This window comes from Actinoplanes subtropicus (genome assembly GCF_000721705.1).
Taxonomy (GTDB): Bacteria; Actinomycetota; Actinomycetes; order Mycobacteriales; family Micromonosporaceae; genus Actinoplanes; species Actinoplanes subtropicus.
Genome location: NZ_JOJL01000017.1, coordinates 110,082 through 165,598, shown reverse-complemented (window position 1 = coordinate 165,598; position 55,517 = coordinate 110,082). Strand labels below are relative to the sequence as shown.

The following is a 55,517-nucleotide window of genomic DNA, read 5'->3' as shown; positions in this document are numbered from 1 at the left end:
TCGGTCTTCTCCTCCTCGTCGTCGGCCGCGGCGCTGGCGATCTCGTGCTCGAGGGCGGGGATCTCCTGGTACTGCAGCCGAGACGCCTTCTCCCACTCGGCGTCGCGCTGCGCCCGCTCCAGCTCGGCCCGGGTCTCGTCGAGCCGCTTCTTGAGCTCGCCGACCCGGTTGAGGCCGCCGCGCTCGCGCTCCCACCGGGCGTTCAGCGCGGTGAGCTCCTCCTCCCGGTCGGCCAGGTCACGCTCGAGGCGGGCCAGCCGGTCGCGGGAGGCCGGGTCGGTCTCCTTCTCCAGCGCCAGCTTCTCGACCCGCATCCGGTCGACCGTGCGCTGCAACTGGTCGAGCTCGACCGGCCGGGAGTCGATCTCCATGCGGAGCCGGGAGGCGGCCTCGTCGATCAGGTCGATCGCCTTGTCCGGCAGGAACCGGTCGCTGATGTAGCGGTCGGAAAGGGCGGCCGCCGCGACCAGCGCGGCGTCGGTGATCTGCACCCGGTGATGCGCCTCATACCGGCCCTTGAGCCCGCGGAGGATGCCGATCGTGTCCTCGACCGTCGGCTCGCCCACCACGACCGGCTGGAAGCGCCGCTCCAGCGCCGGGTCCTTCTCGATGTGCTCGCGGTACTCGTCGAGCGTGGTCGCGCCGACCATCCGCAGTTCGCCGCGGGCCAGCATCGGCTTGAGCATGTTGCCGGCGTCCATCGAGCCCTCGCCCTTGCCGGCGCCGACGACCGTGTGCAGCTCGTCGAGGAAGGTGACGACCTGCCCGTTCGAGCCGCGGATCTCCTCGAGGACGCTCTTGAGGCGCTCCTCGAACTGGCCGCGGTACTGCGCGCCGGCCACCATCGCGCCGAGGTCGAGCGAGACCAGCTTCTTGTCGCGCAGGGTCTCCGGCACGTCGCCGGCCACGATCCGCTGGGCCAGGCCCTCGACGATCGCGGTCTTGCCGACGCCCGGCTCGCCGATCAGCACCGGGTTGTTCTTCGTACGCCGGGAGAGCACCTGCACCACCCGGCGGATCTCGGCGTCCCGGCCGATCACCGGGTCGATCTTTCCGTCGCGCGCCAGAGCCGTTAGGTCGACGCTGTACTTCTCCAGCGCCTGGTAGGTCTGCTCGCCGTCGGCGGTGGTCACCCGGCGCTCGCCGCCGCGCACCTGAGGGAAGGCCGCGACCAGCGATTCCTCGGTGGCGCCGACGCCCTTGAGCGCCCGGCCGACCGCGCCGCCGACCCGGGCGAGGCCGGCCAGCAGGTGCTCGGTGGACACGTACTCGTCGCCGAGCGGCTGCGCGATCAGCTCGGCCTCGCCGATCGCGTTGACGAACTCCCGGGACAGCGAAGGCTCGGCGGTGCTGGCGCCGCGGGCCGAGGGCAGTTGCTCGATGGCACGCACCGCGGCCCGGCGCACGTCGGCCGGGTTGGCCCCGACGGCGCGCAGCAGGGCCGGCGCGGTGGAGCCGCCGGTGTCCAGCAGCGAGAGAAGCAGGTGCCACGGTTCCACGGTGGCGTGCCCGCGACGGCCCGCGTCGGCAACGGCACCGGTGATGACGTCGCGGCTCTTGGTGGTCAAACGTTCGGCGTTCATCTGCTCCCCAACTTGAGCGGCTTCCACTCAACTCTAAGAGCCTAGGTCCACCTCGACAACGTCACAGGCAGAACCACCGTGACGGACGACACCAACGCTTCCGGTCGGCACCCCGGACCGCCGTAACGTAACGAATCATGGCCGTAGTACCCCTGACCCGCCGGCTTCTCCCGCTCTCGCTCATCTTCATTGTGGTCGGCCTCGGCACGTCCTTCGTCGGGCCGTATCTCGCGCTCTTCCTCACCGACGCGGTGCACGCCGGCCCGCTGCGCACCACGGCCTTCCTGATCGTCACGCCGATCGCCGGTGTCGCGGTGTCCTGGCTGATCGGCCGGGCGTCGGACCGTCGCCCGATCCGGCGGCAGCTGCTGATCACCGCGGCGCTCGCCGGGACGGTCGGCGCGCTACTCACGGCCGTCCTGCGGAACTACTGGGCGGTGCTTGCGGTCACCGTGACGCTCACCGCGGTCGCCGGGTCACTCTTTCCGCAGAGCTTCGCGTACGCCCGGCAGGTCCTGCAGCAGAGGGACGCGTCCCGAGCCGCCTTCGGGATCAGCGCGCTGCGCACCCTGTTCTCGGCGGCTTGGGTCGGCGGCCCGCCGCTGGGCGCCCTGATCCTCGCCGCCCACGGCTTCGGCTGGACCTACGGCCTGGCCGGCGCCCTGTACCTGGTGGGCGCCCTGCTGATCGTCGGCTGGCTGCCCAAGGTCGCGACCCCGGTGACCGGGGTGGCCGAGGCCCCGTCCGAGTCCGGCGCGGCGACCCGCCCAGCCGCGCTCTTCCTGATCATCGCGAGCTTCGTGGCGGTCAGCACCGCGAACACGCTCAACGTCCAGGCCATGTCGCTGTTCGTGCAGCACGACCTGGGCGGCTCGATCCGCGAGGCCGGCCTGATCCTGGGCATCTGCGCGGCGCTCGAGATCCCGATGATGCTGACCCTGGGCGCGCTCGCCACCCGCGTCCCGGTCCGTCGGCTGATCTTCGTGGGCGTCTTCTGCGCGGTGGCGTACCACGCGATCGCGGTGTCGGCGACGCACGTCTGGATGCTGGCCGCCGCCCAGGTGCCGCAGGCGATGGTCATCTCGACGGTCGGCGCGCTGGGCATCTCGTACGTCCAGGACCTGATGCCCGCCCACCCGGGCCGTGCCACCACCATGGTCACCAACACGTTCCCGCTCGGGCAGATCCTGGCCGCGCCGCTCTTCGGCCTGGCACAGCACTTCGACTTCCGCCTCGCGTACGTCTTCAACCTGGTGCTCTGCGGTGCCGGCCTGCTATTGCTGGTCGCCAGCGGCCGGGTCCGCCCGCAACCCCGGGTGGTCGAGCGAACCCCGGCGATGTCCGCCGCGTAGGCATCCGGTTGTCGCCCGCCGACAACTCCGCGCCCGCGTCTTATCGCAGGTGAATGACGCTGCCGGCGGCACTGCTCAAAGCTACTAACCAGTATCCGATTGTGACCCTGTAACACTTCCGAAGTACCTTGCGGCGCGCTAGCGTTCGGCTCCGGAAAGTGTGTGTTATTCGGACTTTATCGGCGGGGCGGCGACGTGACAGTGCGCGAGTCGGCTTTCTACGGGTTTGCGAACCCGGTCGATCCTCGGCCGGAGGAGCTGCAGGCATGGGCTTATCACCCCGAGTCCGTGCCGCTCGACGCCATGCCTCCCGACTGGGATCTGTTGATCTCCGGTGACGTCCTGGCACCCACGCTTTTCGAGCTGGCGATGGACAGGCAGTGCCCGGCGCGCCGCTTCGCCCAGCACTGCATGTACATCTACGCCGCCGACGGCGTCCGGCAGAATGCGTCCAGCCAGCGCAAGCGCCGCCTCAAGAAGTATGTCGAGCGCGCCGAGGAGGTCGGCGACGAGCCGATGTCGATCTGGGCGCACAACTGCCGCGTGCTGATGAGCCGGCCGGAGGCGTTCGACTACGCGGAGTGGATCGAGGGCGGCCTGGTCCGCCACCCCCGCCGGCTGGGCATGTTCGGCCGCACGACGGGCGGCGGCACGTTCGGGCGCTGATCAGTCGACGAAAACGGCCCTCCGCGCGGAGGGCCGTTTCTATTTGTCGGCGACACGGCTTCTACTTGTCGGCGGCCCGGCGCGGGCGCCACACCACGAGGGCCGTCGACGGGCGCTCCTGGCGGACCAGGTCACGACCCGCGTACGGGCTCTCCAACTGGGCGATCCGGGCGTACGCCTCCTCGAGCTCGGCCCGCAACTCCTGCAGTTGCTGCTGGAGGTCGCCGACCATCTGCTCGAGGCCGATGATCCGCTTGATCCCGGCCAGGTTGACGCCGTCGTCCTGGCTCAGCCGCTGCACCTCGCGCAGCAGCGCGACATCCCGCTCGCTGTACCGCCGGCCGCCGCCGCCCGCCCGGCCCGGCTGCACCAGCCCGAGCCGGTCGTACTGACGAAGGGTCTGCGGGTGCATCCCGGCCATCCGTGCGGCGACGGAGATGATCAGGACCTTCGCATCGGAAGCCTGCTCCACCGAGATGTGGATCTCTTCATACATGCGCCACCTCCCGATCAGGACCTAACTGCTCCGGCGCACGCGCGCCTCGAGCCGTTCCCGCCCAGCCGGCGGGGTCAGTTTCGCGAAACGCTCCAGTGCGTCGCGTGCTTCCCCCGTGACACCGTCGGGCACCTGCACGTCGACCGTGACGATCAGATCCCCGGGTGGTCCGTTCTTGCGGGCCACGCCCTTGCCCCGGGCCCGCAGCTTGCGCCCGCTCGGCGTGCCGGGCGGGACCCGCATGGTCACCGGGCCGTCCAGCGTGGGCACCCGCAGGTCGGCGCCGAGCACCGCCTCGGCGATGCTGATCGGCAGGGTCAGCGTGAGGTCGTCCCCGCTGCGCCCGAAGATCTCGTCCGGCCGGACGCCGACCTGCACGTACAGGTCGCCGGCCGGGCCGCCGCGGTCGCCGGGCTCGCCCCGGCCACTCAGCCGGATCCGCTGCCCGTCGGCCACGCCCGCCGGGAAGCGGACGTTGATCGTGCGGGTCTTGGTGACCCCGCCGGTGCCGCGGCACTCCGAGCACTTCTCGTCGACGATCGTCCCGGCGCCCTGGCACTCGCGGCACGGCTCGGAGAAGCTGAACGAGCCCTGGTTCCGCGAGATCAGGCCGCTGCCGTTGCAGTGCGGGCAGGTCCGCGGCGAGGTGCCGGGCTTGGCCCCGCTGCCGTGGCAGGTGTCGCACTCGCCGGCCGACCGCAGCGTCAGCGGCAACGTCGTGCCGCGGACCGCCTGGGGGAAATCGAGGGTCACCTCGGTCTCCACGTCCCGCCCGCGGCGTGGGCCGCGCCGGGCCGCGCCGCCGCCCGGACCCCCGCCCGAGAAGATCGAGCTGAAGATGTCCGAGAACCCCGCACCGCCGAAGCGCCGGTCGCCCGCGCCGCCCGCCGCGCCGGCGTTGGAGAACCCGCCGAACAGGTCGGACGGGTCGAACTGCTGACCGCCGGAGCGCGCCCCACGGCGGAACGCGCCCGAGCCGAACAGCGAGCGCATCTCGTCGTACTCTTTGCGCTTCTTGTCGTCGGAGAGCACGTCGTACGCCTCGGAAGCGGCCTTGAACTTCTCCTCGGCCTCCCGGTTGTCCGGGTTCCGGTCGGGGTGCAGATCGCGGGCGAGCTTGCGGTACGCCTTCTTGATCTCGTCGGTTGAGGCGGACTTGTTCACGCCCAGCACGGCGTAGAAGTCCTTCTCGAGCCAGTCCTTCGAGCTCATCTCGTCCACCTCCTCCTAGCGGTAGTCCCGCCCACCGCCAAGCGGTGAGCGGGACGAGCTCCGCCGACTGATAGTCCAGGCTTGGGTAGAGGCACAGCCTCCGCCGACTGATAGTCCAGGCTTGAGTAGCGGCACAGCCTGTGAGATCACTCCGGGTCGGCCACCGCGACCAGGGCGGGCCGCAACAGCCGCTCGCCCAGCGTGTAGCCCCGGCGCATCACCTCGACGCAGGTCGGCTCCGTGACGTCGGCCGACGTCTGGTGCGCGACCGCCTCGTGGCGGTTCGGGTCGAACGCGTCGCCCTTCTCGCCGATCGCGGTGAGCCCGAGCTTGCCGGTCACCGCGGTGAGCGATTCCGCCACCGAGGCGAACGGCCCGACCAGGTCGCCGTGCTCGCGGGCCCGGTCGATGTCGTCGAGCACCGGCAGCAGCGCGGTCAGCACCGCACCCGTGGTGAGCTCGGCGGCGGCCGCCCTGTCCCGGTCGACCCGCTTGCGGTAGTTGGCGTACTCGGCCGTGATCCGCTGCAGGTCGTGCGTGCGCTCGTCGAGCTCGGCGCGCAACGCCTCGAGCTCGGCCCCGAGGGCGGGCTGCTTGGGCTCCTCCTCCGCGGGGACCGCGGCGCCGTCCTCCGGGTCGGCGGCGCGGTGGGCGCCGCCGCCCGGCTTCTCCTTGACCTCGTCGGAGCCTTTCGCCTTCGCCTCGGCCTTCGGGTCTATCTTGCGGCGGTCCCGGATGACGACCCGCTCGGTCGCCTGACCGTCGTTCTCGTCGTCCGCGGCAGTCACTTCTTGTCGTCCTCCACGATCTCGGCGTCCACCACGTCGTCGCCGCCGCTACCACCGGCCGCCGGGCCGGCGCCGGTCGCGCCGCCGGGGGCCTGGGTGCCGTCGGCGCCGCCGGTGGCCGCCTGGGTCCCGTCACCGCCCTGCGAGTAGAGCTGCGAGCCGGCCTCCTGGGAGACCTGCGAGAGCCGCTCGTGGGCCGCCTTGATCTTCTCGATGTCCGAGCCGCCGAGCGCGCCCCGGAGCTCGCCGAGCGCGTCGCCGATCTTGCTCTTGCTGTCCTCCGACAGCTTGTCGCCGCTCTCGGCCAGGAACTTCTCGGTCTGCCACTGCAGCTGCTCGGCCAGGTTGCGGGTCTCCGCGTCCTCGCGGCGCTTCTTGTCCTCGTCCGCGTGGTCCTGGGCGTCGCGCATCATCCGCTCGATGTCGTCCTTCGGCAGCGCGGAGCCGCCGGTGATCGTCATCTTCTGCTCCTTGCCCGTGCCCAGGTCCTTGGCGGACACGTGCACGATGCCGTTCGCGTCGATGTCGAAGGAGACCTCGATCTGCGGTACGCCGCGCGGGGCCGGCGCGATGCCGCTGAGCTCGAAGGTGCCGAGCTTCTTGTTGTACGCCGCCATCTCGCGCTCGCCCTGGAAGACCTGGATGAGCACCGAGGGCTGGTTGTCGTCGGCGGTCGTGTAGACCTCGGAGCGGTGCGCCGGGATCGTCGTGTTCCGCTCGACGAGCTTGTGCATGATGCCGCCCTTGGTCTCGATGCCCAGCGACAGCGGGGTCACATCGAGCAGCAGGACGTCCTTGACCTCGCCCTTGAGCACGCCGGCCTGCAATGCGGCACCCACGGCGACGACCTCGTCCGGGTTGACGCCCTTGTTGGGCTCCTTGCCGGTGAGGCTCTTGACCAGCTCGGTCACGGCCGGCATCCGGGTCGAGCCGCCGACCAGGATGACGTGGTCGATGTCGGAGAGCTTGACATCAGCGTCCTTGATGGCCGACTCGAACGGGCCCTTGCAGCGGTCGAGCAGGTCCTGCGTCATGCGCTGGAACTCGGCCCGGGAGAGCGACATGTCCAGGTGCAGCGGGCCGTCGGGGCCGGCCGTGATGTACGGCAGGTTGATGCTCGTGGTGGTCGCCGCGGACAGCTCGATCTTCGCCTTCTCGGCGGCCTCGCGCAGACGCTGCAGGGCCATCTTGTCGGCGCCCAGGTCGATGCCGTGCTCGCCGCGGAAGGTCTTGACCAGGTGGTCGATGATCCGCTGGTCCCAGTCGTCGCCGCCCAGGTGGTTGTCGCCCGAGGTGGACTTGACCTCGATCACGCCGTCGCCCAGCTCGAGCAGCGAGACGTCGAAGGTGCCGCCGCCGAGGTCGAAGACCAGGACGGTCTGCTCCTTGGAGCCCTTGTCCAGGCCGTACGCGAGAGCGGCGGCGGTGGGCTCGTTGACGATGCGCAGGACGTTCAGCCCCGCGATCTCGCCGGCCTCCTTGGTGGCCTGCCGCTGCGCGTCGTTGAAGTAGGCCGGGACGGTGATGACCGCGTCGGTGACCTGCTCGCCGAGGTACGCCTCGGAGTCGCGCTTGAGCTTCATCAGCACCCGCGCGGAGATCTCCTGCGGGGTGTACTTCTTGCCATCGATGTCGATCGACCAGTTGGTGCCGATCTCCCGCTTGACCGAGCGAATCGTCCGGTCGGGGTTGGTCACCGCCTGGCGCTTGGCGACCTCGCCGACGAGCACTTCACCGTTACGGGCGAAGGCGACGATCGACGGAGTCGTCCGGGAGCCCTCCGCGTTGGCGATGACGGTGGGCTCGCCTCCTTCCAGAACGCTGACGCAGGAGTTCGTGGTGCCGAGGTCGATGCCGACCGCACGTGCCATGGTGTGTTCCTCGCTTCAGGGACAAGGTTGAGTGGAACCGACTCAATGATGCCACGGGGTCGCCACCCGTCAAATCCAAGTTGAGCCAACTCGGCGCAAGAACGTCCTCCCGCCAGCACCTCGGTAGATACCTGTCCGGTCACGGCATACCGGTACCAGTTGTCCTGCATGCATAGATCAGGCACTCTTTACGCGTGACGACGCACGGTGACGCGGTCGGTCCATCGGCCCTTTCCGCCGTGGACGCCGCAACGCAAGAGCCTGCCGGATCGGACGAGAAGGGCCTGACGAGCGCGGTTTCGACCGATGCCGGGAACAACTCTGATGCTACGGATGCCGTCGTGTCACCCATCCAACCGCCCCACCCACCACCCAAAAGCGGACTAAAGGCTGATAGCTCACATCCGGATCCAGCGGACGACGAGCCGTCGCCCGCCCCCGAGCCGATCGCGGAGAGTGATCAAAACCTTAAGGGCGAGTTAGCGGCGGAGGCCCCCAACCCTGATGATCATGAGTCGGTAACCGAGAATTCACCCGCCCCGGAAAGCGGACAAAACGCCGCCACGCCGGGCGAGGATGAGACAACGATCACCGGGCCGACCGACCCGCCCGTTGCTGTCGAGCCGGTTACTGGCGAGGCCGCTGAGCCCTCGGCGGCGGTTGAGCCGTATGTCGGCGAGCCCGTGATCGCCGAGCCGCCGGCCGCCGTCGGGCGGCTCGCCACGGCGCTGAGCCAGCTCCGGGCGGCGATCGGCGGCGCGCCGTACCCGCTGGTCATGCCCTCGGCCGAGGAGGCCCGCCGGGTCGGTGCCGCGCTCGTCGCCCAGCTCGACGACTACCTGCTGCCCCGGCTGGCTCGGCTGGACGCACCGTTGCTCGTGGTGGTCGGCGGCTCCACCGGTGCGGGCAAGTCCACCCTGGTCAACAGCCTGGTCCGGGCCCCGGTCAGCGTCGCCGGGGTGCTGCGCCCGACGACCCGCTCGCCGGTGCTGGTCAGCAACCCGTCCGACCTGCCCTGGTTCCGTCAGGGCCAGCTGCTGCCGGGCCTGGTCCGCACGCCGGAGTCCAGCGCCGATCCCCGTACGCTCCAGATCGTGTCCGCCCCCGCCCTCGGCTCCGGCCTCGCCTTCCTGGACGCGCCGGACATCGACTCGGTGGTCGAGGGCAACCGGAAGCTGGCCGCGCAGCTGCTCGCCGCCGCCGATCTGTGGCTGTTCGTGACTACCGCGGCCCGGTACGCCGACAACGTGCCCTGGGAGCTGCTGACCACCGCCCGGCTGCGCGGCACCGTGATCGCGCTCGTGCTCGACCGGGTGCCCGGCGAGGCAGCCGGCGAGGTCACCGCCCACCTGCGGGAGATGCTGGCCGCCCGGAACCTGGGCGCCGCCCCGCTGTTCGTGCTGCCGGAGACCACGCTGGACGGCCAGGGGCTGATCGCCGAGGACGTGATCGGGCCGCTGCACGACTGGTTCGGGCAGCTCGCGGCCTCCGCCACCGCCCGGTCGGCGGTCGTCCGGCAGACCCTGGACGGCGCGCTGGCGGCGCTCGGCCCGGCCGTCGCCGGGTTGGCCGACGCGGCCGACGAGCAGGCGGTGGCCGCCCGCGCGCTGGACGAGCGGGTCACGGTCGCCTACCGCACCGCCCGGCAGACCGTGGTCGAGGGGCTGCGCGACGGCCGGCTGCTGCGCGGCGAGGTGCTCGCCCGCTGGCAGGAGTTCGTCGGCACCGGCGAGTTCATGCGCACCCTGGAGAACCGGGTGGGCCTGCTGCGCGACCGGCTGGTCTCGGCGGTCACCGGCCGCCCGCTGCCCGGCCGCAACCTGCAGACCGCCCTGGAGTCGCAGCTGGTCACGCTGCTGCGCGGGGTGGCGACCGACGCGGCCGAGCAGGCGTACTCGGCCTGGCAGGCGCACCCGGCGGGCGCCGCGCTGCTCACCCCCGAGCTGCAGCGCGCCTCGGCCGACCTGCCGGAGCGCGCCGACCGGCTGGTCCGCGACTGGCAGCAGTGGGTGCTCGGCCTGGTCCGCGAGCAGAGCGCGGAGAAGAGAGTGGTGGCGCGCGGGGCGGCCTACGCGGTCAACGGCGCCGGGCTGGCCGTTATGATCGCCGTCTTCACCTCGACCGCCTTCATCCCCACCGGGCTGGAGGTCGCGGTCGGCGCCGGCACCACCGTCGCCGCGCAGAAGGTGCTCGAAGCCATCTTCGGCGACCAGGCGATCCGCGGGCTGGCCAACCGGGCCCGGGAGGATCTGCTGTTCCGGGTCGGCGAGCTGCTCGACGCCGAGGCGGCCCGGTACACCGACCGCACCTCGGCGATCGGGCTCGACCTGGCGCCGGCGGCCGACCTGCGCCGGGCCGCGGCCGACGTGGAGGCCGCCCGGGCCGAACTCGCGTTGACGGGGAGCGCCACATGAGTTTGATTGAGAAGGTGCGTGGGGCGCTGACCGATACCGACGGCCGAGTGGACGCCGAGGAGCTGGCGCAGCGCCTGGAGTCGCTGGGCAAATTCCTGCGCCTGGTCGATCCGTACCTGCCGGACGCCGAGCTGGTCGCCGCGCACACGCTGGTCGAGCGGGCCGGCACCCGCCTCGCGCTCTCCCGCGACCACACCGTGGTGGCGCTGGCCGGCAGCACCGGCAGCGGCAAGTCCAGCCTGTTCAACGCGCTGGCCCGGCTCAAGCTCTCGCCGGTCGGCGTGCGCCGGCCGACCACCGGGGCCGCGCACGCCTGCGTCTGGGGGCCGCTCGAACCGGCCAACCAGCTGCTCGACTGGATCGGGGTGCTCCCCCGGCAGCGCTTCATCCGGGAGAGCGCGCTGGACGGCGACGACGAGGTCGCCCTGCGCGGGCTCGTGCTGCTGGACCTGCCCGATTTCGACTCGATCGAGCGCAGCCACCGGCTCGAGGTCGATCGCCTGCTCGGGCTGGTCGACCAGGTGGTCTGGGTGGTCGACCCGCAGAAGTACGGCGACCGGATCCTGCACCAGGCGTACCTGACCCAGTTCCGCGAGCACGCCGGCGTGACGATCGTGGTGCTCAACCAGGCCGACCGGCTCTCCACCAACGACACCGAGGTCGTCCTCGGCGACCTGCGCCGGCTGCTCGAGGAGGACGGCCTGCCCGGCGCGCCGGTGCTGGCCACCTCGGCCAAGCAGCCCGGCATGCTGCACGAGCTGCGCGAGACGCTGGAGAAGACGGTCGCCGACCGGCAGGCCGCGCTGCGCCGGCTCGCCGGCGACCTGCAGACCGTCAGCGAGCCGCTGACCGTGATGATCGGCCCGCCGGCCGCCGAGGACGAGGTCGACCGGGCCACCGTCCGCCAGCTCGCCGAGGCGCTCTGCGCGTCGGCCGGGGTGGGCGCGGTCGCGGACGCCACGGCGGGGTCGTACCGGCATCGCGCCACGGCCGCCACCGGCTGGCCGCTCGTCCGCGGGCTGCGCCGGCTGCGGCCCGACCCGCTGCGCCGCCTGCACCTCGGCGACAAACCGGTCACCGACGCGGTCTCCACCGACATCGTGCCCCGCACGTCGCTGCCCGAGGCGGACGCCGCGCAGCGGTCGGCGGTCGGCCTCTCGGTGCGGGCGGTCGCCGATCGCGCGGCCGCGCCGCTGCCGGAGGTCTGGAAGCCCGCGCTGACCAACGCGGCCCGCTCGAGGGTGGACGACCTGCCGGACGCGCTCGACCGGGCGATCGCCAAGACCGACCTGGGCGCGGACCGTACGCCGCTGTGGTGGCGCGCGGTCGGCATCCTGCAGTGGCTGCTGACCGCGGCCGCGGTGGCCGGGCTCGGCTGGCTGGTCGCCGGTTACGCGGTACGCGCGCTCAGCCTGCCCGAGCTGCGCTACCCGAAGCTGGGCGCGGTGCCGATGCCGACGCTGTTGCTGCTCGGCGGCATCATCGCCGGGCTGGTGCTCTGGCTGCTGCTCAAGCCGATCGTCGACTGGGGTGCCCGGCACGCCCGGGCCAAGGCCGAGCAGCGGCTGCGCGCGTCGGTCACCGAGGTCGCCCGGGAGTACGTGGTGGCGCCGGTCCGCGAGGTGCTCAACGCGTACGCGCAGGCGCGGGAAGCGCTCACGACCGTTCGTTCGGAGTAGTCACCGGCGGTCCACATGCCGGTACGCTCGCGATATGCCGGCATCATCGAGTCCGTTCGAGGCGGTTCTGCACGCGGCCCGCGACGTAGCGAAACTCGACTGCGCGCTGGACGCCGAGATGTTGGGGACCGCCCTGCTCGGCAGCGTCTACTCGGTGGCCGAGGCCGACCGGGCCACGGCCGTCCGCGAGTTCGTCGCCGGGTTCCTCTCCGCGACCACCCGCCGGCGCACCGCGTCGGCCACCACCATCCGCGAGGTGTTCGCCGCGCTCGTGCCCGACGCGGCGGGCGCCGCGGAGGTCCGCCGGGGCGCCCAGGCGCCGGCGTGGACGGCCGAGCTGGGGCGGGTACGCCCGACCGGCTGCTACGCGTACGGCGATGTCTACGGCGACCAGACGTCCTATCTGGTCACGTTCGCGTACGAGAACGCCGACGGCGGCCCCGAGCACGCGGTCGTCGCCCTGGTCGACCACAACATCGGCATCACCAAGGACGTGTTCGTCGGCGCCTCGGCCGAGCGCATCCTCCAGCAGGTGCGCGAGATGTGCGCCGAGGACGAGCTGACCTGGTTCCGCGAGGAAGACCCGGGCCGCCTGCGCGACGAGGTCGACCGGCACCTGGCGATCACCGACGGCCTGGGCTCGCTGCCGGCCGAGGGCTCGCTGGCGACCGACCGAGCGCTGGCCGCGGCGCGGATAGCGCTGCTGCCGAGGGCGACCACCCCGCCGCTGGCCGAGCCGCCGCACCAGAGCAACACCGAGCTGGCCCGCGATTTCCTGGCCGGTCCCGAGGCGGCCCGGTTCGGGCTCGACCACACCCGGGACGACGAGCTGGCGTCGCTGCATTTCTGCCTGAGCCTGCTGCTCGACCACGCGGCGACGCTGCCCGGGGCCGACCCGCTGCGCTGGAGTCCCGCGGTGGCCGGGCTGTTCCTGCTCGACTGGGTGCACCGCCGGGCGGTCCTGGACATGGACGACGCGGCCATGCTGCCCCGGGTGACCCGGGCCTGGTCGGCGTATACCGCCCGGCGGCGCAACCTGCCGGAGGCGGCCGCCGTGCAGACCGACGACCTGGTCGAGGAGATGATTCCCGAGTTCGCCCGGCTCTACGCGACCGGCGAGCGGCGCAGCCCGGCGACCGCGGCGGTGGCCCAGCTGATCTCGGAGGGCGTCGACCCGGACGACCACGACGCGATCGAGGCCTGGCTGGACGCGAACCGGCACCGCCTCGACGAATCCTGATCGCCGTTCTACCAGCGGCCGGTGAGATCCTCCGACGGCTCGGCGTGGTGCCGGCCGACCCGGGAGCTGCGCAGCTCGGCCTGCAGGTCGTCGGTGTGGTGCCGGCTGCCGGCCCGGTGGCTGCCGCGGTAGGAGCCGTCGGCACGGTTGTCGTCGGTCCGCGGGTGACGCATGTTCAGGCTGCCCTGGGCGTAGCTGCGTTCGAGGATGCTGGCGGCGCGGATGTTGTGCGGGCGTTCGGGCACGACTGACCTCCGGCGGTGGTGGTGGGAGCAGTGGTCTTCATCCGACATGTCGGGAAAAGCGGATCGGGCGAGCTGGGCCGGATCCACGATGTCCGCCGGCGGGTCTGTCGGTGCGTCGGCAGGCGGGTCCGTCGGCAGGTCAGCGGGCGGGTCAGCGTCGTGGTGCTTGCGCGGGGCGGAGCGGCCGCTCACCGTGGGCAGGTGCGGCAGAGCCGGCAGTCCGGGCAGGGGCGGAAAGGCGACCATCGACGGCGACCGGCCCGGGCGCGGGGAGGCTTTCGGGCGGGCCGCATCCCTCTCCGGGGTGGAGTGCTTTCCGGCGTACGGAATGCTCGGTCTCTTGATCTTGGTAGTGGGGTGCCGCCGCCCGGCCTCGCCCAGCAGCCGGCCGGCCCGCGCGATCGCCTCGCCGGCCCCGGGCGGCAAGGCATACGGCGACGCGCCCACCCGGGCGTTCGGCGGGCTCTGGATCGGGCCGGGCGAGGCCGGCGGCAGGAACGGGATGTCCATCGTGTCGGTGCCGCCGTCGGCGATCTCGCTCGACCCCGCGGTGATCGCCGCGAGCGTGGGCACCGAGGCGAGCCCGACCAGAAGCGCCACGATGAGCACATACCGTCGGGTCGGCCCGGAGAAGCCGGTATCGGCCCGGTACACCCCGTTCAGCCGCTTCCGCATGACCTTCAGCGGCGGCACCCGGTCGTCGTCTGGCTGCTCCGGCACGGCCGGTTCCCTCCCCTGGGACTAGCGATCCGAGTGGATCGGTCTCGGTCAAAGGGGAGAACGACGCATGGGAGCGGGGGCAGCGGGAAAATTTACCTGTTCGTACGGTAGTGATGGTACGAAAACCACTTAATAGGACAAATAAGGGCACCGATGTGTCTGGGGAATTTCGCGACTGTGATCTCCCCGACCTGTAACGCCGCTCACGTTCTCTGTCAGGATGAAACTTGACGGCAGCGAGGTGGGGGTCGTCACTACGCGGCAGGGCCCCCGCCCACGCCGAAGCGTCGCGCGGCAACCTCACCAAGGTCAGGCGCGGCGACCCAGCGGTTCGCCGCGCGGACGGGCAACCCCCGCCGCGGGCGCAGAGATGAACAGGGAGACTCGGATGGCGACAGGCGAAAGCGAAGTCGGCGGGGACGCCCCGGCCGGCGGCTTCGTCCAACTGCTCACCCCCGACGGGGAACGCGTCGACAGCGTCACCACCGCGGACGGCACGACGTACACCGTCGACTTCACCGATGACGAGTATCGAGAGCTCTACCGCGACCTGGTGACGGTCCGGCGGCTGGACGCCGAGGCGACCGCCCTGCAACGCCAGGGCGAGCTCGGCATCTGGGCCAGCCTGCTCGGTCAGGAGGCGGCCCAGGTCGGCTCCGGGCGCGCGCTGCGCCCCCAGGACATGGCCTTTCCCACCTACCGCGAGCACGGCGTCCTCTACTGCCGCGGGATCGACCCGATCATGCCGTTCGGTCTGTTCCGCGGCGTCGACCAGGGCGGCTGGGACCCGAACGAGTTCAAGTTCAACACGTACACGATCGTCATCGGCTCGCAGACCCTGCACGCCACCGGCTACGCCATGGGCGTCACGATGGACGGCAAGACCGGCAACGGCGACGGCGAGGCCGTGATCGCGTATTTCGGCGACGGCGCCACCAGCCAGGGCGACGTCAACGAGGCGTTCGTCTGGTCCGGCGTGTTCCACGCGCCGATCGTCTTCTTCTGCCAGAACAACCAGTACGCGATCTCCGAGCCGCTCGAGCGGCAGACCCGCATCCCGCTGTACCGCCGCGCCCTCGGCTACGGCTTCCCCGGCGTCCGGATCGACGGCAATGACGTGCTGGCCAGCTACGCGGTCACCCGCGCCGCGCTGGACCAGGCCCGCAACGGCCAGGGCCCGACGCTGATCGAGGCGTACACCTACCGGATGGGCGCGCACACCAGCTCGGACGACCCGACCCGGTACCGGATCGCCAGCGAGGTCGAGTCGTGGAAGGCGAAGGACCCGATCGCCCGGATGAAGGCGTTCCTCGCCAAACAGCAGCTTGCCGACGACACCTTCTTCGGCGAGGTCGACGAGGCCGCCAAGAAGCTCGCGCTCGACCTGCGCGAGCGCGTGCTGGCCATGCCGGACCCGCAGCCGGTGACCCTGTTCGACAACGTCTACCCGCACGGCTCGCCCGAACTCGCGGCCCAGAAGGCCGAGTTCGAGCGGTACCACGCGTCGTTCGAGGGGAGCGCCCACTGATGGCCGAGACGATCACCCTGGGCAAGGCACTCAACCACGGCCTGCGCCGCTCGCTGGAGGACGACCCCAAGGTCGTCATCATGGGCGAGGACGTCGGCAAGCTCGGCGGCGTGTTCCGGATCACCGACGGCCTGCAGAAGGACTTCGGCGAGGACCGCGTGATCGACACTCCGCTAGCCGAGTCGGGCATCGTCGGCACCGCGGTCGGCCTGGCCATCCGCGGCTACCGCCCGGTCTGCGAGATCCAGTTCGACGGGTTCGTGTTCCCGGCGTTCAACCAGATCGTGGCCCAGGTCGCGAAGATGTACTACCGCTCGCTGGGCAACGTACGGCTGCCGATCGTGATCCGCATTCCGTTCGGCGGGGGCATCGGCGCGGTCGAGCACCACTCCGAGTCGCCCGAGGCGCTCTTCGCGCACACCCCCGGTCTCAAGGTCGTGAGCTGCGCGAACCCGGCGGACGCGTACACGATGATCCGCCAGGCGATCACCTCGGACGACCCGATCGTGTTCTTCGAGCCGAAGCGGCGCTACTGGGAGAAGGGCGAGGTCGAGCTGGAGGCCCCGATGGCCGAGGCGTTCCCGCTGCACGCGGCGCGGGTGGTCCGGCCGGGGACGGACGCGACGATCCTCGCGTACGGGCCGATGGTCCGCACCTCGCTGGACGCGGCCGCGGCGGCCGCCGAGGACGGGCGCGACCTCGAGGTCATCGACCTCCGCTCGCTCTCCCCGCTGGACATGCCGACCGTGTACGAGTCGGTGAAGCGCACCGGCCGGGCCGTCGTCGTGCACGAGGCGCCGGGCAACCTGGGCCTGGGCGCCGAGCTGGCGGCCCGGATCACTGAGGAGTGTTTCTACTCGCTCGAGGCGCCGGTGCTGCGGGTGACCGGGTACGACGTTCCCTATCCGGCCGCCCGGGTCGAGGAGGAGTACCTTCCCGATCTCGACCGGGTGCTGGACGCCGTCGACCGCTCGTACGGCTGGTGACGCCGATGTCGCGGATCAAGGAATTCACCCTGCCCGACCTCGGCGAGGGCCTGACCGAGGGAGAGATCCTCTCCTGGCTGGTCAAGGTGGGCGACACGATCGAGCTGAACCAGCCGATCGTCGAGGTGGAGACGGCGAAGGCGGCGGTGGAGATCCCGGCGAAGTGGGCCGGGGTGGTCACCCAGATCTTCCACGAGGCCGGCACCACGGTCGAGGTGGGCGCGCCGATCGTCGCGATCGACACCGACCCGTCGGCGGGCGCGCTGCCCGAGCCGTCGGCCGAGTCGCTGGCGGCGGTCGAGGTGGCGCCCGCCGAGGGCGCGGTCGAGCCGGGCCTGATCGGTGGTCCGGCCCCAGGCGGCCGGACGGCGGTCCTGGTGGGTTACGGCCCGCGAACCACTATCGCCAAGCGTCGACCCCGAGTGGGTACGCCGTCGACGCCGTCAACGCCGGCGGCGCCGCCCCCGGCTCCGGAGCCGGAGCCGGTGCCCAGCGGGCCGGTCCTGGCCAAGCCCCCCGTGCGGAAGCTGGCCCGGGATATGGGCGTCGACCTGACGTCGATCACCGGCAGCGGGCCGATGGGTTCGGTGACCCGGGACGACGTACACAAGGCGGCGGCGCAACCGGTGGCGGCCGCCCCTGCCCCCGCGGTTTTCGACACCGCCCGCGAGCAGCGGATCCCGGTCAAGGGGGTCCGGAAGCTGACCGCGGAGAACATGGTGGCCTCGGCGTTCACCGCGCCGCACGTCACCGAGTTCCTCACCGTCGACGTCACGCGCAGCATGAAGGCGCTCGAGAAGATCAAGGGACGTCGCGAGTTCCAGGACGTACGCGTCTCGCCGCTGCTGCTGGTGGCCAAGGCCGTGCTGCTCGCGGCCAAGCGGCACCCGATGGTCAACTCGACCTGGTCCGGCGCGACCGGCGAGATCGTGGTCAAGGAATATGTGAATCTCGGCATCGCCGCGGCGACCGAGCGGGGCCTCATCGTTCCCAACATCAAGGACGCCGGGCGTCTCACGTTGCGGGAGCTGGCCGAGGCGCTGAACACACTTGTGCAAGTGGCGAGGTCGGGCAGGACCCCGCCGGCGGACATGGCCGGCGGCACCCTCTCGATCACCAACGTCGGCGTCTTCGGCGTCGACACCGGCACCCCGATCCTGCCGCCGGGTGAGTCGGCGATCCTGGCGTTCGGCTCGGTCAAGCCCACGCCATGGGTGCACAAGGACAAGATCAAGATCCGCCAGGTGACCACCCTGGGGCTCTCCTTCGACCACCGGATCATCGACGGCGAGCTGGGCTCGAAGTTCCTCCGGGACGTCGGCGAGTTCCTCACCGACCCAGAAGCGACCCTGCTGTCCTGGACGTAGAAAGTTAGGCGACCGATTATTTCGACCTTCGATCGTTAGGCTAGTGCTGACCATCACCCCCTAAATCGTTTGCCGCTCTGTTCTAGGCGAGTCACCATGGACTTACCTAGAACAGAGCAGGGATGTGACCCGCACCATGAGCATCATCGACCGTGTCCGCCAGCGCCGGATGATCAACCGCGAGAACCGGGCCTTCGACCGGGCGTGGCAGTCCGCGCCGACCGAGTCGATGCGCCACGAGATCGCCATCTTCGCGCAGCGCAAGACCTTCTGATCCAGAGCGTTACGAGGGCCCGTCCGGGAACATCCGGACGGGCCCTTTCGTCTTTCAAGACACCCTTAAAGATCCGTTCACGGTCCCCTTCCGGGCGTACACCGGGATTCCTCACCTCGCTCCGGCCCGGTACGGTTGGGCACGGTTCCCAGCCGACTCGGCCGGTCGACGAGGAACTGGGCCTGGCGCACCCGCGTCGTTCGAGGTCCCGCATGGCCCTCGCCGGAGAGTGGGGCACGGCGCGCCGGTCCGATTCGCCGGTGAGTCGCGTCCGTGCAAAGCTGGCACGGCCGATTTGACGAGGAGGCGCTCATGACGTCCGAGGGGCAGTACGCCGGTATGCAACCGGCCGAGGCCACGTCGGGCGGTCCCGAGTCGGACGACTTCCCGCCGGACGCGGACGGACGCCGGGCCGCCGGCCGGGCCTCCGCACCGCCGCCCGCCGATGGTTTCCCCAGCTCGTACGCTCCGCCGCCGCCGGCCACGCCGAACGGCGGCTCGCCGTTCGTGGTGCCCGCGGTCCGCACCTTCGGCTCGGGCTCCGACGCGGCCCGGCCCGCCGGCCAGCCCGGCACCTCGTACGGGTCGGCCCGGGTGCCGCAGCTCGAGGGGGACAACGGCGCGCTCCCGCAGCGGGTCGCCTCGCCGTACGGTTCGGTCTCGCCGGGCACTGCCGCGTCCTCGTACGGGACGGCCACGCCGAATGGGGCCTCCTCGCCGTTCGCGCCGCCCGCTCCGGCCGGTTCTTCCGATTCGCCTTTTGTCCCTGCCTCCGGCAACGCCCCCGAGCCGCCGCGCTCGGCGTGGGCGCCGCAGCAGGCCCCCGCGCCGGCCGACGGCGGGGGCAACCCGCTCCCGCTGCCGCAGCGCACTCCGGCCGCGGTCGACCCGGCCACGATCGGCGAGTTCGACGGCTTCGCGGCCGGCACGCCCGGTCGCGGCATGGTTCCGCCGCCCCCGCCGGCCGCCGGCCCCGAGGTCGACCCGGCCACCGGGCGTCCGCCCGGCGTCTCCGTCTTCGGTGACCAGCGTGTCCGGGTGCCCGGCGCGACGCTCGGCGACCTGCCCGACGCGCCGCCGGCGGTCCGCCCGCAGAGCGGCGGCTTCCCGCTCCGCGGCGGCAGCCCTGACGAGGGGAGCGGCTTCCCGCTCCGGGGCGGCAACCCCGACGAAGGGAGCGGCTTCCCGCTCCGCGGCGGCAACCCCGACGAGGGCAGCGCTTTCCCGCTCCGCGGCGGCAACCCCGACGAGGGCACTGGCTTCCCGCTGCGGGGCGGGAGCTTCCCGACCCGGCGGGGCGAGAGTGGCGGCTTCCCGCTGCGGGGCGCGGCCACCGTGCCGCCGGCGCCACCGATGGCCGAGCCCAAGTCCGAGCTGCCGGCCGCCCAGCCGCCCGCGCCCGTCACCGACCTGCCGATCCGCAGCCAGCACGCGCCGTTCGGGCCGCCGCCGGGGTCGGCCCAGCCGGAGCCGTCGTTCAGCGCGTTCGGCCAGCCGCCGGACGCCAACCCGGAGGAGCAGTCGGGCGCCCCGTTCGGCCGCCGCCTGAACGCCTCGACCGCCTCGCCTGACGACCAGCCGTCCGACCCGTTCGGGCGCCGGCCGGGGGTCTCGGGCGACGAGCAGGGCGACCCGTTCGGGCGCCGGCCCGCAGCCTTGAACGACCAGCAGGGCGACCCGTTCGGGCGCCGGCCCGCAGCCTTGAACGACCAGCAGGGCGACCCGTTCGGACGTCGGTCGGCTGACCAGCAGGGCGATCCCTATGGGCGACCCTCCTTGGACGGGCAGGGCGATCCCTATGGGCGCCCTTCGTCGGACGGGCAGGGCGATCCCTATGGGCGCCCCTCCCGGGACGCGCAGGGGGATCCGTTCGGACGCCGGTCCGGGGCCGAGCAGCCGCCCGCTGCCGAGCCCGGTCGCGGTGGGCTGCCCGACCCGTTCGGCCGGTCCGTGCCGGGCGAGCAGTCGCCGGGTGCCGGTGGTCCGGCGTTCGGATCGGCCCGTCCGCAGGCCGGCTCGCCGCTCGAGCCGCCCGCCGCGCCGTTCGGTGCCGACCAGCCGGCTTATGGCTCGGCCCGGCCGGCTTCGCCCGCCGCCTACGAGTCCGCTCCGCCGGCCGCCCAGTTCGGCAATGAGGCTTCCCCGTTCGGCCCGGGCGACTCCGACGAGGCATCGCCCTTCGGCGCCCGGCCGGCCGCTGAGCGGCCCGTCTCCGGGTCCGCCGCACCCTACGGCGAGCGGCCCGCCGGGCCGTTCGGCGAGCGACCCGCTTCCGGGCCCGGGGCGCCGTTCGGTGATCGTCCCGTCTCCGGGTCTGCAGCGCCGTTCGGTGAGCGGCCCGCTTCTGGGTCCGCCGCGCCGTTCGGTGAGCGGCCCGCTTCTGGGCCCGTCGCGCCGTTCGGTGAGCCGCCGGCGTCGTTCGGCGAGCGCCCGGGCTCCGCGGCCGCGGCCTACAGCGAGCGCCCCGCGTCCCCGGCTCCCCTCGGCGAGCGCCCGGCGTCCCCAGCTCCCTTCGGCGAGCGCCCCGGATCCGCAGCCGCAGCCTTCGGCGAGCGTCCCGCGTCCCCGGCTCCGTTCGGCGAGCGCCCTGGGGCCGCGCCTGCGGCCTTCGGTGAGCGTCCCGCTTCGCCGGCGCCGTTCGGTGATCGTCCCGCTTCGCCGTTCGAGCCCGGGCAGCCGGCCTTCGGCGCCGCGCCCGACGCCCCGGACGAGCACTCCCTCTACCGTCGCCCCGAGACCCAGGACGGCGGATACCCGCAGCGGGTGCCCGGCGCCTCGCTCGGCGGCGCCCCGGCCGGTTCGCCGGTCGCCGCCGAGAGTCGCAACGGCACGGTGCCCGCCCCGCGTGACCCCGTCGAGCACCCGGCCGCGGTCGGTTCGGCCCGCCCGGTCACCGCGAGCGCCTCGGTCCCGTCGGCCAGCCGGGTCGCGCCGGTCGACCCGGGCGAGATCCCGCCGCCGGTCGCCGCGCCGCAGGCCCGCGTCTACGGCCGCCCAGCCCCGGCGGAGCCCGAGGCCGAGCCCGAGGAGCCTCCTGGCGCGCAGCCATCGTTCGACGACCGGCCGGCCTCCGGCGGGTTCGGCGCACCCGATGCGTTCGGCACCTCCGGCGCACCCGGCGGCTTCGGCGCACCTGGCACCTCCGGCGCGCCCAGCGAGTTCGGCGCGCCTGGCACCCCCGGCGCACCCGCCGGGTTCGGCGCGCCCGGCGCACCCAACGGGTTCAGCGCGCCCGGCACACCCGGCGAGTTCAGCGCACCTGGCGGATTCGGTGCGCCCGGTACCTCCGGCACACCCGGCGAATTCAGCGCGCCCGGCGCGCCCGGCTCGCCCGGCGGGTTCGGCTCCCCGGCGTACCCGCAAAACCAGGGTGACCACAACGGACCCGCCGGCGAACCCGCCCAGGGCATCGTTCCGCAGTCGCCGGCCCGCGCCACCGCGCGCGCCTCGGCGAGCGCCCGCGTCGCCCCGCCCGCGGATTTCCCCAGCTCCGGTGCCCCGGCCGACCCGCCGTCCTTCGGTGGCGAGCCGCCGCGCGCAATGCCGTTCGGCGAGACGAGCGGCCCGGCGCCGTCCGGTCCGCCGCCCGGTGGCCCGGCATTCGCCGAGTTCTTCAGCCCCGCCCCGAGCAACAGCAACCCCCCGGAGCAGTACAGCGAGCTCACCACGGATATCGCCGGGCGCGACAACCCGTACGCCCCGCCGAACCCGGGCGGCGATTTCCCGCCGCAGGGCTCTCCGTTCCCGTCGGCCAGCCCGAACGGCACCGCGCCGTTCCCGGCCCAGAGCTTCCCGCCGCCCAGCCCCAATGGCACCGCGCCCTACCCGGCGCAGGGCCTGAACGGTGCCGCTCCGGACTTCTCCGGCGCGGCGAGCCGGGCGACCGTGACGCCGCCGAGCCCGGACGACACCACCAACTGGCCGAGCCGGCCCGATCAGGGGCGTTTCGACCAGTTCAAGCCGGAGACCGAGGCCGCCCCCAGCAAGCCCGATACGCCGCGCGTGCGGGTCGCGCCGATCCTGATCGCGGTCGTGGTCGGCGCGGTGCTGCTGCTCGGCGTCGCGCTCGGCATCGTCTACCTGGTGGCCGGTGACAAGAGCAAGGCGATCAGCGTCAGCACCGGGGACTGCGTGAAGCGCAACGGCAACGCCGCGGTGAAGGCGGACTGCAGCGACGCGTCGGCCTTCACAGTGGTGTCGATCGTCGATGACCACACCAAGTGCGAGGACCCGAAGCAGCCGTACGTGCAGAACCCCACCAACGACGGCAAAACGCAGATTCTGTGCCTGAAACCGAAGAGCTGAGTCTGACGCCGAAGATCTAGCTCCGCCGACTGATAGTCCAGGCTTGGGTAGAGACACAGCCCACCTTCGTGCCCGTACCGGAGACCGGTGCGGCACGATGGTGCGATGACTGCGCGCGTGCGGGCGCCCGAACTGCGGGGCCGAGGCTGGCTCAATACCGGGGGCAAGGATCTGACGCTGGCCGACCTGCGCGGCAAAATCGTCATCCTCGACTTCTGGACGTACGGCTGCATCAACTGCCTGCATGTTCTCGACGAGCTGCGTCCGCTCGAGGAGAAGTACGGCGACGCCCTGGTGCTGATCGGCGTGCACTCCCCCAAGTTCGAGCACGAGCGTGACCACCAGGCGCTGGCCGCCGCGGTCGAGCGCTATGGCGTGCACCACCCGGTGATCGACGACGCCGACATGCACCTCTGGCAGCAGTACGCGGCCAAGGCCTGGCCCACGCTCGCCGTGATCGACCCGACCGGTTACCTGGTCGCGTCGATGGCCGGCGAGGGGCATGCCGAGGGCCTGTCCCGGCTGGTCGACGAGCTGATCGCGAAGCACGCCGCGGACGGCACGCTGCACCGTGGCGACGGCCCGTACGTGCCGCCGCCGGCCGCCGAGACGCTGCTGCGCTTCCCGGGCAAGGCGATCGAGCTGCCGAGCGGCAACCTGCTGGTCTCGGACACCGCCCGGCATTCGATCGTGGAGCTGACCGCCGACGGCGAGACGCTCGTCCGCCGCTTCGGCAGTGGCGAGCGCGGTGCCCCGTTCAGCGAGCCGCAGGGCCTTCTGCTGCTCCCGCCGGCGGTCGCCTCCCGGGTCGGCTATGACGTCCTGGTCGCCGACACGGTCAACCACCAGCTGCGCGGCCTGTCCCTGACCGGCGGCGAGATCACCCTCGTGGCCGGTTCCGGCCGCCCGTGGCGCTCCGCGGTCGACGGCACCCAGGCCGCCCTCAACGCCGACCTCTCCTCGCCGTGGGACCTGGCCTGGTACGACGACCGGGTCATCGTCGCGATGGCCGGCATCCACGAGCTGTGGTGGTTCGATCCGGCCGGGTCGACGGTCGGCGTCTATGCCGGCACCACGGTCGAGGCCCTGCGCGACGGCCCGATCCCGGATGTGTGGATGGCCCAGCCGTCCGGCCTGTCGGTCGGCGGCGACCGGCTGTGGATCGCGGACAGCGAAACCTCGGCGGTGCGCTACATCGAGGCCGGGTTCCTGCACACCGCCGTCGGGCAGGGCCTGTTCGATTTCGGGCACGTCGACGGGCCGGCCGCGCAGGCACTCCTGCAGCACGCGCTCGGGGTGGCGGCGCTGCCCGACGGGTCGGTGCTGATCGCCGATACGTACAACGGCGCGGTTCGCCACTACGATCCGGCGACCGACGTGGTGTCCACGGTGGATATCGGGCTGGCCGAGCCGAGCGACATCCTGGTGACCCGGGCCGGGGCGGTCTTCGTGGTCGAGTCGGGCGCGCATCGGCTGACCCGGCTGGCGCCCGGTGTGCTGAAGACGGTAACCGGCGAGCGGCAGAAGACCGAGCGGCCGGCGTCGCCGGTGGCGCCCGGGCCGCTGACCCTGGAGGTGATCTTTACGCCAGCGCCGGGGCAGAAGCTGGACACCCAGTTCGGGCCCTCGACCCGGCTGGAGGTGTCGGCGTCGCCGCCCGAGCTGCTGCTGGAGGGCGCGGGCAGCACGACCCAGCTGTCCCGGGCCCTGGTGATCAATCCGGACGTGCCGAAGGGCGTGCTGCAGGTGGTGGCGCAGGCGGCGACCTGCGATGTCGACGTGGAGTTCCCGGCCTGCCACCTCACCCGGCAGGACTGGGGCGTGCCGGTCGTCGTCACGCCGGACGGGCCGGCCCGCCTCCCGCTGATCCTCCGGGGGATGGACGAGTCCTGACTTCGACGCCGGCCGCGGTGAGGCCGGCTCGGACTCGTACGGCCAGCTCGACCGCGCCCGGCGTGTCGCCGTGTACGCAGATCGAAGCCACCTCGCATGGGATGACCTCGCCCGTGACCGCCTCCACCACGCCGTCGACGGCCATCCGCACGGCCCGCGCCACCACGGCGTCGGGGTAGTGGATCAATGCGCCCTCGGCCGATCGCGGTACCAGCGTCCCGTCCGCCCGGTAACCCCGATCGGCGAAGCCCTCGCCGGCCACGGTCAGCCCGGCCTCGGCCGCCAGTCTCGCCAGCACCGACCCCGGCTGGCACAGGACCGGCAGCCCCGGGTCGTAGGACCGCACCGCCGCGATCACCGCCGACGCCTGCCCCTCGTCGACCGCCGCGGTGTTGTAGAGCGCGCCGTGCGGCTTCACATACCGCACCCGGCCACCGGCGATCCGGCAGAACGCTTCCAACGCTCCAATTTGGTACAAAACGTCGTCGCGGAGCTCGCCGAGGTCATAGTCGATCCGCCGCCGCCCGAAACCGGCCAGGTCGCGATAGCCGACCTGCGCGCCGACCGCGACCCCGCGCTTCACCGCCGCCCGGCAGATCTTGTGCATCGTCGCCGGGTCGCCGGCGTGGAAGCCGCACGCCACGTTGGCCGAGGTCACGACGTCGAGCAGGGCCTCGTCGTCGCCGAGGGTCCAGCGGCCGAACCCCTCACCGAGGTCCGCGTTCAGGTCAATCGATCGCACGGAACCGCACCGTACTCCCCGGCCGCGCCTGCGCGAGCGGCGTCACGTCGTCGACCACGCCGATCACCGGGTAGCCGCCGGTCGTCGGGTGGTCGGCCAGGAAGATCAGCGGCTGCCCGTCGGCCGGGACCTGCACCGCCCCGAGCACCACCCCTTCGGAGGGCAGTTCGCCGGCCTGGGTGCGGGTCAGGGCGCTGCCGGCCAGCCGGCATCCGACGCGGTTGCTCAACGGCGAGATGGCGTACGCCTCGGCGAACAGTCCCGCGGCCTCGAACCAGTCGTCCCGCGGCCCGAGGCGTACCCCCAGGACGAGCTCCCCGCTGTCGGGCACACCCGACTTTTCGGAAATATTCGGCGGAGGAGACGAGGAGCCAGCGCCGATCGGCAGGGTCATGCCGTCCGCGAGCTTGGGTGGGCCGAGGCCGGAGAGCGTGTCGGTCGATCTGCTTCCCAGGACCGGCTCGACGTCGATCCCGCCGGCAACTGCCAGGTATGACCGCACGCCTCGTTGCGCCCGGCCAATGTCCAGCACCGCGCCGGCCGGCACCTCGAAGGCTGCCGCCGTCGAGACCGGCTGCTTGTCGACGCGTACGACCGCCTCGGCGCCGGTGATCGCCACCACCGCGGTCACCTCGAAGCGGAGCGCGCACCCCAGCAGCGTCGTCTCCAGCCCGGCTGCCCCGAATTCGTTGCCGACCAGCGCGTTCGCTCGCCGGAGCGCGGGCTGGTCCAGCGCACCCGACCGGGGGACTCCGAGATGGGCGTAGCCCGGTCGACCGATGTCCTGGATTGTCGTGAGCGGCCCGGGGCGCATCACCGTGATCATGCCGCCACCAGTCGGACCCGCGTCCCGGGCGGCAAGAATGCGGGCGGATCCTCGCGTACGTCGAAAAGTTTTTGATCTGTTTTTCCTACCAACCGCCAGCCGCCGGGCGAGGACGCCGGATAAATGCCCACATAGGACCCGGCGATGCCGACGGAACCGGCCGGAACGCGAGGCCGGGGAGCGGCAAGCCGGGGCACCGCCCACTCCTCCGGCAGGCCGCTCAGGTAGGCGAAACCCGGAGCGAAGCCGCAGAACGCCACGGTCAGCGGCGTGGCAGCCAACCGCTCGGCCGCAACAAGCGACGAAACGCCCCAACGGGCAGCAACGTCCGCAAGATCTTCTCCGGCGAAAGTGGTGCGAATCTCGACCAGTCGACCATCGGTCGCCGAAACGGCGGGCGGCGCCGGCCAATCGGCCAGAAGTGCGGCCGCGGCCGGCTCGACGCCATCGAGCAGGATCGTGGTCGCGCCCGGCACGATGTCGAGGAATCGCAGCTCACCAGCCTCCCGGCGGCGCCACAGCTCGGCCCGCCAGGCGGAGACCTCGGCGCCGTCGTGACACTCGATCAGCAGCGCGGAACACCCGACCGGCCGTAATCTCATGACCATCATCCTGCCCGACGCACCGGGGTGAGCGGCTTCACTACTGGTCAGTAACTTACGGTGCCGTAACCTAGGAGGCGTGACGACCACCGCCCCGTTCCGGATGAAGCCGGCCGACCTCGGCAAACCACGACTGCGCGGCCGCCTGCACCAGTACGCGTTCTTCGTCGCCCTCGTCTGCGGCATCGTGCTCAGCTCGATCGCGCTCAGCCGCCCCGGCGTCGCCCCCTTTCTGAGCTGCCTCATCTACAGCGCCACCGTGTGCGGCCTGTTCGGGATCAGCGCGCTCTACCATCGCCGGGTCTGGAGCGAACGCGGCTACCAGATCATGCGGCGCATGGACCACTCGATGATCTTCATCTTCATCGCCGGCACCTACACGCCGTTCTGCGTGCGGCTGCTCTCGCCCGGCAAGGCGACGCTGATGCTGAGCCTGATCTGGGGCGGGGCGCTCGGCGGCGTGGCGCTGAAGGTGGTCTGGCCGCACCTGCCGCGCTGGGCCGGCGCGCCGCTATATGTGGCGCTCGGCTGGGCCGCGGTCGCGATCCTCCCCGACGTGCTGCACCGCGGCGGCGTGGCCTGCCTCGTGCTGCTGGCCGTGGGCGGCGTGATCTACACGGTCGGCGCGGTCTTCTACGCCCTGCGGCGGCCGAACCCGTGGCCCAGCGTCTTCGGGCACCACGAGTTCTTCCACGCCTGCACGCTGCTGGCGGCGATCTCCCACCACATAGCCGTCTATTTCGCGCTGTACGCCTGAACGGTGGCGTCGTAGGCGGCCCGGGCCGCCTGCACGTCCTCGATGTGCGTCTCGGCCCACTTCTCCAGGCCCTCGACCAGCGCATACAGGCTGTGGCCGAGCTCGGTGAGCGCATAGTCGACCCGGGGCGGCACGACCGGATGCACCGTACGGGTGATCAATCCGTCCCGCTCGAGCCCGCGCAGCGTCTGAGTGAGCATCTTGGGGCTCACCCCCTCGATCCGCTTGGCGAGCTCGGTATACCGATGAATGCCCTCGGCGAGCGTCACCACCACCAGGACGCTCCACGTGTCGCCGATCCGGTCGAGGAGTTGTCGGCTCGGGCAGTTCGCCTCGTAGACATTTGGCTGCATCCCTACACTATCCCTCAGGTAAGTACTGCACTTCAAGGTGCCCACTACCCAATGGGAAGTAAGCTCTGAGCAGCTGGGTTGTCTTGTTCTGACAGTCGCCTATTAGGGAGAAGATCATGACCATCGTCGTCACCGGCGCCACCGGACACCTCGGCCGCCTCGCCATCGAGTCCTTGCTGGCGAAGGGCGTACCGGCGAGCGAGATCGTCGGGCTCGGCCGTCAGGTCGACAAGATCGCCGATCTGGGGATCACCACCAAGCAGGTCTCCTACGACGACGTCGACTCGCTCACCGCCGCGTTCACCGGCGCCGACAAGGTGCTGTTCATCTCCGGCAGCGAGATCGGGCAGCGCGTCTCGCAGCACACCAACATCGTCGAGGCGGCCAAGAAGGCCGGCGTCGGGCTGGTCGTCTACACCAGCGCCCCGAAGGCCGACACGACCGACATGAAGCTGGCCGGCGAGCACCTGATCACCGAGCGGCTGCTGGCCGAGTCGGGCCTGCCGCACGTGATCCTGCGCAACAGCTGGTACACCGAGAACTACAACGTCCAGCAGGCGATCGAGCACGGCCTGTTCGGCGCGGCCGGCGAGGGCAAGATCGCCGGGGCACCGCGGGCCGACTACGCCGAGGCCGCCGCGGCCGTCCTGGCGAGCGAGGGACACGCCGGCAAGGTGTACGAGTTGGGCGGCGCGCCCTTCACCCTCGCCGAGCTGGCCGAGGAGATCTCCCGCCAGTCCGGCAAGCCGGTCACCTACACCGACCTGCCCGAGGACAAGTACATCGACCTGCTGGTCGGCGTGGGCGTGCCGCGGGCCGTCGCGGAGATCCTCGCCGACTCGGACCGGGCCGCCTCGCAGGGCGCTCTCGACGTGCCGCGCACCGACCTGGAGGCCCTGATCGGCCGCCCGGCGACCCCGCTGGCCGACGCAGTCCGCGCCCAGCTCGCCTGACCTCGAAATACGCGACGCCGACCGGCACCAGGGGGATTGGTGCCCGGTCGGCGTCGCGGGTTCGGGAGGAGAGCTCAGTAGCCCGGGGGCGGGGGCGGTGGCGCGTCGTCGCGCCGGGTCTCGCGGTACTCGGCCGCGTAGCTCGGGCCGGCGACCGGCGTCTGCGACTGCCGGGTCACCACCGTGCGACGGCGGCTGTTCCAGTACCAGAGGGTGATGATCAGGCCGACCAGGCCGCAGGCCATCAGGATCCAGCCGATGACGTTGATGTCGATGCCGCTGATATGGGCGTTGACGGCGAATGCCAGGATCGCCCCCACCGCCAGCAGGAAGATGCTTCCGCCGATGCCCATCGCCGGGCCTCCTTGGTCCTAACCGGGGTCAATGCGTCGAAGGTGGAGTTACCCAGGCGTCCCGGACCTCAATCAGGCAAGCTGTTCCCATGACCGATCGGACGCTTGTCATCCTGCGCCACGCCAAGGCCGAAACTCCCGGCGAGGACCCCGACTTCGATCGCCGGCTGACGACCCGCGGCGAGACCGACGCGGATGCGGCCGGCGCCTGGCTCGCGGACGAGCGCATCCAGCCTGACCTGGTGCTTTGCTCGCCGGCGGCGCGCACCCGGCAGACCTGGCAGGGCGTCTCGATCGCGCTGGCTCAGGCACGCCCGACCGCGGCCGCGCCGGAGGTCCGCTACGAGAAGGGCCTCTATTCGGGCGGCCGCACGGAAGTCTTCGATCTCTTGCGTACGGTGCCGGACACGGTACGCACGGTGCTGGTGGTCGGGCACAACCCGACCGTCTCCGAGGTGTCCATCATGCTCATCCCGGACGAGCAGTGGGACGGCCGGGAGGTCGAGCTGCGCACCTCGGGCCTGGCCGTGCACCGGGCCGAGACCGGCTGGTCGGAAACGTCCCCCGGGTCGATGCGCCTCATCGAAAGGCACACCGCCCGGGGGTGAAGTGATCAGAACACTTCTTCCGGAATGTCCATGATGTCCAGAGTGGTGTTCTCGATGACGCGCCGGTCGGCGCCCACCCGGGGCAGTACCTCGCGGGTGAAGAACCGCGCGGCCGCGACCTTGCCCTCGTAGAAGTTCTTGTCGGCCGCCGATACGTCGCCGTTCAGCGCCTTGAGCGCGACCTCCGCCTGGCGCAGCAGCAGCCAGGCGAGCACCACGTCGCCGAGGGCGAGCAGGATGCGGCGCGAGGTGAGGCCGACCTTGTACAGCTCGCGGGTCTCGCCGCCCTGAGCGGCGGTCAGCCAGCCCATCGTCACGCCGAGGATCTGCTGGAGCTCGCCGAGCGCCTTGCCGAGCGCGAGCCGCTCCTCCTTGAGCTGGCCATTGCCGGCCTCGGTCTCGATGAAGCCCTGCATCTCGGTGGCCAGCGTGGCCAGCGAGCGACCCTGGTCCTTCACGATCTTGCGGAAGATCAGGTCGAGGCTCTGAATCGCCGTGGTGCCCTCGTACAGCGTGTCGATCTTCGCGTCCCGCACGTACTGCTCGAGCGGGTAGTCCTGCAGGAAGCCGGAGCCGCCGAAGGTCTGCAGCGACTCGTGGCCGAGCAGCTCGTACGCCCGCTCGGAGCCGACGCCTTTGACCAGCGGAAGCAGCAGGTCGTTGACCTTGGCCGCCGCCTTGGCCGCCTTCTCGTCGCCGGCCGCCTGCGCGATGGCGACCTTGTCCTGCCAGGTCGCGGTGTAGATGACCAGCGCGCGCAGGGCCTCGGAGTACGCCTTCTGCAGCATCAGCGAACGGCGTACGTCCGGGTGGTGGGTGATCGTGACGCGCGGCGCGGCCTTGTCGTCGTTCTGCACCAGGTCGGCGCCCTGGACGCGGTTCTTGGCGTACTCGAGCGCGTTCAGGTACCCGGTGGACAGGGTCGCGATCGCCTTCGTGCCGACCATCATCCGGGCGTACTCAATGATCATGAACATCTGCCGGATGCCCTGGTGCACGTCGCCCAGCAGCCAGCCCTTGGCCGGCGTGCCGTGCTCACCGAAGGTCAGCTCGCAGGTGTTGGAGGCCTTGATGCCCATCTTGTGCTCGACGTTGGTGGCGTAGACGCCGTTGCGCTCGCCGAGCTCGCCGGTCGCCGGGTCGAAGTGGTACTTCGGCACGATGAACAGCGACAGGCCCTTGGTGCCCGGGCCGCCGACGCCCTCGACGCCGACCGGGCGGGCCAGCACGTAGTGGATGATGTTGTCGGTCAGGTCGTGCTCACCCGAGGTGATGAACCGCTTCACGCCCTCGATGTGCCAGGAGCCGTCCGGCTGCGGAATCGCCCGGGCGCGGCCGGCGCCGACATCCGAGCCGGCATCCGGCTCGGTGAGCACCATGGTCGAGCCCCACTGCTTCTCGACGAAGAGCTTGGCCCACTCCTTCTGCTCCGGGGTGCCCTCGGCGTGCACGACGTGCGCGAAGGACGGGCCGGAGGAGTACATCCAGATCGGGGCGTTCGCGCCCAGGATCTGCTCGGCCAGCGACCACCACAGCGCCCGCGGCGCCAGCGTGCCACCGAGGCTGGAGGGCAGGTCGAGACGCCAGAACTCGGACGCCATCCAGCTGGCGAACGACTTCTTGAACGACTCCGGCAGCGGCGCGGTGTGCGTCGCCGGGTCGAAGACCGGCGGGTTGCGATCGGCCTCGGTGTAGCTCGCCGCGAGATCCTCGGTCGCGAGGCGGTTGACCTCGGTGAGAACGTCGCGCGCGGTGTCCGCGTCGATCTCGTCGTACGGCGCCTGGCCGAACGCACGATCAGCCTCGAAGACCTCGAACAGGTTGAACTGGAGGTCCCGAAGGTTGCTCTTGTAGTGAGTCATGCAGCTGGCCCCGCTTCCGAACGACGCGAGTGAAACGCGAGTTACCCGTCAGTAACTCCCACTGTATTACCCATCGGTAGAAGCCGACAACCCGCAAGTGGTTCTGTGACCAACCGCCCGTTCGGCACATCAAGCCCCACCGATCGGCCAGTCGCCGGGATGACCGTTCAGCCAATTACCGTCGACGCCCCGGCGCCCGACGTATCGAGCTGTCTGGTGGGTCGTTGCTTCAGATAGAGACTTTGTCGAAGCGCTAGGGGGCGCCATGTTCGCCGCGATCAAGAGTCTGATACCCGAGCCTCGCCAGGCAACCCAGCCACGTCACTACATCGGACGGCACCGGCAGAACGAGCCCACCCCGGTCCCCGTCCCCCAGGACGCGCCGGTCTCACCCGCCCCGGTGGTCACCGAGCCGGCCGAGAAGGCCGGGACGGCCGCGGCCTAGGGCCGGTCGGCGGCGCCGACTTCCCAGCTCGGGATCGGGACGGTCGGGCCGTCGTCGTGGCCCTCGTACTCGAGCAGAACCAGCGCGATGTCGTCCTCGAGACGGCCGTGCACCCAATCGACCAGGGCAGTCTCCAGCGATGCCAGGCCGTCGCCCACGGTGCCGTGGCCGAGCAGCCGCCAGGCCCGATCGGCGGTCGGGAAGAACTCGCCATCCCGCCGCGCCTCGCCCAGCCCGTCGGTGAACAGCAGCAGCCGGTCGCCGGGCTCCAACCGCTCCACCCGCGTCTTGACCTCCGGCATGAAGCCCAACGGCGGCGCCGGCGCGTCCGGTTCCAGCGGAATCACCTGCCCACGGCGCAGCAGCAGCGGCGCCGGATGTCCACAGTTGACGATCGTGAGGGTGCCGCCGCGCTCCTCGACCAGCGCGGCGGTCACGAAATCCTCGTCCCCGACGCTGCGGGCGACGGCCCGGTCCAGGTCGGCGGCGACCGCCTTCAGATCGGCCCGCTCGTACGCGACGTGCCGATACGACCCGAGCACGATGCTCGCCAGCCGGACCGCGTCCAGCCCCTTGCCGCGCACGTCACCGATGATGATCCGCACCCCGTACGGCGTGTCCAGCGCCTCGTACAGGTCGCCGCCGATGTCCGCGGCCGCGGTCGCCGAGATGTACCGGCCGGCCACCGCGAGCGCCCCGACCTGCGGGCCGATCGGCCGCAGCACCGCCTGCTGGGCCACCGCGGCGAGCCGCTGCAGCTGGGCTATCCGGTCGGCCTGCCGCTGCCGGATCGTGGCCACCGCCGCGGCGATGCCGGTCGACATGATGATCCCGACGACGTTGATGAGGCCGGACACGCCCTGCGGCGGATCCGCCTCGACGAAGATCATCCCGACGATGGTGGCCAGCACGCCGACGGCCAGCACGGTCTGCCAGAAGGCGAAGACCGCAGCGAGGAACGGGACGGCCGCGAGCAGGCCGACGAAATGGGCCTGGGGGCCGTCCGCGAGCTCCACCGCGGACACGACCGCGAGCAGCACAAGGGCCGCGCCGAGGCCGGCGCGGGATGCGGGGCTCAGCGGGCGTCGGCCCGGCGGAAGAGTCGGCATGGTTACGCGCAACAGCATGCCCGATCAGAGCGAGTCACTGCATCAACTTGACCCCTAGTCTGACTCGGTTCTAACCACCCGTTTCATCGGGCTCGGTCGGACGGCCTGCCCGCGGTGACAGGATGTCCGCGTGTCAGACGATCTTCGTGATCTCCTCCGAGCCCGCTTCGGGTGGACGGACCCCGGCGAGGGCACCGGCTACGTGGTCAGCAACCGCTCGGGCTGGTGGCGCGATCCGCACATTCTGGCCGGTCTCGGCGAGGCGCTCGGCGATCTCTTCCGGGACGCCGCGCCGACCGTGGTGGTCTCGCCCGAGGTCACCGGCTTCCTGGTCGGGCCGCTGGTGGCGCGGGCGATCGGGGCCGGCTTCGTGGAGGCCTACCGGGCGGGCGCGCGCCGTCCCATCGCCGAGCCGATGACCTGGGCAACGGTCCCCACCGATCACCGAGGAGATCAACAGCAATGGGGCGTACGGGACGGTCTGGTCGGTCCGGCCGACCGCGTCCTGATAGTCGACGACTGGGCGGCCACGGGCGCGCAGGCCCGGGCCCTGAGCAGCCTGTTCCCCGGCGCCTACGTGGGCACCGCGGTGATCGTCGACGAGTGCCCGCCCGAGGTGAGCGCCGAACTCGGCATCCGCGGGCTGCTGACCGGTCAGGACTTGATGTAGCCCTTCAGCACCCCGACGGTCGGCGCCCAGCCGCGGGCCTCGTACTCCGCGGCGCCACGCAGCACATACGGGTCCTGCGCCATCACCTCGCGGGCGGTCGCCTCATCGGCCACGTCGAGCAGCACCATGCCACCGACCGGCGGGTCCTGCCGACCGGCCGCCACCAGGGTGCCCTGCGCGACCAGACCGTCCAAAAAAGCCAGGTGCTCGTCGCGCACCTTGGCCACCTCGTCGAGCGGGACCAGGTAGGTAGAGATCATCAGGTACACGGCGTTCCTCTCCGGCGGCGGTTCGCCCACGATCGTACGATCCGAACCGTGAACGACTTCGGGCGCTACGGAATCTGGATCTCCCGCAAGCACTGGCCGGACGACGCGGGACAGACCGCCTCGGCAGCCCAGGAGCTGGAGTCCCTCGGCTTCGGCACGATCTGGATCGGCGGCAGCCCGCCGGACGACCTGCTGCTGGTCGAGGCCCTGCTGGCGGCCACGTCGACGCTGAAGGTCGGCACCAGCATCGTCGACATCTGGCGCAGCGACGGCGCCCGGCTGGCGGCCAGCCACGCCCGGATCCGGGCCCAGTTCCCCGGCCGGTTCTACCTGGGCGTCGGCTCCGGCCACGCACCCACCGCCGAGGCGATGGGCGAGCTCTACATCAAGCCCCTGACCCGGCTGCGCGACTTCCTCACCGACAAGCTGCGCGACGTCCCCCGCGACGAACGCCTGGTCGCCGCCCTCGGCCCGAACGCCCTGGCCGCGGCCCGCGACCTCACCGCCGGCGCGCTGCCCTACCTGATGCCGCCCGCGCACACGGCACAGGCTCGCGAGATCCTCGGCCCGGACCGCCTGCTCATCCCCGAGCAGAAGGTCTACCTCGGCACCGACCGCGACCAGGCACACCAGGTGGCCCGCCGGATGGCCCGCACCTACCTGGCCATGCCGAACTACACGAAGGCCCTGAGCCGCTTCGGCCTGAACCCGTCGGACCTGACCGGCGAGGGCAGCGAACGCTTCCTCGACCAGGCGGTGATCTGGGGCTCGGACGACGACATCCGCGCCGGCCTCAACGCCCACCTGGACGCGGGCGCCGATCAGGTAGCCGTCCAGGCGCTGCCGCTAGACCCTACCGACCACCTCCCCCGCTCGGAGTGGCGCCGCCTGGCCGCCATCCTCATGCCTGTCTCCGAAAGCTGACCGCCCTGCCGAGACGCGCCCCTCTCGAGTGCCGACCTCCTCGCCAAGACCCGGCCGCTGCCGAATGCCGACCTCCTCGCTGGGGCGGGCCTCCTCCCGAACACCGCCCCTCTCGCCGGGGCCCGGTCTCTGCCGAACGCCGTCGTCGTCTGCGTCGCTCGAAAAGCCGATCTCAAGACGCAAGCCCAACGCTCGGGCGATCCGGTGCAGCACGGGCAAGGTAGGCAAGGCGCCGCCGGCTTCCAAGCGCGCCACCACCGGCTGAGTGGTCCGCGCCGTCTCGGCCAGCGAAGACTGACTCAGGCCCCGCTCGTCCCGCAGCCGGCGAACCGCGGCACCCACATCGAAGCCCAGCTCGGCGGCGTCGTACTCCGCCGTGGCCCCCGGCTCGGCCAGCCGCCGTGCTCGTACCTCGGCCCAGCCGGTCACGCCAGCACCTCGGCCACGTACCGCTCGGCCACGCAGCGGGTGAGCACCCGGACCGCCCGCTCGATCTCCCGCCGGTCGCGCGCGCGGGATTTTCGGAACGCCGTCAACAGCACGATCCGCTCGCCGGGCGCGGTCCAGAAGGTCACGCGATAGGGCTCCCGGCCGACGTAAAAGCGCAGCTCACCCACCTTGTCGCCCAGCTGCCGGACCAGGGACCCCGACCGGCTGAGCCGATCGACATGGACGGCCGCCTGGGCGAACTGCTCGGTAGGCAGTCCCTCCAACCATCGCAGAACCTCAGGCTCCAGCTCGACGGTGCACTCACCCGTAGGCGCGCTGTCGCGGCCGCTGCCCCGCCACATCGCCTGAAGAGCCGGCTCCGACCGGTGTCGCTGTGCTGCCGTCATGTCGCGCTCGCCTCCACCAACTGGCCCATATTCGGGCACTTATCGGGAAAGTTACATTTGGGGTGTGCTGGTTCAGATCACCGCTCGGCCGGACGCCCGGCTGGTCGCCTCGGCCGTTCGACGCGGCCTGCGGCCCCTGCTGCTGACCGCGCGGGGAATCGGCTGGGCGGCGATCGCGCTCGCCCTGCTGCTCGACGTGATCGCCACCGGCGGCCCCAACCTCACGCTGCTGCTCGCCGGCACGCTCATCGCCGTGGGCATCCCGATGTTCCTGGTGAACACCGGCACGCGCGAGGCGCTCCGGGACAGCGAACTGACCACCTACGAGATCAGTGACGGCGGCGTGGCGAGCTCGAGCCTCGCGGCCCGGCACGCCTACGCCTGGAACGCCTTCCGCTCCGTCGAGGAGGCTCCTGGCCAGCTGATCTTCGGACGTAGTCGCACCCGGTTCCTGCCGGTGCCGACCGCCGGCCTCAGCCGCAGCCAGATCGAACAGGTCCTGGGCGCCGCTGCCGGCCACGGCCTGCGAGTGCGCCGCGCCTAGCCACGTTCACCCCCAGGGCGTACGCCCGGGTGCGGATTTTGTCCAAATAGGTCGCCGCTGCTGGATCTTGGATCGCCGTCATGCGGCAAGCCTTCCAGCGGACCTACCGGGCGCGCCACCGGCTTCTGCGAGCCTGTGGATAAGTATTTCCGGCGGCGCTAGCTGGTCGGCCAGACCCGGAAATTCTGCGCCGAGCGGGACGGCGTCGGGCCACGTTGCCCCTGGTAGCGGGAGCCGTAGACGGCCGAGCCGTACGGATGCTCGGCCGGGCTCGACAGCCGGAAGATGCACAGCTGCCCGATCTTCATGCCCGGCCACAGCTTGATCGGCAGATTGGCCACGTTGGACAGCTCGAGCGTCACGTGCCCGGAGAACCCCGGGTCGATGAAGCCCGCCGTCGAGTGGGTCAGCAGCCCGAGCCGGCCCAGGCTGCTCTTGCCCTCGAGGCGCCCCGCCAACTGGTCGCCCAGAGTGATCACCTCGAGCGTCGAGGCGAGCACGAACTCGCCCGGGTGCAGCACGAACGCCTCGCCGTCCGCCACCTCGACCAGCGCGGTCAGGTCGTCCTGCTGCTCGGCGGGGTCGATGTGGGTGTAAAGGTGGTTGTTGAACACCCGGAAGAACCGGTCCAGCCGCACGTCGACGCTGGACGGTTGCATGAGCGCGGGGTCGAACGGCTCCAGGGCGAGATCGCCCGACTTGATCTCGCTGACGAGGTCGCGGTCGGAGAGCAGCATCGCAACACCATACCGACCTGCTCTTTCGGCGTGTTTCCCTGGGCGCTTCGAACAAATGTTCGATAAAATGCCCGCATGGCTTCCTGGTCCGATTTCGCCGCCGCCGACCCGTCGCTGGCCGCCGCCATCCGCGCGCTCCTCGAGCAGTACGGTCCCGGCATGGCCTACCTGGCCACCATCCGCCCCGACGGCGGCCCCCGGATCCACCCGGTCTCCCCGGTCATCACCGACGAGGGCCTCTACTGCTTCATCGTCGCCTCGCCCAAACGACGCGACCTGGCCCGCGACGGCCGCTACGCGCTCCACTCCTTCCCGCCGGAGGAGAGCGACGACGAGGCCTACCTGACCGGCCAAGCCATCCGAGTCCACGACCCGGCCGTGATAGCCACCCTCTCCGAGACCTGGCGCGCCTCCCCCGCCGTCGATTGGCACCTCTACGAGCTCCAGATCGACACCGCCACCCTCCGCCGCCACGGCCCCGGCGGCGCCCTCCCCCTGGCCGCCACCCCGCCGGCCCACCCCCTGTCCCGCACGTGGCGAGCCCGCTTATCCCGCCCACTGGCCATCGCAAGCTGAGAACGAGTTAGGAAGACGAGCCACTCCCGCCACGCGCCTCCCGAATCAGGTACAGTGAGCCCCGCTGCGGGTGTAGTTCAATGGCAGAACATCAGCTTCCCAAGCTGAACATGCGGGTTCGATTCCCGTCACCCGCTCCACGTTTATGCAGCCAGATGGCTTGATCAACCGAAATTCGTTCGACTCCCATCGATGGCCCTACGGAATTGTTGGGGATCTCGTTGGCGACGAGCATCAACGCCGAGGTGGCTAGAGTCCGTTCGAAGCGGCGCCAGCAGCATTCAATCCAGCGCTGTACCACCGCTCAGGCCCAGCTCACGACCGTCGCACCCCGTCGGACCGACGCCGCATGAGCCCCACGTCGAGGGTTTCGGTCGTCAGTCTTCCAACTGGTTACCCGAGTTTGATTCTCGCCGCTGGCGCTACGTTTGTGCAGCTAGACAGCTCGATCAACCAAAATTTGCCCGGCCCTCACGCTGCAATTGTTGGGGAACTTGATGGGAAACGAGGATCGACACAGGGGGCGGATCGGGTCCCGTAGAGCACCGTCGCAACACCCGAGTCGGCGATGCATCCCCCGCAGCACCAGCTCACAGCAGTTCAGGCCGATCAGTAGGAACGCCAGGCAAGGCAGGACGTCGGCGGCCCAATCGGCATGATCAGTGAGCCGGACTGACAGTGCAGCCTCGAAACGCCGCCCGGGTGAATCGCGCCGGACTCGGGGCACGCGTTCCACACCATCCGCCCTGGTTCAGGCGAAAATATCGGCTAGCTACCAGACCGTCCATCCTCCAGGGAATCAGCCGATTACTGATGATCTCGCGTCAGGGTCTCCCGGCGACACCGGGAATCCGGCTCCCTGCAAGCCTTCGGCGCGAACGGTCCGGTGACCCTGACCCGGGAATGTCGGTAAATGCGATCTGTCCCCGAGGTCGATGCTCGCGAGGTCGGCGCGCGAGGCGATACCGAGCTTGGGGAACACGTTGGCCAGGTGGTGACCCACCGTGCGGGGGCTGATCAGCAGCTGTGACCCGATCTCGCGGTTGGTAAGCCCCTGCGCGGCCAGCCGGGCGACTCTGGACTCCTGCGGGGTGAGATCGGACGCGGCGTTCCGGGCGGGTGTGGGGTCGCGGCGTACATGCTGGCCGGTCATTTCCTGTTCGGCCCGGGTGCGGGCGAGTAAGGGCGCCGCGTCGAGGCGCCGGAAGATTTCGGCGGCTTCGGCCAGCTGGGTGTGGGCGTCGGTACGGCGGCGGGCCCGCCGCAGCCACTCGCCGTACAGTAGGCGCGTGCGGGCGTAGGCGAAGGGCCGCGACCGCGCCCCAGGTACGTCCAACGCGAGCCGGAACTGCTTCTCCGCGTCTGCCCCAGACGCCAGCAGGGCCTGGACCAGGTGGGACGCGGAAATCGCCCACGCCGCGTCGGTCCGGTCGGCCCACCTGTGCAGCAGCCGCGCCTGTTCCTCGGCCTGGGCCCGCTGCCCAGCGTGGATGGCTGCCTCGGCGGCGTCCGGCGCGGCGAGCACCGCGATGGTGGGGTGCGCCGCGTGGTGTCCGTCCTCGGTGAGCCGGACCAGGTGGTCCAGCGCCTGGTCGGCACGGCCGGCGAACAGTGCCGACATGCCGAGGGTCCACTGTGCGGCGGCGCTGAGCAGACGCACGTTGCGCGGCACGGAGAGCTCGAAAGCCCGGGCGGCGTAGTCGGCGACTGCCTTCTGTTGGCCTTGGGCGGCGGCCACCCAGCCGAGGCAGTTGTGGCACTGCGACGCCAGGTGGTCGTCACCGATCTCTCCGGCCACCTGCAGCCCCTCCAGGGCGTTCACCGCGGTCGAGGCCCAGGAGCCCTGCGCGAGGCCCAGCGCCGCCGTCTGTGCCAGCGCCTGGGTCAGGGCGGTCACCTGGTCCGTGGGCCGCAGCCGGTCGATCTCGCCGCGCAGCGCCTCCGCCATGGCGGACTCGATCCCCCAGGCCAGCGCCACCGGTGGCGGCGGCATCAGGAACCAGGAACCGCCGCCGAGCCGGCCGAGGACCTCGGCGCCGGCGGTCACCGCTGGGTCACGGTCTCCGGCGACGGTGTCCGGGTCCTGCGTCCACCACCGGCGCAGCGAAGGCAGCAGGTCGGCGTTCGGGAAGTCGCCACGCGGGAGCCGGCGCTCGAGCCGCTCGAGGGCCTCGCGCTGCAGCTCGCCGCGCCCGGCCGCCCACGCCGCCCGCAATGCCATGCCGCCGAGGGTGAAGGCCTGCCCGGCGTCGGCCACCCGTTCCATGTCCCGGATCAGGCGACGGCAGGCTATCGCCAGATCGCCGTACGCGAACTCGATCAGTCCCCGTAGCCCTTCGCTGTGCACCGCGACCGTGGCCTCGGAGGACATCCCTTCGGCCCGATCCAGCATGTCCCGCGCCGCGTCGACCTGCCCGGCTTCCCACGCCGCCCTGGCCGCGTAGGCCAGCCGGCGGGCCGCGTCGTCCGTGGCGGGCGACAGGGCCGCCGCCCGCCGCAGGGCACGGGCGGCCGTGGCGCAACCGCCACGTGCCCAGGCACTGCGGGCCGATTCCTCCAGCAGCCGGGCCACCTTCTCGTCGGTTCCGCCCTCGGCTTGTACCGCGGCGGCGAGATGCCACGGGCGCAGCTCGCCGGCGTGCTCACCGTTGAGCACGGACGCGAGAGCCCGGTGGACGGCCTGGCGGTCCTCCGGTTGCGCCACGTCGTAGACCACCGCGCCCATGAGCGGGTGGCGGAAGTGGATTCGCCCGCCCGGGCCGTCGGTGAGCAGGCCCGAATGCGACGCCTCGTCCCACGCGGCCGCGTCGAGGCCCAGAACGCCGCCGGCGTGGCGCACGGTGTCGCGGTCACTGCGGTCGTCGGCGGCGGCGAGCAGGAGCGCAGTGCGGGCAGCCGCCGATAGTCGCTCGATCCGGGCCCGGAAGGAACGTCGCAGGCGGGGACCGACGGAGATCTGGTCACCGCCGAGCGGGTACGCCGAGAGGTCGCCGGCCGCCACGGAGGTGGGCAGTTCCCGAAGGGCGAGCGGATTGCCGGCGGCTGCGCGGACCGTGCGGCGGATCAGTGCCTCGTCCGCGTGCGGAGCGACGGAACGGGCAAGCAGCCCTGCGTTGATGTCGTCCAGCCCACGGACCTCCATCGCCAGCAGCTTCTCCCAGGGACCCTCCACGGGATCGTCGTGGCTGGCGAGAAGCATGACAACGGGTTCCAGGCGCAACCGGCGAGCGACGAAGGCCAGGCACTGGGCAGACGGCTCGTCCAGCCACTGGGCGTCGTCGGCGATGATCAGAACCGGGCGCTTCGCGGCCAACTCGCCGACGAGCGTCAGGACGGCCACCCCGATCAGAAACCGGTCCGCCCGATCGCCGCTGGTGCCGAGCGCCCCGTTCAAGGCCTTCGCCTGCGGCTGCGGGAGCGCACCGATCGGCTCCGTCACCGGCCACAGCAGTTCGTGCAGCCCGGCGAAGGCCAGCTCCGACTCCAGACGGGTGCCGCGACAGCGCAGGACGGTGAAGTCCTCGGCGGCCGACTCGGCCACGTATTCGAGCAAGGCGGTCTTACCGATGCCGGGTTCGCCCCACAACATCATGGTCGTTCCGGATCCCTGACGGGCACCGTCAAGGATCCGGTCAAGGGCTGCCTGCTCCTGGCGCCGTCCGTACAGGTCCATTTGCTGGAAAGCCTAATGGTCAACGGCCCCATGCCACATCGTGACGGACCCGGTGACGGACACGGTGACGGATTCGCTTCCCGCGCCTGCTCCGTAGCGTCCGGGCGAGGCTGCGCCACAGCACCACGGACCGTCATGGGTCACCCCTTGGAGAGAACGATGACACCATCCAGCACGATCAGCGTGGACCGGACGACCCCGGAAATCCGGAAGATCACCTTTGCGAATCCGCCGGTGAACCTCATCGTCGGGGAGACCGTGTCCCGATTGATCGAGGTCATCACGGAGCTCAGCGAGGATCCGCAGGTTCACGTTGCCGTCCTCACCAGCAGTACGCCGGGCTTCTTCTGCAACCACTTCGATCTCGGCCGGGCTGCCGACTTCGCGCCGCCGGCCGATCCGGAAGCGACGCCGGCATGGACCGAGCTCGTGCTACGGCTGTCCAAAGCACCATTCATCAGCATCGCGTCCATCCGCGGACGGACCAGGGGCGGCGGGAATGAACTGGCCTTGGCCTGCGACCTGCGGTACGCCAGCCGCGAGCACGCGGTGTTCGGCCAGCCCGAGGTGGGCTCCGGAATTCTTCCCGGTGGCGGGGGCACCGAACGCCTGCCCCGGCTCGTCGGGCGGGATCGAGCGCTCGAAGCAATCCTCAGCAGCCATGACTACGACGCCGACACGGCCGAACGCTACGGGTGGGTGACCCGCGCCGTCGCCGACGCCGAGCTGGACGGCTTCGTGGACAGCATGGCCATCCGGCTGGCGTCGTTCGACAAGACGGCGCTGGCAGCCGCCAAGGCCCAGGTCAACCGGGCAACGCTCCCGCCCGACGCCGACCTGCGCGCGGCCTACACCGAATTCCTGGGCTCCCTGACCTGGCCCGGAGTCCAGGCACGCGCGCCACAGTTCGAGAAGGTCGTCGCCGAGAAGGGCCTCGAAGAGGTGGAACTCCACTTGGGCGACTACCTCGGCGGCGCGCCTCAGGAGAGCCGGTGACCACCCCGACACCGCACGAGCGCCCGTCAGCCGGCGCGACAACGGCCTGCCAACGCGAGACACCCGAAGGAGTTGCAGCATGAGGGGCACCATCACCATCATCGACAAGGGCGACGTACGGGTGCACAGCTACATGGCTCCCGACGACAACATCAACGTCACCACCCAGCTGATCGAGACCCCGGGCCGGCTCGTGGCGGTGGACGGCCAGATCGCGATCGCCGGCGCCGACGAGGTCGTCGCCTACGCCAAGGGACTCGGCAAACCACTGGACCGGCTGGTCATCACCCACGAACACCCGGATCACTTTCAGGGCGCGGCCCGCTTCCACGCGCCCATTCACGCGCTGGCGGTCACCCGTGATCAGATGGCGGCGCGGGGCGACCTCACCGACCCGACCGGCATCCCGGTACCTGCGGCGGAGGTGGCCCCGACCGTCCTGATCACCCCAGGCACCGAGGTCATCGACGGGGTCCCGTTCGTCTTCGAAGCCCTCGCCGGCGGCGAAACCTCCGACCAGCTGCTGATCTGGTTACCGGAGCACGGGGTGCTGGTGGCGCAGGACGTCGTCTACCACAAGACGCATGCGTTCGTCGGCAACCACGACATCGCCCGCTGGCAGGTCATCCTCCAGGAACTCATCGACCCGGCCTACGACACGATCCTGCCCGGGCACGGACTGCCCGCGGGACAGGCCGTCCTCACTGAGATGATCCACTACCTGGAAGTCGCGGGCGACCTGCTCGGCGACGACGGGCAGGCCTACAAGCAGGCCATCATCGACCGCTTCCCCACGTACGCGGCTCCCCTGGTGATCGACATCAGCAACTTCTATTTGTTCGGCACCCCGATCGTCATCCCATCCCCCTGACCTGCCATCCCGCATCAGCTCGTGTTTCAACTGTGCGATGCCAGCGGGCCGCGGAACGTGCGCCGGTAGGCGAGCGGGGAGACACCGATGGCGGCGTGGAGGTGTTGTCGCAGCGAGGTGTCCGCTGCGAAGCCGACCTGGACGGCGATCTCGTCCACCGGCAGATCGGTGATCTCCAACAGGTGACGCGCCCGGTCGACCCGCTGCTGGATCACCCAGCGTCCCGGGCTCATGCCCACCTCCTCGGTGAAGCGGCGAGCGAACGTACGCAGGCTCATGTGGGAACGTTCTGCGAGGTCGGCCAGGGTCATCGGTTCGTGGAGGTGTGCCAGGGCCCATTGGCGGGCGGCGGCCGTTCCGGCTGCGGTGGCGTCGGGCACCGGGTGTTCGATGTACTGCGCCTGCCCCCCTTCGCGCCACGGCGGAGCGACGCACAGGCGGGCGACCCGGTTGGCGAGCGCGCTGCCGTGGTCCTTGCGGATGAGATGCAGGCAGACGTCCAGCCCGGAGGCGGCGCCGGCCGAGGTCAACACGTCCCCGTCATCGACGAACAAGACGTCCGCATCCAGCGCGACCTTGGGGAACCACTCCCGGAACAGCCCCGCAGCTTTCCAGTGTGTGGTGGCCGGTCGCCCGTCGAGAAGTCCCGCGGCAGCCAGCACGAACGCGCCGGTACAGATCGACACGAGGCGCGTGCCTGGAGGCACGGACCCGAGCGCCGCCACCACGGCCTGGGGCACCTGCGGTGGGACGGCAGTGGCGGCGAACGCCGGGATGACGACAGTGTCGGCCGTCCGCAGCGCCTCCGGGCCGTGCTCGACGGTGATCGAGAAGTCGGCGTCGGTGCGGACCGGCCGGCCGTCCACGCTGCAGGTCAGAACCTCATAGAGGCCGTCCGCGGCGCCGAGGACACGGCTCGGAATCCCCAGATCGAACGGGTAGACGCCATCGGTGGCCAGAACGACGACCCGGTGCGCACGCGCCATGGCAGGATCTCTCTGAAAGTTGGCATTCATGCCATGGTAGCCAACGGCGGCGGCGACAACGCTGGACCCATGACGAACACCAAGCGGGCCACGATGCGCGCCATCGGCCAGGACACGTACGGATCCCCCGAAGTGCTCAAGGAGATCGAGCTTCCGCGGCCGGAACCGGGCCCGAGCGAAATCCTGGTCGCCGTCCGTGCGGCCGGGGTCAACCCGACCGACTGGAAGAACCGCGCTCAGGTGACCACCATCGAACGCCTGCCGCTCGTGCTGGGCTGGGACGTCTCAGGAGTCGTGGAGGCCGTGGGGTTGGGCGTCACCCTGTTCAAGCCGGGCGACGAGGTCTTCGGCATGCTGCCCTACCCGCACGGGGTCGGCGCGCATGCGGAGTACGTGATCGGCCCGGCCCGCTCGTTCGTGGGCAAGCCCGACGGCGTCGACCACATTCAGGCCGGCGCCCTCCCGCTCGCCGCCCTCACCGCCTACCAAGCCCTCGTCGACACCGCCGACGTCCAGCCCGGCCAGCGCGTGCTCATCCACGCGGCCGCCGGCGGCGTCGGCCATCTCGCCGTCCAGATCGCCAAATCCCGCGGCGCGTACGTCATCGGGACCGCCAGCCCCGGCAAGCACGACTTCCTGCGTTCCCTCGGGGCCGACGAGCTCATCGACTACCACACGGCCGATTTCACCGAGGTCCTCACGGACGTCGACGTGGTCCTCGACCCGATCTCCATGGACTCGGCGGCCCGCGCCCGCTCCCTCGCCGTCCTGCGCCCCGGCGGCACCCTCGTCTCGATCCTGCCCGTCCCCGTCGAGGCCGACGAGCTGGCGAAGATCGCCGAGCTGGGCATCCGCTACGAGGCCCTGCTCGTCGAGGCCGACCAGGCCGGCATGCAGGCCATCGCCGCCCTCGTCGAGGCCGGCGACCTGCGCGCCCACGTCGAGGCCGTCTTCCCGCTCGCGGAGGCCGCCAAGGCGCACGCCCTGGGCGAGACCGGCCGTACCACCGGCAAGATTGTGCTGACGGTCGAGGGATCCCGGCCCGCGGACATCGTCGCCCGGGTGCTGCGCGCCGCCTTCGAAGCGGGTGACACGACCCTCATCGACCGGCACATCCGGCCCGATTACATCCAGCACAACCCGCTCGCCGCGGACGGCCCCGAGGCCATGAAGGCCTTCGGCGCCGCCTGGAAGCAGCAGTACCCGACCGCCACCTACGAGGAGAAGCGAGCCATCACCGACGGCGACCTGGTGCTCCTGCACTCCCACGGCGTCCTGGTCCCCGGCAACCCCGAGGTCCCCGAGCTGGCGATCTTCGACCTCTTCCGTTTCCAGGACGGGAAGATCGCCGAGCACTGGGACATCCTGCAGCAAGTGCCCGCCGTCACGGCCGACGGCACCGACCTGTTCTCCACCCTCAGCGAGCCGCGGACCCGCAAGCCGCAACAGCCGTGGCTGACCGCGTACAACAAGAAGATCGTCACCGACTACGTCGAACGGCTCCTGGTGAACCAGGACCTGAGCGCCATCGACGCGTACCTGAGCCCCGAGCACCACGAGCACAACCCGGGCATCGCGTCCGGCGCGGTGGAGCTGAAGGCCGGGCTGCAGGCGTACCTCGAACAGTTCCCCGAGCTGAAGATCAGCTTGAAGCGGATCATCGGCGAGGGCGACCTGGTGGCCGCCCACCTCCACGTCGTCAACGCACCAGGCGAGCGCGGCAGGTCGGTCATCGACCTCTTCCGGGTGCGGGACGGAAAGATCGTCGAGCACTGGGATGCCTCGCAGGACGTGCCGGAGACCGCCGCCAACAACAACACGATGTTCTGATGGCCGCCGGTTCGCACCGATTCAGAGAGGACAGATCCATGACCGGACTGCGCTACGACGTCTTCATGACACCCGCGATCCCGCAGAGCAGCGGCACCCTGAACCTTCCCGACGGCGAGCCGATCGTGTGGTCGCCCATCGCGACGACCCTGATCCAGGGCGAGCGCGACGCCGTTCTCGTCGATCCGCCCTTCACCACCGACACCACCCGCGAGGTGCTGGCCTGGGTGGAGAAGATCGGCCGCAACCTCACGGAGATCTACATCACGCACGGCCACGGTGACCACTGGCTCGGCGTTCCCGTCCTGCTCGAGCGCTTCCCGCACGCCGTGGTCCGCGCAACGGTCGGCACAAAGGCGCAGATCGACGAGCTCGCCACCGCGGAGTCGCGTGCGGAGTTCTGGGGTGCGCTGTTCCCCGGCCAGATCCCGACGGGCCCGGTCGACGTGCGGGTCGTCGGCGAGGAGGGGCTGAGCCTGGAGGGCCACGCGCTCATCCCCGTCGAGGTCGGGCACAGCGACGGCGACGACACCACCGTGCTCTGGGTGCCGAGCCTGAAGCTGGCGGTGGCCGGTGACGTCGTCTACAACAACGTGCACCCGGCGCTGTCCAACTCCGCGGGTGGCGGCCTCGACGCGTGGCGACGCGCCCTGGACCAGGTCGAGGCTCTCGGCCCCGACTTCGTGGTGTCCAGCCACAAAGACCCCACTCGCCCGGACGACCCCGCCGACATCGGCCACACCCGGCGCTACCTCGAGGACGCGGACCTGCTGTTGCGCAGCTCACCCACGCCGATGGAGTTCTTCGAGAAGATGCAGGCCCTGTATCCCGAGCGCATCAACCCGGGCATTCTCTGGTTCGGCGCCATCAGCCTCCTGGGCCCTCAGCCGGCGTCCTAGGCCGGCCAAATCCGCCCGTTACCGACCGGTCATAATATTACGTACGTCAGAATATGAGTTAGGATGGTGGTGCTGGGCGATGGCCCGATCGAGCGGATGGAGGAGCCGGTGGCGCGTTACGACAAGGAACACAAGGCGGCGACGCGGCAGCGGATCCTGGAGACGGCCGGCCATCGCTTCAAGCAGGACGGCATCGACGGCTCCGGCGTCGCGACCCTGATGACCGACGCCGGGCTGACCAACGGCGCGTTCTACGCCCACTTCACCTCCAAGGAAGATCTCGTCGCGAACGTCCTGGCCGATCAGCTGCGCGCCCAGGCCGAGGAGTTCCGCGCGCTGCCGCCGGGCCGGGCGGGGCTGGAGGGCTTCCTGCGCGAGTACCTGTCGCCGCAGCACCGGGACAACCCCAGTGACGGGTGCCCCTCCGCCGCCCTGCTCGACGAGATTGGCCGTACCGCGCCGGCGGCCAAGGACGCCTACACCGAGGGCGCCCGGACCATTCTGGACGAGATCGCCGGCCGGCTCGCGCCCGACGATCCGCGGTCGGCGTACGGCAAGGCGCTGGGCTTGTTCACGATGGCGGTCGGAACGCTGCAGTTGTCCCGCGCCCTGTCCGACCCGAAGCTCGCCGACGAGGTCCTCGAGCAGGGCATCCGGAACGCCGGCGCGTTCTTCGGCTGAGCACTACGCGAAGCGGCCCCCTCGTTCACCCGAAAGGTCGGGAACGAGGGGGCCGCGACGCGTTCCGGCACTACCGCTGGAGGAAGTCGAGGGCCTTGGCGACGAACTGGTCGTGAAACTGGAAGATGCCGCCGTGCCCGGCGTCGGGGTAGATGACCAGGTCGCTGTCCGGCAACCGCCGGGCCAGGTCGACTGAGTTCTGGGTGGGCACCATCCGGTCGCTCTCGCCGTTGGCGACGAGGACGGGCAGGGTGATGACGGACAGATCCTGCGGTCGCTCCAGTCCCCACCGGTGGATCGCGGACAGCTGCGTGAAGTAGGCCTTCAGGGAGATCGCCTTGTCCCGGTTCTCGGTGCGCTCCTTCAGCCGCGCCAGGAACTGTTTGCCCGCCCGGCGCCCGTTGGCGGTCCGGGTGAAGAACAGGAACTGCTTGGGGTCCTGGAAGGTGAGCAGCGCGCGGACGGTGTCGAGGTGGGAGAGCTTGGTGACGTTCTTGATGCCCTCGCCGCCGGCGGGGCCGGTGCCGGCGAGGATCAGCTTGCGGACCAGCTGCGGCTCGTCCTGGACGATCACCTGGGAGATCATGCCGCCCATGGAGAAACCCAGCAGGTCGACCTGGGTCAGGCCGAGCGCCCGGATGAACGTGACAGCGTCCTTCGCCATGGCCTGAATGGTGTTCGGGGTGGTGCCGGTGGAGGCGCCGACACCTCGGTTGTCGAACGCGATGACGTGGTGTTTCGCGGCGAGGCCGTCGACGACCCGGGGATCCCAGTTGTCCAGGACCGCGGCCAGGTGGGTCACCAGAACCAGCGGGACACCGGTCCGGGGGCCGAGCTCGCGGTAGGCGAAATCGACGCCACCGGCCGAGACGGTGCGGGTGGGCGCGTCCTTGTACGACGTCACCGCGTTGTGTCGTGCTTCTTGACGGTTGTCCATGACTGTCTCCTCTTTCCCTGACATCGCCGAGCCCGGTGCGTCGGGCCGACGGACCTGGTGCGCGATCACGCTCGCGCCACCTGCGAGCCTATTGAAGTATGATCGTAATATAATGAGTTCGCAAGCCCTCCGGCTCAGCCGATTCAAGAAAACAGCGCATCCGACCAGGGCATACACCGTTCGGCGGACGCGGCCTGCGAAACTGCACCGCCCAGCACCATCACGCCACGGGCGGCGCCTCGCCCGTGGCGATTTCCGGTACGACGCCGCGCCGATCGACACGCGGCAGGCCCGGGCGACCCGGCCGGCCGACCGGCTGGACGTTGTCACGCATCCACCGCAGCCTTGCCTCCGTGGCGGCCAGGGCTTCGTCCCGGTGCGGGAGCACGTAGAAACGGCGCTCCCGGATGGCCTCGAAGGTCTGCTCGGCCACCGTCTCCACGCCGAGACCCTGCTCGGCCCTGCGCGCGTTGTCGTCGACGATCAGGCGCCGCACCGGGTGCATGCTCAGATCGGCGACACCCGGTGGCCGGTTCCGTTCCGACGCCGGCAAACGCGTCCGGACGAATCCGGGGCACATCACGGACACGGCGATGTCCTCACCAGCCTGGCTCAACTCGTGCTGCAGGTTCTCCGACAGGCCAAGAACCGCGAACTTCGAGGCGATGTACGGCGTCGCGGTGGGCGTGTTCCCGGAGAGCGCGGCGTACGAGGCGGTGTTCACGATGTGCCCACCGCCGGCCTCGCGGATCAGCGGCAGGAAGACTTGGCACCCGTACAGGACGCCGTTGAAGTTGACACCCATCACCCAGTCCCACACCGAAGGAGGAATCTCCGAGAACGGGGCGCCGGCGTCGACACCGGCGTTGTTGCAGACGACGTGCACGGCGCCGAAGCGTTCGACGGTCGCCGCGGCCAACTGCACGACCTGCTCGCGGTCCGACACGTCGGCGACGAAGCCGGCCACCAGCGCGCCGCCGCGCCGTAGCCGCTCAACCTCTCTGGTCAGGGCGCTCGAGTCGATGTCGCTGAGCATCACGTGCATACCGGCGGCGAGGAACCGTTCGACCAGGCCCAAGCCGATGCCGCCGGCAGCCCCGGTGACGACGGCGACCTTGGCTTCGAAGACGTCCATCAGGGGCCCTTCCCGTCGCCCTGCCCGCCGTGGGCGCCGGTGACGATGACGACCTTGTCGCCCAGGCCGGCGCGACGAGCATTCATTTGACCGCCACAGCGTTGGCGGTGGAGCCGGTGCCGCCGGTGAGGTAGAGCGGCGCCGACATCAGCAGACCTTCGTAACGGCCGTCCCGAGCGCAGTCCTCGGCCAGCGCGTCGAGCGCCCACATCTCTCCGATCGGCATCCCCAACAGGGAGATCAGGTTCGCGTGCAGGCTCTGCCCGCGCGGGTCGAAGGGCAGCGCCTCGAAGGACACGTTGTCGGCGACGACGGCGACGACACCGCTGTCCCAGAGCCACCGCGGGACCTGCGCGTCCGGGGCGATGCCGGCCGCCTTGAAGCTCCACGAGTTGTCGGCGAAGTCCTTTCGGACGGCGGTGGACAGGCCCTCGTACCAGGTGATCCAGCCGAAGCGCACGAGCAGGACGTCTCCGTGCCGCACGGTGCTGCCCTGCGCCGACAGACACCGGGTGAGGTCGTCGAGCGCGATCGGCTCGCCGCCGTCGTGATCGATCGGGCGGCCCTGGCGTCGGCGCCAGCGGTCGAGGTCCGCCAGCACGAAGCGTCCCACGATGCCCCGGCGAGCGAGGTTGTCGATGCCGTTGCGGGCGCCTGGGCCCTTGAGCTCGCTCGACGGCCGGCCGCCGTAGAACCGGTGCACCGGATGGGCGAAATGCGCCAACGAATCCCATTGGCTGGATGCCTGCGGATAGAAGCCGTCGAGGTGATCGTCCATGCCGAAGCCGTCGTCGCGCACGGTGTGCCGCAGCGGCCCCCGGCCGTAGAGCGCGGGTTCGGGTAGTCGCAGGTTCCAGGACAGTGCGAAGACGTCGCCGGTCCGGACCGTCGCGAGCGCGGCGAGCACCTCCTCGCGCCCGACGTCGTTGAACGCGCCCACTTCGTCGTCGGCGCCCCACACTCCCCAGGCGCACCCCTCGATTCCGTGGGGAAGCGAGGACAACTGGTCGTACGCGATCCGTTTCCCGCTGCCCGTGGCCATGGACTCTCCTGCCTGTCCCTGCGGTGTCGATCTCATCGTACACATAATCTATTTATTATTGATAGTATGGGTGCACGGTCCGACGCCTGGCCGAGGATCGCACCTGTCCGCCGTCAATCGTGGAGTGATGATGTCGTCAAACGCGCGCCGTCCCGGGCTGGACCGGTCGTCGATACCGGGCTACCGAAGCTAGGCGGCGGGATGCGACTGGCCCGGTTCGACGACGGCGGCCGCCCGCGCGCCGGAGTGGTTGTCGCAGACAGGCTCCTTCCGCTGCCCGAGGAGACGGACGTTCTGCAGATGCTGACTGCGCCGGCACAGCAACGGCGTCGCCTGATCGCCGAGGCCGAGCGGGCCGGACAGGTGATCCCGCTGTCGGAGGTGACGCTGCGTACCCCGTTCGCCCCGCGCTCGTTCAGGGATTTCGTCTGTTTCGAGCAGCACGTCGAGGGGATGGCGAAGCTGGGCGACCCCGGCGCCACGGTGATGCCCCAGTGGTACGAGGCCCCGCACTTCTACTTCACGAACCACGCCGCGATGCACGACCCGGGGCAGGCGATCGCGATACCGCCAGGCTGCGAACTGCTCGACTTCGAGCTGGAGATCGCGGTGGTGGTCGGCCGGGCCGGACGGGACCTCACCGTCGCGCAGGCTCGTGACCACATCGCCGGCTTCATGATCTACAACGACTGGTCCGCCCGTGACCTCGCCGTCCGGGAGGCGCGTCTCGGTCTCGGCTTCGCCAAGGCCAAGGACTTCGCCAACGTGATCGGCCCTTGGATCGTGAGTCCCGATGAGCTCGAGCCCTACCGCCGGGGCGACCGGATCGCCATCGAGCTCGTCGCCAGTCGCAACGGCGAGGAGATCGGCCGCGATTCGCTCGCCAACATGGCCTGGTCTTTCGAGGAGATGCTCGCCTACGCGTCACGCGGGACCTGGCTGTACCCCGGGGACGTGCTCGGGTCCGGCACCTGCGGGGGTGGTTGCCTGGCCGAGTTGTGGGGTCGAAACGGCCGGCTCGAACCCCGCCCGTGCCGCGCCGGTGACGAGGTCACCCTCAGTGCCGAGGGCATCGGGACGTTGACGAACACCGTCGTGGCCGGCACCGAGCCGGTTTCGCTGCCGCGGGCCCGGGCCCGCCTGGAAGGTGTCTGACATGACGAGTCCTGACCAGTCGGCCATGCACGGGGCGAAGATCGCCGTGGTCGGAGCCGGCCTGATGGGGCACGGGATCGCGCAGGTGTTCGCCGAGGCGGGACATCCGGTGTCGATCCATGACCCGCAGCCGGAGACGCTCGCGTCGGTGCCGGCCCGGGTCGCCGCCAACCTCGGCATTCTCGGTCGCGACGTGGCGGCGGCCGGGAGGATCAGGCTGCAGGCAACGCTCGAGGCCGCCGTGGCCGACGCGGAATTCGTCTTCGAGGCCGCTCCCGAGAAGCTTCCCCTGAAGCAGGTGATCTTCGCGAAGCTCGAGAAGACGGTTGCTGCCGGCACGATCCTGGCCAGCAACACCTCCGTGATCCCGATCATGCAGATCGCCGCCGGCCTGGACACGCCCGGACGAGTTGTCGGGACGCACTGGTGGAATCCCCCGTACCTGGTTCCACTGGTGGAAGTCGTTCAAGCGGAACGCACCGAACCGGCGGTGGTGCAGCGGACGCTGGCGCTGTTGCAGGCGGTCGGCAAGGAACCGGTGCACGTGCGGCGCGACATTCCCGGCTTCGTCGGAAACCGCTTGCAGCATGCGCTGCTGCGGGAGGCGTTCGCCCTGGTCGCCGACGGTGTGTGCGACGCGGAAACCGTCGATCGGGTGGTCAAGTCCAGTTTCGGTCCGCGGCTGGCGGTGCTGGGCCCGATGGAGGGAGCCGACTACGTCGGCCTCGATCTGGCCCTCGATGTCCAGGAGTTTATCCTCCCCGACCTCGACCGCTCGCCCACCCCGTCGCCATATTTGAGCATGCTCGTCGAGCAGGGCCGGCTCGGGATGAAGACCGGCGCCGGCTTCCGGAGCTGGGACCCGGAAGCGGCCGTGCGCATGCGCGAGCGACTGCTGCGCCATTTGATGAATGCGCTGGGCGAGGCCTGAGCCCGGGTTTCACGGCAGGGCGACATCCGGGGAGGCGTCGTGCCGACCGGTCAGAAGGTAGGCCGATTGCAGGAGCTCGGGCCGCTCGCGCAGTTCGCTCGCGGAGCCCGAGTACCGGATCCGCCCGCCTTGCAGCACGTGGGCGCGGTTCGCCAGGCCGAGCGCCACCGTGGCGAATTGCTCGATCAGCAGTACGCCGATCCCGGACTCCGCGACCTCGCGGATGGTCGGGATCAGGCGGTTGACCACCACGGGCGCGAGCCCGAGGGAGAGCTCGTCGATCAGTAGGTAGCGGGGCTTCGACACGAGGGCCTGGGCGAGCGCGAGCATCTGCTGCTCCCCACCCGACAAGGATCGGGCCAGGTTGCCGAGCCTGGCCCCGAGTTCCGGAAACAGCTCCAGCGCCCGTTTCCGGCCGGCCCGCGCCTGTTCCTTGGACAAGGGGTACGTGGCCACCCTGATGTTGTCCTCGACCGTCAGCTCGGTCAGCAGGCGATGGCCTTCCGGCACGATCGCGATCCCGGCGCGGCGGATCCGTTCCGGGTCGCGCCGGGCGAGGTCGCGGCCGTCGAGCCGCACGGCGCCGGTCGCCGGCCGCAGCATGCCGCCGATGGCCAGCACGGTGCTTGACTTGCCGGCGCCGTTCGGGCCCAGCAGGGCAGTCACCTCTCCGGCTGGGATCTCCAGCGTGACCTCGTGGACCACCGTGCGCCCGCCGCGCTGGACGCTGAGCCCTTCGATGCTCAGCTGGTCGTCCCCGGACGGCCGCGAGATGGTCACAGTGCCTCCTCGGTGCCCAGGTAGGCGCGGATCACGTGCTCGTCCCGCAGCACCTGCGCGGTCGGTCCGGACGCCACCAGCTTGCCGAAGTCGAGCACGGCGGTGACGTCGCAGCAGGCCGACACCAGGCTCATGTCGTGATCCACGAGAATGGTCAGCGCGCCGGTCCGTTCCGGAATCTGCCGGATCACCTCGCCCAGGTGGGCGGTCTCCTCGTCGGGTAGCCCCGCGGCCGGCTCGTCGAGCAGCACGATCTTGGGTTCCCCCACCACCGCCCGGGCGACTTCGACCATCCGGCGCTGCCCCGGCGTGAGGACGCCGACCTTGGCGTTCGGGTCGATGTCCAGGCCCACGAAGACGATGGCGTCGAGCACGTGCGCGCGCCGGGAAGCGCCGCTCGCCCTGGAGTGCTCGTGAATCATGGCCACGTTCTCGTACACCGTCAGCTCCTCGATCGCCTGCTCGGTCTGGAAGGTGCGCCGGACACCCCAGCGCGCGCGGCGAAAATGGGCCATGGCCAGCAGGTCCTCGCCGAAGCCCTGCACGCTGCCGGTGGCCGGCCGGACGAAACCGCTCAGGACGTTGAAGAAGGTGCTCTTGCCGGCACCGTTGGGCCCGATGAGCCCGCACGTCCCGCTGGAGAACCGGAGACTGACGTGATCCAGTGGGGTGACCCCGCCGAACCGTACGGTCAGGTCGGTGACGTTGATCATTCGGCCGCTCCGTCCGTGGGTCGAGCCCGCCGGGACTGGGGACGCAGCCGCCGTCCCAGCCGAGCCAGGTCCTGCGGCACCTGATCCGCCAGCCCGGCCGGCGCGGTGGTCAGCACCTGCAGTACGCCGATCCCGAACACGATGATCAGCCAGTTCGAGGAGGCCCCCCAGTCCTGCAGCAGCGCCGGCAGCAGTTGCATCAGCAACCCGGCGATGACCGCGCCCCAGAGGTTGTAGACCCCGCCCATCAGGACCACGGCGAGCAGCGCGATCGAGTCCTGCGGCTGGAAATTGATCGAATAGAGGTAGCGGAGCTGGCCCGCCAGCAGACCGCCGGCGACGCCGGTCACGAACGACGCCAGCGCGAACGCCCACAGCTTGTACAGGGTGGTGTTGATCCCGGCCGCCAGGGCCGCGGACTCGCTCTGCCGGATCGCCGCCCACGCCCGGCCCGGACGTGTCCGCAGATGAGCCAGCACCAGCAGGAACATCAGCAGGGCCACCACAATCGTGTAGCGGAAGAAGGCCGGATCGCTGTTCGCCAGGCCCGGCCTGCGTATCGGTGGCGCCTTGAGCACGCTGCCGTCGTAGCCGAGAAACCCGGACCCGCCGTTGGGGAAGTTCGTGCTCGCCAGCACCACAGTGATCCCACCGGCCAGCATCAGCGTGATCAGCGCCAGGTACAGGCCGCTCATCCGCAGAGCCGGGAGCCCACCAGGGTGCCCAGCACCATCGTGATCACCCCGGCCAGCAACAGAACGACCGGGAACGGCAGGGACGTCGCGAACAGCAGCCGCGCTGCCACCCACGCTCCGAGCGCGAGCACGGCTGCCTGCCCGAGCGAGACCATCCCGACCCGGCCGACCAGCACGCCCAGTCCCAGGGCCACGATCGAGTAGATTCCGGCCTGGGTCATCGCGGCCGTGTAGTAGAGACTGAGCATGGACGGCAGCGCCACCAGTACGAACAGCAGCAGCACCGCGAGCACCGACAGGCGCGGCCAGCCGTACCCGGCCAGGCTCCGCCCGGTCGGCCCGGGCGGGAGAGTTCCCCGAGCCGGGTCAGGGCGCACGGCCTGCTCGACGGCGCCGTTCCTCGCGGTC

52 protein-coding genes and 1 tRNA gene (2 of these 53 cut by a window edge) are annotated in these 55,517 nt (G+C 70.8%); 27 read left to right on the top strand and 26 right to left on the bottom strand.

The features are described 5' to 3' along the window. Positions 1-1,583: the 5' portion of an ATP-dependent chaperone ClpB gene (gene clpB, locus IH26_RS0123645; protein ID WP_030438418.1), read on the bottom strand. Its footprint begins 1,006 nt before the window's first position; 1,583 of the gene's 2,589 nt are visible here — the first part of the coding sequence; it begins with the start codon at positions 1,581-1,583; its stop codon lies off the left edge, out of view. A 137-nt stretch (positions 1,584-1,720) separates the two neighbouring features. On the opposite strand from clpB, the gene IH26_RS0123640 reads away from it, so the two are divergent. Next, positions 1,721-2,935, top strand: a complete 1,215-nt coding sequence (locus tag IH26_RS0123640) for a sugar efflux transporter (RefSeq protein ID WP_030438417.1) — start codon at positions 1,721-1,723, stop codon at positions 2,933-2,935. A 195-nt stretch (positions 2,936-3,130) separates the two neighbouring features. Continuing rightward, entirely contained in the window at positions 3,131-3,601 is a 471-nt protein-coding gene (locus tag IH26_RS0123635; protein WP_030438416.1) for a hypothetical protein, read from the top strand. A gap of 61 nt (positions 3,602-3,662) precedes the next feature. Here the strand turns inward: IH26_RS0123635 and IH26_RS0123630 are convergent, their stop codons facing one another. The 4 genes from IH26_RS0123630 to dnaK all read right to left on the bottom strand — a co-directional run bounded on the left by IH26_RS0123630 (position 3,663) and on the right by dnaK (position 7,968). Then, complete coding sequence (locus IH26_RS0123630; RefSeq protein WP_030438415.1) at positions 3,663-4,097, bottom strand: heat shock protein transcriptional repressor HspR; 435 nt, start codon at positions 4,095-4,097, stop codon at positions 3,663-3,665. Positions 4,098-4,118: 21 nt separating this feature from the next. After that, positions 4,119-5,309, bottom strand: a complete 1,191-nt coding sequence (dnaJ, locus tag IH26_RS0123625) for a molecular chaperone DnaJ (RefSeq protein ID WP_030438414.1) — start codon at positions 5,307-5,309, stop codon at positions 4,119-4,121. A 146-nt stretch (positions 5,310-5,455) separates the two neighbouring features. Further along, positions 5,456-6,097, bottom strand: a complete 642-nt coding sequence (gene grpE, locus IH26_RS0123620) for a nucleotide exchange factor GrpE (protein ID WP_030438413.1) — start codon at positions 6,095-6,097, stop codon at positions 5,456-5,458. Further along, on the bottom strand, positions 6,094-7,968 hold the full coding sequence (gene dnaK, locus IH26_RS0123615; RefSeq protein ID WP_030438412.1) for a molecular chaperone DnaK: 1,875 nt from the start codon (positions 7,966-7,968) through the stop codon (positions 6,094-6,096). The genes grpE and dnaK overlap by 4 nt, the downstream gene beginning before the upstream one ends. Before the next feature lie 776 nt (positions 7,969-8,744). On the opposite strand from dnaK, the gene IH26_RS0123610 reads away from it, so the two are divergent. From IH26_RS0123610 to IH26_RS0123600, 3 genes are read left to right on the top strand one after another with little or no spacing between them, the layout of a single operon-like run. Further along, positions 8,745-10,382: a GTPase domain-containing protein gene (locus tag IH26_RS0123610; RefSeq protein WP_245665444.1), complete on the top strand. Its 1,638-nt coding sequence runs from the start codon at positions 8,745-8,747 to the stop codon at positions 10,380-10,382. Continuing rightward, positions 10,379-12,061: a GTPase gene (locus IH26_RS0123605; protein ID WP_030438410.1), complete on the top strand. Its 1,683-nt coding sequence runs from the start codon at positions 10,379-10,381 to the stop codon at positions 12,059-12,061. Before IH26_RS0123610 ends, IH26_RS0123605 begins: the two co-directional genes overlap by 4 nt. Before the next feature lie 34 nt (positions 12,062-12,095). Further along, positions 12,096-13,301, top strand: a complete 1,206-nt coding sequence (locus IH26_RS0123600; RefSeq protein ID WP_030438409.1) for a hypothetical protein — start codon at positions 12,096-12,098, stop codon at positions 13,299-13,301. A gap of 8 nt (positions 13,302-13,309) precedes the next feature. Here the strand turns inward: IH26_RS0123600 and IH26_RS0123595 are convergent, their stop codons facing one another. Further along, on the bottom strand, positions 13,310-14,266 hold the full coding sequence (locus IH26_RS0123595) for a hypothetical protein (RefSeq protein WP_030438408.1): 957 nt from the start codon (positions 14,264-14,266) through the stop codon (positions 13,310-13,312). A 388-nt stretch (positions 14,267-14,654) separates the two neighbouring features. Here IH26_RS0123595 and pdhA point away from each other — a divergent pair, with 388 nt between their 5' ends. The 6 genes from pdhA to IH26_RS0123565 all read left to right on the top strand — a co-directional run bounded on the left by pdhA (position 14,655) and on the right by IH26_RS0123565 (position 24,619). Then, complete coding sequence (gene pdhA, locus IH26_RS0123590) at positions 14,655-15,794, top strand: pyruvate dehydrogenase (acetyl-transferring) E1 component subunit alpha (protein WP_030438407.1); 1,140 nt, start codon at positions 14,655-14,657, stop codon at positions 15,792-15,794. Then, positions 15,791-16,780, top strand: coding sequence for an alpha-ketoacid dehydrogenase subunit beta (locus IH26_RS0123585; RefSeq protein WP_169789809.1), 990 nt, complete (start codon positions 15,791-15,793; stop codon positions 16,778-16,780). Before pdhA ends, IH26_RS0123585 begins: the two co-directional genes overlap by 4 nt. Positions 16,781-16,785: 5 nt before the next feature. Beyond that, entirely contained in the window at positions 16,786-18,147 is a 1,362-nt protein-coding gene (locus IH26_RS0123580) for a dihydrolipoamide acetyltransferase family protein (RefSeq protein WP_030438405.1), read from the top strand. 136 nt (positions 18,148-18,283) lie between these two features. After that, complete coding sequence (locus tag IH26_RS61380; protein ID WP_169789803.1) at positions 18,284-18,421, top strand: hypothetical protein; 138 nt, start codon at positions 18,284-18,286, stop codon at positions 18,419-18,421. Positions 18,422-18,733: 312 nt separating this feature from the next. Continuing rightward, positions 18,734-22,726: an LppU/SCO3897 family protein gene (locus tag IH26_RS53895; protein ID WP_034215857.1), complete on the top strand. Its 3,993-nt coding sequence runs from the start codon at positions 18,734-18,736 to the stop codon at positions 22,724-22,726. A 105-nt stretch (positions 22,727-22,831) separates the two neighbouring features. After that, positions 22,832-24,619, top strand: a complete 1,788-nt coding sequence (locus IH26_RS0123565) for an NHL domain-containing thioredoxin family protein (RefSeq protein WP_030438404.1) — start codon at positions 22,832-22,834, stop codon at positions 24,617-24,619. On the opposite strand, the gene IH26_RS0123560 is transcribed toward IH26_RS0123565, so the two are convergent. The 3 genes from IH26_RS0123560 to IH26_RS0123550 are packed head-to-tail and all read right to left on the bottom strand — an operon-like array spanning position 24,561 to position 26,789. Then, positions 24,561-25,352: a LamB/YcsF family protein gene (locus tag IH26_RS0123560; protein WP_034215884.1), complete on the bottom strand. Its 792-nt coding sequence runs from the start codon at positions 25,350-25,352 to the stop codon at positions 24,561-24,563. The genes IH26_RS0123565 and IH26_RS0123560 overlap by 59 nt on opposite strands. Next, the gene (locus IH26_RS0123555) at positions 25,348-26,187 is read right to left on the bottom strand and encodes a 5-oxoprolinase subunit C family protein (protein ID WP_084599027.1); all 840 of its coding nucleotides are present in this window, start codon (positions 26,185-26,187) and stop codon (positions 25,348-25,350) included. Before IH26_RS0123555 ends, IH26_RS0123560 begins: the two co-directional genes overlap by 5 nt. After that, positions 26,184-26,789, bottom strand: a complete 606-nt coding sequence (locus IH26_RS0123550; protein ID WP_030438401.1) for a 5-oxoprolinase subunit B family protein — start codon at positions 26,787-26,789, stop codon at positions 26,184-26,186. Before IH26_RS0123550 ends, IH26_RS0123555 begins: the two co-directional genes overlap by 4 nt. Before the next feature lie 79 nt (positions 26,790-26,868). Between IH26_RS0123550 and trhA the strand changes: the two genes are divergently transcribed. Beyond that, positions 26,869-27,546, top strand: coding sequence for a PAQR family membrane homeostasis protein TrhA (gene trhA / locus IH26_RS0123545; protein WP_030438400.1), 678 nt, complete (start codon positions 26,869-26,871; stop codon positions 27,544-27,546). Here the strand turns inward: trhA and IH26_RS0123540 are convergent. After that, positions 27,525-27,899 carry a winged helix-turn-helix transcriptional regulator gene (locus IH26_RS0123540; RefSeq protein WP_030438399.1) on the bottom strand — a complete coding sequence of 125 codons (375 nt, stop codon included), beginning with the start codon at positions 27,897-27,899 and terminating at the stop codon, positions 27,525-27,527. The two genes, trhA and IH26_RS0123540, sit on opposite strands and share 22 nt — an antisense overlap. Before the next feature lie 116 nt (positions 27,900-28,015). Here IH26_RS0123540 and IH26_RS0123535 point away from each other — a divergent pair, with 116 nt between their 5' ends. Then, positions 28,016-28,852 (top strand): SDR family oxidoreductase, encoded by an 837-nt coding sequence (locus tag IH26_RS0123535; protein WP_030438398.1) that lies wholly within the window; start codon positions 28,016-28,018, stop codon positions 28,850-28,852. A 74-nt stretch (positions 28,853-28,926) separates the two neighbouring features. Here the strand turns inward: IH26_RS0123535 and IH26_RS0123530 are convergent, their stop codons facing one another. Next, positions 28,927-29,205: a DUF6458 family protein gene (locus IH26_RS0123530; RefSeq protein ID WP_030438397.1), complete on the bottom strand. Its 279-nt coding sequence runs from the start codon at positions 29,203-29,205 to the stop codon at positions 28,927-28,929. Between the two features lie 89 nt (positions 29,206-29,294). On the opposite strand from IH26_RS0123530, the gene IH26_RS0123525 reads away from it, so the two are divergent. Next, entirely contained in the window at positions 29,295-29,813 is a 519-nt protein-coding gene (locus tag IH26_RS0123525) for a SixA phosphatase family protein (protein WP_030438396.1), read from the top strand. Positions 29,814-29,818: 5 nt separating this feature from the next. Here the strand turns inward: IH26_RS0123525 and IH26_RS0123520 are convergent, their stop codons facing one another. Continuing rightward, on the bottom strand, positions 29,819-31,675 hold the full coding sequence (locus IH26_RS0123520; protein ID WP_030438395.1) for an acyl-CoA dehydrogenase: 1,857 nt from the start codon (positions 31,673-31,675) through the stop codon (positions 29,819-29,821). Between the two features lie 265 nt (positions 31,676-31,940). Between IH26_RS0123520 and IH26_RS0123515 the strand changes: the two genes are divergently transcribed. Further along, positions 31,941-32,120 carry a hypothetical protein gene (locus IH26_RS0123515; RefSeq protein WP_030438394.1) on the top strand — a complete coding sequence of 60 codons (180 nt, stop codon included), beginning with the start codon at positions 31,941-31,943 and terminating at the stop codon, positions 32,118-32,120. Here IH26_RS0123515 and IH26_RS0123510 read toward each other — a convergent pair. Continuing rightward, positions 32,117-33,247: a PP2C family protein-serine/threonine phosphatase gene (locus tag IH26_RS0123510; RefSeq protein ID WP_030438393.1), complete on the bottom strand. Its 1,131-nt coding sequence runs from the start codon at positions 33,245-33,247 to the stop codon at positions 32,117-32,119. The genes IH26_RS0123515 and IH26_RS0123510 overlap by 4 nt on opposite strands. 112 nt (positions 33,248-33,359) lie before the next feature. Between IH26_RS0123510 and IH26_RS0123505 the strand changes: the two genes are divergently transcribed. Further along, on the top strand, positions 33,360-33,899 hold the full coding sequence (locus tag IH26_RS0123505) for a phosphoribosyltransferase (RefSeq protein WP_030438392.1): 540 nt from the start codon (positions 33,360-33,362) through the stop codon (positions 33,897-33,899). Here the strand turns inward: IH26_RS0123505 and IH26_RS0123500 are convergent. Continuing rightward, on the bottom strand, positions 33,884-34,198 hold the full coding sequence (locus IH26_RS0123500) for a YciI family protein (RefSeq protein ID WP_245665433.1): 315 nt from the start codon (positions 34,196-34,198) through the stop codon (positions 33,884-33,886). The two genes, IH26_RS0123505 and IH26_RS0123500, sit on opposite strands and share 16 nt — an antisense overlap. An 18-nt stretch (positions 34,199-34,216) precedes the next feature. Here IH26_RS0123500 and IH26_RS0123495 point away from each other — a divergent pair, with 18 nt between their 5' ends. Then, positions 34,217-35,092, top strand: coding sequence for a TIGR03620 family F420-dependent LLM class oxidoreductase (locus IH26_RS0123495; RefSeq protein WP_030438390.1), 876 nt, complete (start codon positions 34,217-34,219; stop codon positions 35,090-35,092). Here the strand turns inward: IH26_RS0123495 and IH26_RS0123490 are convergent. Further along, entirely contained in the window at positions 35,015-35,434 is a 420-nt protein-coding gene (locus IH26_RS0123490) for a helix-turn-helix transcriptional regulator (protein ID WP_245665442.1), read from the bottom strand. The genes IH26_RS0123495 and IH26_RS0123490 overlap by 78 nt on opposite strands. Before the next feature lie 83 nt (positions 35,435-35,517). Next, positions 35,518-35,805, bottom strand: a complete 288-nt coding sequence (locus tag IH26_RS0123485) for a type II toxin-antitoxin system RelE/ParE family toxin (protein ID WP_211268739.1) — start codon at positions 35,803-35,805, stop codon at positions 35,518-35,520. Between the two features lie 187 nt (positions 35,806-35,992). Between IH26_RS0123485 and IH26_RS0123480 the strand changes: the two genes are divergently transcribed. Then, positions 35,993-36,472, top strand: coding sequence for a YcxB family protein (locus tag IH26_RS0123480; protein WP_030438387.1), 480 nt, complete (start codon positions 35,993-35,995; stop codon positions 36,470-36,472). A 158-nt stretch (positions 36,473-36,630) separates the two neighbouring features. Here IH26_RS0123480 and dcd read toward each other — a convergent pair whose 3' ends face one another. Continuing rightward, positions 36,631-37,209 (bottom strand): dCTP deaminase, encoded by a 579-nt coding sequence (dcd, locus tag IH26_RS0123475; RefSeq protein WP_030438386.1) that lies wholly within the window; start codon positions 37,207-37,209, stop codon positions 36,631-36,633. A gap of 75 nt (positions 37,210-37,284) precedes the next feature. Here dcd and IH26_RS0123470 point away from each other — a divergent pair, with 75 nt between their 5' ends. Next, positions 37,285-37,785 carry a pyridoxamine 5'-phosphate oxidase family protein gene (locus IH26_RS0123470; protein WP_030438385.1) on the top strand — a complete coding sequence of 167 codons (501 nt, stop codon included), beginning with the start codon at positions 37,285-37,287 and terminating at the stop codon, positions 37,783-37,785. Between the two features lie 66 nt (positions 37,786-37,851). Beyond that, a tRNA-Gly gene (locus tag IH26_RS0123465) sits at positions 37,852-37,925 on the top strand. Between the two features lie 659 nt (positions 37,926-38,584). On the opposite strand, the gene IH26_RS0123460 is transcribed toward IH26_RS0123465, so the two are convergent. Continuing rightward, positions 38,585-41,458 carry a helix-turn-helix transcriptional regulator gene (locus IH26_RS0123460; protein ID WP_084599026.1) on the bottom strand — a complete coding sequence of 958 codons (2,874 nt, stop codon included), beginning with the start codon at positions 41,456-41,458 and terminating at the stop codon, positions 38,585-38,587. Between the two features lie 159 nt (positions 41,459-41,617). On the opposite strand from IH26_RS0123460, the gene IH26_RS0123455 reads away from it, so the two are divergent. Both IH26_RS0123455 and IH26_RS0123450 read left to right on the top strand, forming a co-directional pair. Then, the gene (locus tag IH26_RS0123455; RefSeq protein WP_030438383.1) at positions 41,618-42,454 is read left to right on the top strand and encodes an enoyl-CoA hydratase/isomerase family protein; all 837 of its coding nucleotides are present in this window, start codon (positions 41,618-41,620) and stop codon (positions 42,452-42,454) included. 79 nt (positions 42,455-42,533) lie between these two features. Then, complete coding sequence (locus IH26_RS0123450) at positions 42,534-43,325, top strand: MBL fold metallo-hydrolase (RefSeq protein ID WP_030438382.1); 792 nt, start codon at positions 42,534-42,536, stop codon at positions 43,323-43,325. 26 nt (positions 43,326-43,351) lie between these two features. On the opposite strand, the gene IH26_RS0123445 is transcribed toward IH26_RS0123450, so the two are convergent. Beyond that, entirely contained in the window at positions 43,352-44,341 is a 990-nt protein-coding gene (locus tag IH26_RS0123445) for a GlxA family transcriptional regulator (RefSeq protein ID WP_211268738.1), read from the bottom strand. A gap of 39 nt (positions 44,342-44,380) precedes the next feature. Between IH26_RS0123445 and IH26_RS64240 the strand changes: the two genes are divergently transcribed. From IH26_RS64240 to IH26_RS0123430, 3 genes are all read left to right on the top strand, one after another. Beyond that, positions 44,381-46,141, top strand: a complete 1,761-nt coding sequence (locus IH26_RS64240) for a nuclear transport factor 2 family protein (protein WP_084599025.1) — start codon at positions 44,381-44,383, stop codon at positions 46,139-46,141. A gap of 38 nt (positions 46,142-46,179) precedes the next feature. Then, a complete protein-coding gene (locus IH26_RS0123435) occupies positions 46,180-47,040 on the top strand; it encodes an MBL fold metallo-hydrolase (RefSeq protein ID WP_030438379.1) in 861 nt (286 codons plus the stop codon). Between the two features lie 63 nt (positions 47,041-47,103). Next, positions 47,104-47,721: a TetR/AcrR family transcriptional regulator gene (locus IH26_RS0123430; protein WP_211268737.1), complete on the top strand. Its 618-nt coding sequence runs from the start codon at positions 47,104-47,106 to the stop codon at positions 47,719-47,721. Positions 47,722-47,791: 70 nt separating this feature from the next. Here IH26_RS0123430 and IH26_RS0123425 read toward each other — a convergent pair whose 3' ends face one another. The 3 genes from IH26_RS0123425 to IH26_RS0123410 form a co-directional block, all read right to left on the bottom strand. Continuing rightward, complete coding sequence (locus IH26_RS0123425) at positions 47,792-48,658, bottom strand: alpha/beta fold hydrolase (RefSeq protein WP_030438377.1); 867 nt, start codon at positions 48,656-48,658, stop codon at positions 47,792-47,794. A 220-nt stretch (positions 48,659-48,878) separates the two neighbouring features. Next, on the bottom strand, positions 48,879-49,793 hold the full coding sequence (locus tag IH26_RS0123420) for an SDR family NAD(P)-dependent oxidoreductase (protein ID WP_063763731.1): 915 nt from the start codon (positions 49,791-49,793) through the stop codon (positions 48,879-48,881). A gap of 82 nt (positions 49,794-49,875) precedes the next feature. Further along, complete coding sequence (locus IH26_RS0123410; RefSeq protein WP_051808433.1) at positions 49,876-50,835, bottom strand: cyclase family protein; 960 nt, start codon at positions 50,833-50,835, stop codon at positions 49,876-49,878. A 201-nt stretch (positions 50,836-51,036) separates the two neighbouring features. Here IH26_RS0123410 and IH26_RS0123405 point away from each other — a divergent pair, with 201 nt between their 5' ends. Together IH26_RS0123405 and IH26_RS0123400 are read left to right on the top strand one after the other, a co-directional pair. Beyond that, complete coding sequence (locus IH26_RS0123405; RefSeq protein ID WP_030438374.1) at positions 51,037-51,990, top strand: fumarylacetoacetate hydrolase family protein; 954 nt, start codon at positions 51,037-51,039, stop codon at positions 51,988-51,990. Positions 51,991-52,015: 25 nt separating this feature from the next. Beyond that, positions 52,016-52,921 (top strand): 3-hydroxyacyl-CoA dehydrogenase family protein, encoded by a 906-nt coding sequence (locus tag IH26_RS0123400; protein WP_030438373.1) that lies wholly within the window; start codon positions 52,016-52,018, stop codon positions 52,919-52,921. 9 nt (positions 52,922-52,930) lie between these two features. Here IH26_RS0123400 and IH26_RS0123395 read toward each other — a convergent pair whose 3' ends face one another. The 4 genes in view from IH26_RS0123395 to IH26_RS63945 are tightly spaced (each overlapping or abutting the next) and all read right to left on the bottom strand, a layout consistent with a single transcriptional unit that may run on beyond the window. Beyond that, positions 52,931-53,701, bottom strand: a complete 771-nt coding sequence (locus IH26_RS0123395) for an ABC transporter ATP-binding protein (protein ID WP_211268736.1) — start codon at positions 53,699-53,701, stop codon at positions 52,931-52,933. Beyond that, positions 53,698-54,414 carry an ABC transporter ATP-binding protein gene (locus IH26_RS0123390; RefSeq protein WP_030438371.1) on the bottom strand — a complete coding sequence of 239 codons (717 nt, stop codon included), beginning with the start codon at positions 54,412-54,414 and terminating at the stop codon, positions 53,698-53,700. Before IH26_RS0123390 ends, IH26_RS0123395 begins: the two co-directional genes overlap by 4 nt. After that, entirely contained in the window at positions 54,411-55,109 is a 699-nt protein-coding gene (locus IH26_RS53890; RefSeq protein ID WP_051808432.1) for a branched-chain amino acid ABC transporter permease, read from the bottom strand. The genes IH26_RS0123390 and IH26_RS53890 overlap by 4 nt, the downstream gene beginning before the upstream one ends. Further along, a protein-coding gene (locus tag IH26_RS63945) for an ABC transporter permease subunit (RefSeq protein WP_051808431.1) crosses the window boundary here: on the bottom strand, positions 55,106-55,517 show its 3' portion. It continues 8 nt past the right edge of the window; the window shows 412 of its 420 coding nt (coding positions 9-420); its start codon lies beyond the right edge, outside the window; it ends in the stop codon at positions 55,106-55,108. The genes IH26_RS53890 and IH26_RS63945 overlap by 4 nt, the downstream gene beginning before the upstream one ends.

What these genes read in the sequence shown, in the direction of transcription:
- IH26_RS0123460 (WP_084599026.1), bottom strand. Translation starts at nt 41,458, where the DNA reads ATGGACCTGTACGGACGGCGCCAGGAGCAGGCAGCCCTTGACCGGATC.
- IH26_RS64240 (WP_084599025.1), top strand. Translation starts at nt 44,381, where the DNA reads ATGACGAACACCAAGCGGGCCACGATGCGCGCCATCGGCCAGGACACG.
- IH26_RS0123605 (WP_030438410.1), top strand. Translation starts at nt 10,379, where the DNA reads ATGAGTTTGATTGAGAAGGTGCGTGGGGCGCTGACCGATACCGACGGC.
- IH26_RS0123515 (WP_030438394.1), top strand. Translation starts at nt 31,941, where the DNA reads ATGTTCGCCGCGATCAAGAGTCTGATACCCGAGCCTCGCCAGGCAACC.
- IH26_RS0123445 (WP_211268738.1), bottom strand. Translation starts at nt 44,341, where the DNA reads ATGAATGCCAACTTTCAGAGAGATCCTGCCATGGCGCGTGCGCACCGG.
- IH26_RS0123520 (WP_030438395.1), bottom strand. Translation starts at nt 31,675, where the DNA reads ATGACTCACTACAAGAGCAACCTTCGGGACCTCCAGTTCAACCTGTTC.
- IH26_RS0123555 (WP_084599027.1), bottom strand. Translation starts at nt 26,187, where the DNA reads ATGATCACGGTGATGCGCCCCGGGCCGCTCACGACAATCCAGGACATC.
- IH26_RS0123400 (WP_030438373.1), top strand. Translation starts at nt 52,016, where the DNA reads ATGCACGGGGCGAAGATCGCCGTGGTCGGAGCCGGCCTGATGGGGCAC.
- dcd (WP_030438386.1), bottom strand. Translation starts at nt 37,209, where the DNA reads ATGCTGCTCTCCGACCGCGACCTCGTCAGCGAGATCAAGTCGGGCGAT.
- dnaK (WP_030438412.1), bottom strand. Translation starts at nt 7,968, where the DNA reads ATGGCACGTGCGGTCGGCATCGACCTCGGCACCACGAACTCCTGCGTC.
- IH26_RS0123565 (WP_030438404.1), top strand. Translation starts at nt 22,832, where the DNA reads ATGACTGCGCGCGTGCGGGCGCCCGAACTGCGGGGCCGAGGCTGGCTC.
- IH26_RS0123580 (WP_030438405.1), top strand. Translation starts at nt 16,786, where the DNA reads ATGTCGCGGATCAAGGAATTCACCCTGCCCGACCTCGGCGAGGGCCTG.
- IH26_RS0123510 (WP_030438393.1), bottom strand. Translation starts at nt 33,247, where the DNA reads ATGCTGTTGCGCGTAACCATGCCGACTCTTCCGCCGGGCCGACGCCCG.
- IH26_RS0123610 (WP_245665444.1), top strand. Translation starts at nt 8,745, where the DNA reads ATGCCCTCGGCCGAGGAGGCCCGCCGGGTCGGTGCCGCGCTCGTCGCC.
- IH26_RS0123430 (WP_211268737.1), top strand. Translation starts at nt 47,104, where the DNA reads ATGGTGGTGCTGGGCGATGGCCCGATCGAGCGGATGGAGGAGCCGGTG.
- IH26_RS0123435 (WP_030438379.1), top strand. Translation starts at nt 46,180, where the DNA reads ATGACCGGACTGCGCTACGACGTCTTCATGACACCCGCGATCCCGCAG.
- IH26_RS61380 (WP_169789803.1), top strand. Translation starts at nt 18,284, where the DNA reads ATGAGCATCATCGACCGTGTCCGCCAGCGCCGGATGATCAACCGCGAG.
- IH26_RS0123425 (WP_030438377.1), bottom strand. Translation starts at nt 48,658, where the DNA reads ATGGACAACCGTCAAGAAGCACGACACAACGCGGTGACGTCGTACAAG.
- IH26_RS0123640 (WP_030438417.1), top strand. Translation starts at nt 1,721, where the DNA reads ATGGCCGTAGTACCCCTGACCCGCCGGCTTCTCCCGCTCTCGCTCATC.
- IH26_RS0123405 (WP_030438374.1), top strand. Translation starts at nt 51,037, where the DNA reads ATGCGACTGGCCCGGTTCGACGACGGCGGCCGCCCGCGCGCCGGAGTG.
- IH26_RS0123525 (WP_030438396.1), top strand. Translation starts at nt 29,295, where the DNA reads ATGACCGATCGGACGCTTGTCATCCTGCGCCACGCCAAGGCCGAAACT.
- IH26_RS0123550 (WP_030438401.1), bottom strand. Translation starts at nt 26,789, where the DNA reads ATGAGATTACGGCCGGTCGGGTGTTCCGCGCTGCTGATCGAGTGTCAC.
- IH26_RS0123450 (WP_030438382.1), top strand. Translation starts at nt 42,534, where the DNA reads ATGAGGGGCACCATCACCATCATCGACAAGGGCGACGTACGGGTGCAC.
- IH26_RS0123455 (WP_030438383.1), top strand. Translation starts at nt 41,618, where the DNA reads ATGACACCATCCAGCACGATCAGCGTGGACCGGACGACCCCGGAAATC.
- IH26_RS0123600 (WP_030438409.1), top strand. Translation starts at nt 12,096, where the DNA reads ATGCCGGCATCATCGAGTCCGTTCGAGGCGGTTCTGCACGCGGCCCGC.
- pdhA (WP_030438407.1), top strand. Translation starts at nt 14,655, where the DNA reads ATGGCGACAGGCGAAAGCGAAGTCGGCGGGGACGCCCCGGCCGGCGGC.
- IH26_RS0123390 (WP_030438371.1), bottom strand. Translation starts at nt 54,414, where the DNA reads ATGATCAACGTCACCGACCTGACCGTACGGTTCGGCGGGGTCACCCCA.
- IH26_RS0123630 (WP_030438415.1), bottom strand. Translation starts at nt 4,097, where the DNA reads ATGTATGAAGAGATCCACATCTCGGTGGAGCAGGCTTCCGATGCGAAG.
- dnaJ (WP_030438414.1), bottom strand. Translation starts at nt 5,309, where the DNA reads ATGAGCTCGAAGGACTGGCTCGAGAAGGACTTCTACGCCGTGCTGGGC.
- IH26_RS0123410 (WP_051808433.1), bottom strand. Translation starts at nt 50,835, where the DNA reads ATGGCCACGGGCAGCGGGAAACGGATCGCGTACGACCAGTTGTCCTCG.
- IH26_RS0123540 (WP_030438399.1), bottom strand. Translation starts at nt 27,899, where the DNA reads ATGCAGCCAAATGTCTACGAGGCGAACTGCCCGAGCCGACAACTCCTC.
- IH26_RS0123535 (WP_030438398.1), top strand. Translation starts at nt 28,016, where the DNA reads ATGACCATCGTCGTCACCGGCGCCACCGGACACCTCGGCCGCCTCGCC.
- IH26_RS53895 (WP_034215857.1), top strand. Translation starts at nt 18,734, where the DNA reads ATGACGTCCGAGGGGCAGTACGCCGGTATGCAACCGGCCGAGGCCACG.
- IH26_RS0123420 (WP_063763731.1), bottom strand. Translation starts at nt 49,793, where the DNA reads ATGGACGTCTTCGAAGCCAAGGTCGCCGTCGTCACCGGGGCTGCCGGC.
- IH26_RS0123470 (WP_030438385.1), top strand. Translation starts at nt 37,285, where the DNA reads ATGGCTTCCTGGTCCGATTTCGCCGCCGCCGACCCGTCGCTGGCCGCC.
- IH26_RS0123530 (WP_030438397.1), bottom strand. Translation starts at nt 29,205, where the DNA reads ATGGGCATCGGCGGAAGCATCTTCCTGCTGGCGGTGGGGGCGATCCTG.
- IH26_RS53890 (WP_051808432.1), bottom strand. Translation starts at nt 55,109, where the DNA reads ATGAGCGGCCTGTACCTGGCGCTGATCACGCTGATGCTGGCCGGTGGG.